Genomic DNA, 56,357 nt, shown 5'->3' with positions numbered 1-56,357 from the left:
GGCGCCCGGTGTGTTCGGGCGGCGATCATACGTGCTCAGAGACGGATCACGTCGCGAAAGCCACTTTCGGGGCATCAGGCGTCCCGAAAGTGGCTTTCGCGACACGGCCGCTCGGCATCGGACGCGGCGAGCGAAACCGCGCAAAGTGCTCGAATCGGGCATCGAAACCTATTCTGTAGTCCCTTGTGGATAGTCGAACCCCGCTAGGCGACAACCAGCCCGCTGGAAACCTTCGAAACCTGACACGTGTGGATAGCCGACCTTGCCGAGACCCCGGCGCCTAACGCAAGGAGAGGCCTTCACGCGCCGCCGTTGCGACTGATGACGCCGCTGGGACTAGGGGTGTAAAGGACCCCGGCACCGGGCCGGGGTCTCACCCCGCCGGTGCGGAGAGCTGGACGTACTCGGGTGTGTCGTCCACCCGCACCCGCAGGATCGGCACCGTCTTGTTCACCGGGTCACCCCGGTCGTCGAAGGAGATCATGCCGCTCGCGCCGGGGACCGCCAGCTTGCCGTGCAGGCGGTTCTTGGACTGGAGTACGTCCTGCGCCGTCACCTGGGCGGGCGCGGTCCTCGGGATGCCGCGGATCGCCCACACCACGGTGAGGACCGCGTCGTGGGAGAGGATGGCGATCCCGTCGTCCAGCCGTTCCTTCGGGAACACCGCGCGAAAACATCCGGTGCATCCCTCTTCCTGGAAACTCGCGACGGCGGCGGGGTTGAACACCGACGGCTCGGTCGTCCACGCGCGGGGGTGGGCGAGCCCGGGACCCAGCACGGTCACCTTGGATTCCAGCCCCCTGCGCATTTCCTGGCTCGGCGGGCCGACCAGCGCCAGGTCGCCGGTCAGCACCGTGATGGGCCGGTCGAGGCACGGGCGTTGCGCCAGTTCCGCCACGAACGAGGCGAGATGGTTCTCGCGGCCCGCGAAGTACACCACTTCCGCTTCGTTGCCACAGATGTTCGGCATCATCTGCAGGAACGTGTTCTCGATCCCCGGCAGGCTGGAGTCGTACACCTCCGTGCGGCCGACGATCCGGTGGGTGTCGTCCGCGAACTTGTCGGTGAAGGCCACCGCGAGCGTCTTCGGGTAGAGGTCTCCCGGATTGACGTCCCGCACCACTGTCGCGGTGCGCGCGGTGGGGCGGACGTAACCCGCGGCGGCCATGCCGTAGGTGGTGCTCGTCGGGGACACCCGCATGAAACCGGGGATTTCGGAGAACTCGTCGGCGGCCACGGGTGAGGCGACGACCGGGATCTTGTGCTCTGACAACCGTTCGATGGCGCTGCGTGCCGAGCCGAGGCTCAGGCCGATCCCGGTGACGGCGACGAGGCGTTCGCGCTCCACGCGTCCGATGAGGTCGTCCACCACGGGTTGCCAGTGGGTCAGCCTGCTGCCGGGATTGGCCAGCAACAACCGGATCAGCGGCAGACTGCCCCAGGACCCGGTGGTGTTCGCCCGGCGTTGCGCGATGTAGGCGCCCTGGATCTGGTGCCGGACCCACTCGGCGGACAGGATGTCGTTCTCCACCAGGGTCATCGGCAGCATGAGCGCGATAGTCACGTAGGGCTTGCCGGAGCCGGTGACGGAAGCGTTCTCCTCGCGGATGTGTGTCTCCACATCGGACAGATCCGGGGAGAACACGTAACCGCCGTCCGTGACCCCGACGCATTCGGCGTACTCGCCGCGTTTCTCCACACCATCGCCGCAACTGCGCCCGGCTTCGTCGATCGCCGGGACGACGACGAACACGACCACGAGTGCGGCGACGAGCAGGAGCACGCCGCCGCCCGCCGTCAGCCACTTCGACCACGTCGGCCGTGGTGGTCTGATCCGCTCGCTCCGTGCGGTCATCGGTATCTCTCCGCCCTTTCGTGCAACAGGATGGATCCCCGTCCCCGGCCGTGCGCCAGCTGGTGGAAACCGCCTTCGATGGTCGAGTTCAGCGTCCCGCCCGGATCGCCGAGCGGATCCGCCGCGATCCACAACGCGACCACCAGCCAGGAGAGGGTGGTCTCCAGTTCGCCGTCGGCGTGCCCGGCGTGCGCCTCCAGCTGTTCGTACGCTTCCGCGCCCGCGTCCAGCCGGTTGGGCGCCGCGGTGATGACGTCGAGTTCGGCGAGCCAGGCTTCGGCGGCCGCCACGTCGAACTCCGGCTGGTGGTCGTCGGCGAACGGCTCGCTCAGGTGCGCGACGACCGCGGAGACGTTCTCCAGCGCCAGGTCGTGATAGCGCGCGGCCACCCGCTGGCCGTGTTTCCCGTAGAAGTCACGGCACCGGGTGTGCACCCGCTCCCAGTTCAGCGGGTGATCCTCGGGGCGGGCCGCGAGCTCCTGCAGCAGAATCCGCCGCAGCCACGGGTGCAGGACGTAGTGGAGCTCCTCGCCGGGCTCCGCCCGCAACCACAGGAGATCGCCGAGTTCCTTGAACAGCGCGCCCTCTTCCGTCGCGTTGCGCAGATCGACGATGTTCTTGTGGAACAGCGTTTCCACGTCGCGCGCGGCGCTCGCCGTGACGAGATCCTGCCTGCCCGGCACCGGCAGGTCCTGCAGCAGATAGGCCTGCGCCGCGGCGAGCAAGGTCGTCTCGGTACCGTCCTCGGCCTCGACGCCGGTCCGCAAGGAAGCGCGGAGAGCGTTGGGGGCGCGGGAATCGTAGAGCTGAGCCGAAGCGCCGAACACCGTGGTGACCGCACCGGGGTGCCCGTCGGTGAGCCGGTACAGGAATCGTGGCAACCGCGAGGTCGGGTGGATGTCGCCGCGGGCGACGATGTCCACCACGTCGTCTTCGGAAAGCGCGCCCAGTTCGAGGAGGTACCACGGATACCACCGCGGGTCCCCGCCTGCCGTCCAATCCGAGTCCACATCGGACGGTTGCCGCGGCGACGGCGCCCGCAGCCCGTCGGTCCGGTGGGTCGTCGGCCGTCTTCGTGACGGCGCACCCCGTTGCGGGGTCAGCAGCGACCAGCTTTCGTTCCAGTCCGGATTCCATCTCCGGCTGGTGGCGATCACCACCAGCGGGTCGGGCTCGCCGCCGGAGCGATGCCGCGCCTCCGTCAGGGTCCGCAGGAAGACCTGGCCGCCCGGGGTGTGCGCGTTGTCCAGCAGGACGACGCTGTTGAGCGTGCGGCGTGACCGGTTGACGCCTTGGTAGCCCAAGCGCAGATCGGTGAGGAAGGCGTCGCAGAAAATGCCGTCGACGGCCGCGCGGTCCTCGTCGTCGCCTCGCGCGTGCTTGGCGATCTCGATGAGGAAATCCTCGTGGTTGCCGGTGCTGGCGGGCAGCGCTTTCATCTTGCCCGCCAGCCGTCGCCTGCCGTACCAGCCGAGTCCGCGCAGCAGCAGATCGGTGGCTTCGGGCCAGCCCTTCAAGCCGCCCGCCGGAGCGACCCCGCCGACGAGGCGTACCACGTCGACGATCGTTTCCCGGTTCTGTTCGAGCGGCTGGTTCTCCGCCAGCAGTTCACGGATCTTGCGCAGCGCGGCCCGGCGGTCGCGCAATTCCACCGGCGCGCTCAGTACGAGCATGCACAGCCACAGCCGGGGAAAGGCCAGCCTGCCGAACTGTTTCCGGTGTCTGCCGAGGTCGAACGCGAGGTGGGCGAGCAGTTCCCGCGGCTGGATGTTCTCCCGTTCGTGTCGTTCGAAATCGAGATAGGCGTGCGGTATTTCTTCGCAGCGCTCGGCTATCGCGTCGAGCAACGCGGACTTCCCGGTTCCCCGCGCGCCGAGCGCGACCACGACGGGCAAGGCCCGGCTTTGCCCTTTCGGGCGGGTGAGCAGTTCCTCGACCAGGCCGCCGGTGATCGCACCGAGACCGGATATTCGGGGTATGCCGGCAGGCATCGGCCCCCCTCCCCGCGCGGCTCCCCGATTCGACCGCGCCCACTTTGAGCGTCGACTATAGACAGCCGAGGGAATTCCATGCGGTGACAAAGGCACCGGTGGTCCGGGTTGACCGATATGGCCTAAGATCAGGTCACGGTTGAAGCCGGACGGGAATGTGAAACGGTAATTCTCGCACGGAGACGAAGACGTTACGAAAGTGACGAAGAATCATCCGTCGAACCGGTCGAGGGCATTCCCGATCGCCTGGTCCAGAATTCCCAGTCCCTCCGCCAGTTCGTCTTCCGTCGCGGTCAGCGGGGGCGCGATCCGGAATACGCCGCCCATCCCCGGCAACTGCACGATGTTCATGTGCAGTCCCAGTTCGAGACAACGCCGGGTGACCCGTGCGCCGAGTTCGTCGGAGCTCCGCTTCGTGGAACGGTCCACGACGAGCTCGACACCGACGAGCAGGCCCCGGCCGCGGATGTCACCGATGACGTCGTGACGATCGGCGAGGTCTTCGAGGCCGCGGCGGAGAAAAGCGCCCAGTTCGGTGGCGCGTTCGTCGAGCCTGTCCCGGGTGAGGACGTCGAGCACGGTGTTCCCGACGGCGGCCACCAGCGGGTCCGCGACATGCGTGGTGAAGAACAGATAGCCGCGGTCGTGCGCCTCCTGCTCGATTTCCGCGCTGGTGATCACCGCCGCCAGCGGAAGCCCGGCGCCCAGTGTCTTGGACAGGGTCAGGATGTCGGGGACGACGCCGTCGCGTTCGAAGGCGTACCAGTTTCCCGTGCGGCACAAGCCGGTCTGCGCCTCGTCGAGGATCATCAGCATCCCGCGTTCGCGGCATTTCTCGAGCAGTGCGGCGAAGTAGCCGGGCGGCGGTTCGATGATCCCGCCCGAGCTGAGGATCGGTTCGACGACGCACGCCGCGAGGCTGCCGACGGACTGGGCGTCGATCATCTCGAACCCGAAGTCCAGCTGGCGCCGCCAGTCCAGTCCTCCTTCGGCGGTGAGGAAGTCCGGCCGGTAGGGGTTCGGCGCGGGAATGGCGAAATTGCCCGGCGCGGACGGGCCGTAGCCCTTGCGGCCCGCGCTGTAGGTCGCGTTCGCCGCGGCCTGGGTCATCCCGTGCCACGACCTGGCGAAGGACACGATCTCGTGCTTCCCGGTGACCAGTTTCGCCATCCGGATCGCGGCCTCGTTCGACTCCGCCCCGGTGGTCAGCAGCAACGCCTTTTCCAGCGGTGACGGCAGAGTCTCGGCCAGCCGTCGCGCGAGGTCGACGACGGGACGGCTCAGCATCCCGCTGAACAGGTGGTCGAGCGAGCCGATCTGCCGCCGCACGGTGCCGACGATCTCGGGATGCGAATGCCCGAGGATCGCGCTCATCTGCCCGGATGTGAAGTCGAGGATCCGCCGCCCGGACTCGGTGAACAGGTAGCTCCCGGCGGCGTGGTCGATGATCTCGCGGGTGAAGTCGCCGGCCCCGGCATAGCGCACGAGGTGCTTGTCGGCGTCGGCCCAGAAGCCGTCGGCGGTGGTCAGGTCGGTGATCGGAGCAGCCATGCCTCGACGGTAAGACGGATCCGAGCGACACGTCCATCTCACAATTCCGGCTGTGCTGTTCGCTTGATCCGTACAACAATGGCCCCATGCTCAACCCATGGAGACTCAGCCTGCTGAGCAGGCTGGACACCCTCGGCACCGTCCGCGCGGTCGCGAAGGCGGCCAACCTGAGCGCGTCGAGCGTGTCCCAGCAGCTCGCGGTCCTCGAAGCCGAAACACGCACACAACTGCTGGAACGCACCGGCCGCCGCGTCCGGCTGACCCCGGCCGGGCTGATGCTGGCCCGCCGCGCCAGGGCGATCCTCGACCACATGGACACCGTCGAGGCGGAGTTGCGCAGCCTCGGGGAGGCGCAGACGGGGCTCGTGCGGCTCGGCGCCTTCCAGAGCGCGATCCACACCATCGCCGTGCCCGCGGTGCTCCGGCTGGCCCGCTCGCATCCGCAGCTGGACATCGAACTGCTCGAACTCGAACCGCACGTGAGCATGTCCGCGCTCCGCGTCGGTGACGCCGACATCATCATCACCACCACGGACTTCGTCGAGCAGCCGCTGGGGCCGGACGTCGAGCTCGTGCCGCTCGCGGCCGACCCGGTGGTGCTCGTCGTCCCGCCCGGCCATCCGGCCGCGGGCCGCGGTCCCGCCGACCTCTCCGCCTACGCGAGCGAGCCCTGGGCGTTCGACATCCCGAAGTCGTACATGGCGAACCTCGCCACCCGGCTCTGCCGTGAAGCCGGGTTCGAGCCGCGTGTGATCGGCCGGTTCAGCAACTACATGATGACCTTGCAGCACGTCGAGGCCGGACTCGCGATCGCGCTCCTGCCCGGCCTCGCCGTCGACAAGCGCTACAAGGTCGCCACCCGCGAGCTCGCGACACCGGTCACCCGCGCCATCACCGCGGCGATCAGGCGTGGCTCCGCTCCTCGCGCGGCTGTCGACCTGGTTCTCGAGGCGATCCGGAGGCATCCGGAACTGCCGCTGTGAACCCGTGCCGCCGCGCCACCAGCACCACGGCCAGCGTCGGCACGAGCAGCGCCAGGACACTCCACGGGAACGATCCGGCGCCGAACCCGGCGAGGAGGACGCCGCCCGCGATCCCGCCGCCCGCCATCGCGGCGTTCCACAGGGTGACCAGCATGGCCTGCGCGATGTCCGCCGCGCCGCCCTTGTCGCCCGCCTGCGCGGCGGCGGTCTGCAACAGCGTCGGGATGCCGCCCCAGCCGAGCCCCCACAGTGCCGCCGCGACGTGGACCAGCGCCGGGTTTTCGCCCAGCAGAGCCAGAATCGTCGCGCCGAGGGCGACGAGGACGGTGCCGGCGACGGTCAGCGCGCGCAGCCGCCGGTCGATGCGGAGGCCGACGAGCCAGATGCTGACCATCGACGCCAGCCCGAACACCAGCAGGATCCGGTCGACAGCGCCGCCCATCGAAACGTGGTCGAGGAAGGTGGCGATGTAGGTGTAGAGGATGTTGTGCGCCAGCACGAAGGTCAGCGTCACGAACAGGACCGCGGCCACGCCGGGCACGGCGAGGGTCCTGCGCACCGGGAGCCTGCCGCCCTTGTCCTGTCCCGGGAAATCGGGGACGGCGAGCGCGATCCAGCCGAGGAGGCCGAGCGCGATCGCCGACATGAGCGAGAACGTCACCTGCCAGCCGAAGAGGGTGCCCAGGAACGTGCCGGCGGGGATGCCGAGCGAAAGCGCGAGCGGGATGCCGGTCATCACGATGGCGATCGCCTTGCCCCGCACCGGTTCCGGGGCCAGCCGTCGCGCGTAGCCGGTCAGCAGCGCCCAGACCACGCCCGCCGCGATCCCGGCGACGAACCGCGCGCCGAGGGTCAGCGGGTAGCTCGTGGACAGGGCCGTGACCGTGTTGGCGACGGCGAAACCGGCCACGCCGGTCAGGAGCAGGCGTTTGCGCCGCCAGCCCGCCGTCGCGGCGGACAGGGGGATCGCGGTGAGGGCGGTGCCGATCGCGTACACCGTCACCAGCTGGCCGGTCGCCGCCTCGCCGACGCCGAGACCGGCGCTCATCGCGGGCAGTACCCCCGCGGGAAGGGCTTCGGTGAGGACGGTGACGAACGCCGCCGTCGTCAGCGCGAGCAACGCGCCGAGTGGGAGTTTCGGAGTCATGGTCCGTATGCTCGAACCATCACATAGATGTGAAGGTCAAGTCGGCCGGGGTGAGGTGGCGCACATGCGGATCGGAGAGCTGTCGGAGCGGACGGGGACGTCGCGCCGTCTGCTGCGGTACTACGAGGAACAGGGTCTCATCATCTCGGAACGGCAGGCCAACGGCTACCGCGACTACGGCGAGCCTTCGGTCGACAGGGTCATCCAGGTCCGCGGCCTGCTCGACGCCGGGCTGCCGACCCGGATCATCAAGCAGATCCTGCCGTGCCTCGACAAACCCCGGCAGATCTACTTCCCGGACGCGACCAGGGAGATGCTCGAGACACTGGAGGCCGAACGCGACCGGATGACCCGGCGCGCCGAATGCCTGCTCCGCAACCGGGACGCGATCACGGAGTACCTCGACGCCGTCCGCGCTCGGCGTTGAGCTGAAGGGGACTTTCCCCGCGTCCTATGTGGGGAAAGCTCCCTTCGCCGCGTCTCATGTGGGGAAAGTCCCCTTCAGCTCCCTCCGGTCTTGACACCGCGTGAAAGCGCTTTCAGGATGGGTGTGAGAAAGCGCTTTCAGAAGGAGAACGGATGACCACGCGGAAACTCGGCGTCGTGATGAACGGCGTCACCGGGCGGATGGGCTATCGGCAGCACCTGGTGCGCTCGGTCCTGGCGATCAGGGAGGCGGGCGGGGTCGAGCTGGCCGACGGGTCGCGGGTCCAGCTGGAGCCGGTACTGGTGGGGCGCAACGCGGACAAGCTCGAGGAGATCGCCAAGCGGCACGGCCTGACCCGCTGGACCACCGACCTCGACGCCGCGCTCGGCGACGACGACCTCCCGCTGTACTTCGACGCGCAGCTGACCGCCGTCCGCGAGAAGTCGATCATCCAGGCCATCGACGCGGGCAAGCACATCTACACCGAAAAGCCGGTGGCGGAGTCGGTCGAAGGCGCGCTCGCCCTGGCACGGCACGCGGAGGCGGCCGGGGTCAAGAACGGCGTCGTCCACGACAAGCTGTACCTCCCCGGCCTGTTGAAGCTGAAGCGGCTGATCGACAGCGGCTTCTTCGGCCAGGTGCTCTCCGTGCGCGGCGAGTTCGGCTACTGGGTCTTCGAAGGCGACTGGCAGGCCGCGCAGCGCCCGAGCTGGAACTACCGCGCCGAAGACGGCGGCGGCATCGTCGTCGACATGTTCTGCCACTGGAACTACGTGCTGGAGAACCTCTTCGGCGCCGTCACCGCGGTGACCGCGAAGGCCGTCACCCACATCCCGGAGCGCGTCGACGAGAAGGGCGAGCGGTACGCCGCCACGGCCGACGACGCCGCGTACGCGATCTTCGAGCTCGAAGGCGGTGTCATCGCCCAGCTCAACTCGTCCTGGTGCGTGCGGGTGCACCGCGACGAACTGGTGGAGTTCCAGGTCGACGGCACCCGCGGCAGCGCGGTCGCCGGTCTGCACAAATGCGTCGTCCAGCCGCGGGAAGCCACGCCGAAGCCGGTGTGGAACCCGGATCTCGCCGAGACGCGGTCGTATCGCGCGCAGTGGCAGGAAGTGCCGGACAACGAGGACTTCGGCAACGGTTTCCGGGCCCAGTGGGAGCAGTTCGTCCGCCACGTCGTGGAGGACGCGCCGCACCCCTACGACTTCATGGCAGGGGTGCGCGGCATCCGGCTCGCGGAAGCCGGCCTCGAGTCGTCACGGGAGAACCGCCGGATCTTGCTCGGCTAGCTGCCGAAGACCGTTCCCGGGTCCTCGGCGATCAGCACCGAGATCTCCCGGATCTTGCGGTTCGTGTGCTGCGACGCCTCGGTGAGCCATCGGAAGGCTTCTTCGGCGTTCAGTTCCAGACGTGCCATCACGATGCCCTTCGCGGTGGCGATGGCGTCCCTGGTCTCCAACGCGGCGACCAGGGTCTCCGCCTGTCTTTCGGCGGCGGCCCAGCGGGACGCGGTCAGGACGATCGCCGAGATCGCCGAGGTGAACATCGCGACCAGCGCCGCTTCGACGGGATCGAAAGCGTTCTCCTCGAAGCTCCAGACGTTGAGGGCGCCCGACAGCGGTTCGGTGTCACGCCGCCTGAAATGGGATTCGTCGGGGACGAACAGCGGGCAGGCCAGCGCGGTCCGCACGCCCAGCTGCTCGGCGGCGGCCGCGAAGTCCGGCCAGCGTTCGGCCGCGGTCTCCAGCCGCGTCCGGACGATCGTCCCGCTCTGGGCGGCCGTCAGGCAGGGCCCCTCGTCCGCGCTGTACTGCGCCTTGTCCAGGGGAAGCAGGGACTCGTCGGTGGTGGCGACGGTGCTCGGCTCGTCGTCGGAGTACAGCGTGACCGTCGCCGCGTCCGCGCCGGGCAGCATGCCGACCACCTTCTTCGCCACCCGTTCCAGCAACGCGTCTTGGGGCTCGTCGAGCCGCATCGACTCCGTGAGCTCCCGCAACGCCGCCGCGGTGTCGCGAAACTGATCCATCGTGTCCCTTTCCCGAGGCCGGTCCGGTCGCACCGGCCTCCCCAAAACGTACTCGTCCCGGCTAGCAGGGCATTGGCCGATTCGGGGTAACCCTCGGGCGATGGCCCGCGGGTTCGGCGGTCGTCAGGCCCTCTCCGCGGGTGAGACCCGGCAGGTAACGCTCGAACCGGGCGACCTGGCCGGCGGGCAGAGTGCCCGTCAGTTCCGCCCGGTCACCGCGCGTGACCGACCCGGTCACGGTCCCGCCGAGCTCGACCAGCAGGGAGAGCGTGCCGTTGACCGTGTCGGCGGGCAGTCCCACCTCGACGCGGCTGACCGGTTCGAGCACCTCGGTCCCCGCCTCCCGGAGCGCCTCCGCCAGCACGAACGGGGTGACCTTGCGGAAATCACCCGCCGCGCTGACCGGGCTGAAGTAGCCGGTATGGGTGACGGTCACCACGCAGTCGAGCACCTCCCGGCCGGACGGCCCCCGCCGCAACGTCGCCTCGACGGTCTCCTCGATGGCCTTGTGGAAGGCGAGCGGGAGAGAGCCGAGTTCGACGTCGAGGCCGAAGGTCAGCCCGGAGCCCGGTGCGCCGGGGCCGGCCCGCAGCCCGAGTGTCGCGAAGTACGGATTCCGCTTCTCGGTGATGAACCACACGGCGGACCCGACGCCGATCGGCCGTTCGACGCAGATCGGCTTGGTGAGACTGAACTCGACGTCGAGGCCGTGCTGGGTGGCGAGTGTCTCCGCGATGATCTCCTTCTGCACCTCGCCGTAGAGCCGCACCGAGATCTGACGCGTCTCGTCGTCTTGACGGACGGTGATCAGCGGGTCCTGTTCCGCCAGCTCCAGCAGGGCGGCGAACACCGACGGCGTCTCCTCGGGCCGCGCGGGACCGACCACGGTTTCCAAGGCGGGCGGCGGAAACTGCGCGGCGGCGCCCTCGGTGCGGGGGACGCCGACGCGGTCGCCGATCCGGATCTCCTTGAGCCCGGTGACCTTGGCGATCTGCCCGGCCCCCGCGCGGGCCTCGACGGTGTCGTCGCCGAGTTCGAAAACATGCACCGCGCTCACCTTCGCCTCGGTCGTGACCGTCCCGACGGGACCCCGCCGATGGAACCGGACGTGGTCCCGCGCGCCGATCTCGCCGGAGAACACGCGGAGGTAGGCGATCTTCTCGTTGGCACGGCCGCGTTCGATCTTGAACACCGCGGCGCGCAACCGGTCGTCCGGTACGGGTTTTCCCGCTCCCGCGAGGAATTCGCGGATGCCGGAGGTCAGCTCGGCGATCCCTTCGCCGCTGCGCGCGGATCCGAAGAAGACCGGGGAGACGACGCCGAGCCGCGTCTGGCGGACGACCTCGGCCCGGTAGTCCCCGGCCGTCAAGGTGTCTTCGAGATACGCGGTCAGGAAGGCGTCGCTGTGCTCGGCCAGCTGTTCGGCCAGCCCGGGCGCCGGTGAGACCGGCCGTGGCCGGACGCTCGCGGCCGTTGTGCCGAGGTTGTCGACCTCCGACATCGCCACACACGCGACACCGAGGCGTTCGGTGAGGTCGTCGAGGAGGTCCTCGTAGCGGGCGCCCGCCCTGTCGACCTTGTTGGCGAAGATCACCACGGGGATCCGCAGCCGGGCGAGCGCGCGCATCAGCACCCTGGTCTGCGCCTGCACTCCTTCGACGGCGGAAACGACGAGGACGACGCCGTCGAGCACCCGCAGCGCGCGCTCGACCTCGGCGATGAAGTCCGGGTGGCCCGGGGTGTCGATCAGGTTGACGCGCAGGTCGCCGATGCGGAACGAGACGACGGCCGAGCGGATGGTGATGCCGCGACGGCGTTCCAGCTCCATCGTGTCGGTGCGTGTGTCCCCGGCGTCGACGCGGCCGAGGGTGCCGATGGCACCGGTGTGATGGAGCAGGCGCTCCGTCAGGCTCGTTTTACCGGCGTCGACGTGGGCGAGAATGCCGATGTTCAGGTACTCCATGGATGAACGGCTCCAGGGCTGTCGAAAGGTCCGTACGACTCGGGGACTCGACAGCGCACCGCACGCCGTTCTCCTTTTTCCGGGGAACACCTGGTCGGGCCGGACGTTAGCAGCGTGTTTCCGGCCGGTCACGCGATTTAGGGCCGGACGTCGACTTGCGGCGCCCCATGGGCCCATTGCTGAAGTGCGGAATCCGTGCTTCACTCCTTTCGTGCCGTACCGACGTACCGAGAAGACGCAGGCCAGGCTGGACTCCCAGCGAGGCGAGATCCTGGCCGCGGCCATCGCGCTGCTGGCCGAGACCGGCTACGCGGGCTGCTCCATGGCCGCGGTCGCGGCGCAAGCGGGCGTGGGCACCGGAAGCGTGTACCGCCAGTTCCCGTCGAAGGCCGACCTGGTCGTGGAGGTCTTCCGTGAGGTGGTCTCCCGCGAGGTCGCCGCCGTCGAGGCCGCCGCGTCCCACGGTGACGTCCGGGAACGGGTGGTCGCGGTGATCGAGACCTTCGCGGGCCGGGCGCTGAAGGCGCCGCGGCTCGCGTACGCGTTGCTGGCCGAGCCGGTCGACGCCGTGGTGGAGGCCGAGCGGCTGGTGTTCCGCCGCGCGTTCCGCGAGGTCATCGCCAGGAACATCGCCGACGGGGTGACGAGGGGACTGCTCCCGTCTCAGGACGCGGAAGCGACCGCCGCGGCGCTGGTCGGCGCAGGTGCGGAAATGCTGGTCGGACCCCTGGCCGGGGACGGCGGCCCGGACACGATCCCGCATCTGGTCACCTTCACCCTCCGCGCGCTGGGAGGTTCCGATGGCGTTTGAGACGCTCACTTACCGGGTCGAAGACCGGAAGGCCTATCTGACGTTGAACCGCCCCGAGCGGCTCAACGCGATCAACGACGTCATGCCCGGCGAGATCCGGCAGGCCGTCGAGCGGGCGAACGAGGACGACGCGGTCCGCGTGATCGTGGTGCGCGGCGAGGGCCGGTCGTTCTGCGCCGGATACGACCTCAAGCAGTTCGCGGAGGAAGACACCGAGGGCCGCTGGAACCAGGGACCGGTCTGGGATCCGGTCAAGGACTACCGCGTGATGAAGCGCAACACCGACGACTTCTTCAGCCTGTGGCGATCCCTGAAACCCACCCTCTGCCAGGTCCAAGGGCACGCTGTCGCGGGCGGCAGCGACATCGCGCTCTCGTGCGACGTGCTGATCATGGCGACCGACGCGCGCCTCGGCTATCCGCCCGCGCGGGTGTGGGGCTGCCCGACGACCGCGATGTGGGTCTACCGCGCCGGCGCCCAGCGCGCGAAGCGGATGCTGCTCACCGGCGACACCATCGACGGCACCACCGCGGCGGAATGGGGACTCGCGCTCGAAGCGGTGGAACCCGAGCGGCTCGAAGCCGCCGTCGAGGAACTGGCCGACCGCATGGCCGGGGTGCCGACGAACCAGCTGGTGATGCAGAAACTGATGATCAACCAGGCTTACGACAACATGGGCCTTTCCGGCACCCAGACCCTCGCGACCCTTTTCGACGGCATCACCCGGCACAGCCCGGAAGGCCGATGGTTCCGCGAGTTCGCCGAACGCGACGGTTTCCACGAGGCGGTGGCCTATCGCGATTCCGGACAGGTCATCCCGGACGGCGGCGGACCGCTGCCGGAGAGCAAGGATTCGAGGAGGTCGTCATGACCGCGAACACCGAAAGCGAACGTGTCGCCGAGCGCCTGCAGCGGTCCTCCGCGCGGCTTTCCTACGACCCGGACGTCGACGTCGACTGGCTGGCACCGCTGGTCGAAGGCGCCTACGGCAAGGCGCCGGAACGCTGTTCCTTGTACGGCACGGCTTTGTGGGAACGCCTCGACGAAGGCCAGCGCGGCGAACTGAGCCGCCAGGAGGCCGCGGCCGCGGCGGCGTCGGGCATCTGGTTCGAGCTGATCCTGATGCAGGGCCTGGTGCGCCACGTGTACAACAGCGACCCGACGACGCACAACGCCCAGTACGCGCTCACCGAGATCGCCGACGAATGCCGTCACAGCACCATGTTCGCCCGCTCGATCGCGAAGACCGGCGGTGTCGTCCGGCGTCCGAGCCGGTCGGCGCACCGGGCGGGCAAGGTGTTCGGCGCCGTCTGCGGGCCCGCGTTGCTGTTCGCCGGAGCCATCTACGTCGAAGAACTCGCCGACGGCATGCAACGCGAGATGATGCGTGACTCCAGCCTGCAGCCGATGATCCGGATGATCTCCCGTATCCACGTCATCGAAGAAGCACGCCACATCAGCTTCGCCAAGGACGAACTCGGCCGGGCCTGGGCCCGTCACGGGCGCGTCGGCCGTGAGCTGATCCGCTGGGCGATCGCCGCGATGGCCTACGTCGCGACGTCGGAGTTGTTGCACCCCAAGGCGTACACCTCCGTGGGGCTCGACCCCCGTGAGGCCCGCCAGGTCGCCGACGCGAACCCGCACTGGCGCCGGACCAAGGCGACCTGGGCGGCCAAGGCCGTCGAGTACTTCACCGAGATCGGCCTCATCGGCGGCCCGAGCCGCCGGTTGTGGCGCCGGGCCGGCGTCCTCGACTGACACAGAACACGAAAGGTGACTTCATGTCCGCACGCACCGGCAAGGTCCTCGGCCTCGGCATCGCCGCGACCGGTCTCGCCCACTTCGCCGCCCCCGCCGCCTTCGAGCCCGTGACGAAGATGGCCTTCGCCGACGACGTCCGCAACTGGACCTACCGCAACGGCGCCACCGAACTCGCCATCGGGCTGGCCATCGCGGCCCGGCCCACCCGGAAGGCCGGGGTCGCGGGGCTGGCCGTCTACGCCGGGTGGCTGGCGAAGCGCGTCCTCGCCCGGCGCTAGCAACCGAGAAAGCGGGCCGCCCGCCGGCGTGGATCGGCAGGCGGCCCGCTCTCATCGGTCAGACCCCGCTGGTCTGACGGATCCAGTCACGGCCCGCGGCGACGCTGCCGTAGCTGGTGGTGCTGGACCGGTCGCTGGTCGAGCACACGCCGACCTGGACACCGTCGTCGATCATCGGGCCGCCGGAGTCCCCGCCCGCGACCGCGCCGTTCGGGGTGTCGGCCGCGATCGCCGGGCCGCCGTAGGTGTCCTGGGCGTTCGTGTCGGAGATCCGGACCGACGCCTGCTTGAGCACCTTCGACTGGTGGTCGCCTTCGTGGTCGGCCTGCGTCGCGCCCCAGCCGTACACGCGGGCGGAATCTCCTTCCTGAGCGTCGGAAGTGCTGCTCGCGAGGCGGGCGAAAGTGCTTCCCCCGTCGGCGTTCAGCTTGATCAGGGCGAGGTCGCCGCCCGAGTACAGGTAGGTCGCCGAAGCCTTGGCGTGCACGCCGCCGGAAGCGCTGTTGGAACCGATGTAGAGGTCGATGTCCTTCAGGCGCTGCCCGTTGTTGTCGTACAGGCAGTGCTTGGCGGTGAGCACCCAGCGCGAGCTGATCAGCGTGCTGGTGCAGAAGAAGGTGTAACCGTTGGCGTGGCCGTTGAAGCGGGCGATGTAGCCGGGGTTCTGGGCCGTGCTGCCGCCGATGATCGAGGGCTCGGCACCCGGCGAGACCGGGGCGGTCGGGGCGCTCGCCGCCGCGGGCGCCGCGGCAAGGGTCGCGAAAGCGGCGCAGGTACCGGCGAGAAGGGCGACGGCGCGGGCGACCCGGCCGGTGGTTTCACGCATGGGGACTCCTCGGGGAATGGGGGAGGGGGACACTTCGAACGTATTCAGGTGGGGTGCCCCGGGATATCCGCGAGAAGATCCGAACCGGTCAACGGGAAAGAACAGTTCTTTCGGCGGATTGCGCCGCGGAAACCGTCCAAAATAGACGAAAGAACCGGCACGCCTCGACGGACGAGGCGTGCCGGTTCTCCGTGTTTCGAGGCTCAGACGCCGGTCTGCTGCCTGATCCAGCTCAGGTGCTGGGCGATGCCGGTGTAGAGGGTGCTGGTGGCGCATTCGCCGCCGTTGTCCCCGGGGCCGTGCGTCTCCCCGACCAGGGTCCAGCGTCCGGTGGTGCCGACGACCGCCGGTCCGCCGGAATCGCCGTGGCACGCGGAATGCGTGCGATCGCCGGAGATGCAGACGTCACCGGAGCCGCCACCGCCGGCGTAACAGGAGCTGCTGGGCAGCACCCGGAGGTCGATCTGGCGCAGCGTGGTCGGCGTGCTGCAGCTCGGCCAGCTGGTGCAACCCCAGCCGAGGAGCCGCGCGGTGGTGTTCGGCGCCGGGTTGCTCGAAGCCATCGCGACCGGGGTGGCGCGGACGGCCGTGGACAGGTGCATGAGGGTGAGGTCCGTGCCGGCCTTGTTGACCCGGCGGTCGATCCTGCCGACCTCGCCGCCGGAGTTCTTGTTCGTCGAACCGATCCTGCCCTGCGACGCGCTGCCGCAGTGGGTGGCCGTCACGATCCACTGGGGCGCGACGAGGCTGCCGCCGCAGCCGTTGTTGAGCGAGACCATGAAGCTGTAGGTCTCCGTGGCGGTGCCACCCCCGATGATCGAAGGTTGCACACCCGAGTCCGTTTGGGCGTTCGCGATTCCGGGCGTGGACACCGCGAGTGCCGCCGCCAGGATCCCGAGAGCGACTGAAGCCAGTTTTCGCATGGTTGCTCACAATCGGGCGGCCGAGCCGCCTGGTGGTCGTGGATGAGCGAGGGTGATGCGGAATCCGGCAGAGGTGCTCGATGCCGGTCGATCCAAGATGTCCGACAACGGGAGAAACGGAATACCGTCCTAGGTAGGGAGACGAAAGTCGCGGATCGTTCCGCGAAGAGCCGGTACGCGGAACACCGGCTGCCTCAGGCTTTTCCGCCGGGAGAGATCGTCGCGGCCGAAATCCCGGAACGTTCACGGTTCCGGTGCGGGGCCGCGGGCGGCCGGGATTCGCACCTCCGGAATGGTTTCTCCCGATTGTCCGAAATCGCCGCGGAATCGGTCATCGCCACGTGGTTCGCACTCGAGGATTATGTGAAGCGGTATAAGGGAATCCGCGTCAACGGAACAGGACACTACTTTCTGCGGATTGCGCTCACCCCGGAAAGCCGTCCAAGATCACCGCTGAAGTCCGGCGGGCCACGACCCCTGCCGCGGCTTGCCGTACCAAGGGCACGACCGGCGACGACCCGCCGTCCGCGGCTCCGGTTTCGACGCGATCGTCCTTTCGGGGAGAGAATTCGATGTCGCTGTTCGTCGTCACTCCCGGGGCCTCGGCCGAGGAGGAACTGGCGCGCTCGCTCGCGACAGGGCCTTTCAGCAAGGCGTTGTCACGGGCGATCGACCATAGGGGCCTGGGGCTGGGCAGGGTGAAGGACCGGCTCGCCAGAGCGGGTGTGTCGGTCAGTACGACGACGCTGAGCTATTGGCGCACGGGGCGGACCAGGCCCGAGCGTCCCGAGTCGCTGCGCGCCGTCGCCTTGCTTGAGGACCTTCTCGGGCTCCCCACGAGATCGTTGCTCGATCTGCTCCACCGGCCGGAGGGCGACCGCCCCGCGATCCGCCGCGTGGTCGGCTGGGACCGGCTGTGGGACCCGCGAGAGCCGGTGCTTTCCGTGTTGCATTCGTTCGAGGCGGCGGACGAACCGTCCCTCGTCCTGCTGAGCCTGCACGAGTCGCTGCACATCGGGGCTGACCGGACACTGACCCGGTTGCGTGTGCGAGAAGTCGTCCGTGCCACCGACGAGCCCACCCAGGCCAGACTCGTGGTCCTGCGTGGTTGCGCGCCGGGAAGCCCGCCGAGACTGGTGGCGACCCGCTACTGCGTGCCCGGCCGCACCGAGGTGTTCCCGGAGCAGGCGCTCATCGTCGGCGAACTGGTGTCGAACCGGATGCTCGCCCCCGGGGAGACCGCGATCCTCGAATACGAATTCGAGTACACCGACGGCGTGCCCGATGATCGCCACGACCGGCGATTCCGCCACTCCGTGCCCGAGTACCTCCTGGAGGTCCACTTCGCCCCCGAGGCGACGCCGGAGAGTTGTCATTCCTATCGGCTGGATCACGTCTCCGGCCCGGAGCGGGACGTCACCGACGTGCCGCTCTCGGCGTCCTCCCCGGCGGTCGCCTTCGCCGCGGCGGTGACGCCCGGGATCCAGGGGATGGCGTGGACCTGGCCTGTATAGGCTCCGTCGAGTGATTCTGTACGGACGGCACCAGGAGAAACTCGAGCTCGACCGGGCCCTGGAAGGGGCGCGTCAGAGCCGGGGGACGGCACTGGTGCTCTGGGGAGATCCCGGGATCGGGAAGACGGCGCTGCTCGGCTACGCGACCGCCGCCGCGACCGGGTTCACCGTCCTGAGCTGCCGCGGCACCCGGATGGAGTCCGGGCTGGCGTTCGCCGCGCTGCACGAACTGCTCTGGCCGGCGGTGGACCGGGTCGGCACCCTGCCCCCGCCCCAGGCAGCCGCGTTGCGCGGCGCGCTCGGGCACAGCGGGGAGACCGCGGACCGCTTCCTCATCGGGGTGGCCACGCTCACCCTGCTGTCCGAACTCGCCGCCGAGCGGCCCGTGCTGATCACCGTGGACGACGCGGACCTGCTCGACGAACCGACCGCCGAATGCCTGGCCTTCGTTGCCCGCCGGCTGCGCGCCGAACCGATCGCCCTCCTGCTCACCGGCCACGCGGATCCGGCGTCGGAAGGTCTCTGGGAACCGGTGCCGGGGCTGGAGATCGGCCCGCTGTCCGAAAGCGACGCGGTCGACCTGGTCCGCCGTGAGACGGCCGCGCCGGACGAGGAGGCCGTGCGCCGGACGGTGCGGATGGCCGCCGGGAATCCCTTGGCGCTGCGCGAACTCCCCGGTGTCCCGCAGGAAGCGGGGGAGTACGGCTCGATCGGTCCCCGGCTCCGCCGCGCCTTCGGTGCGCGTGCCGCCCGGCTCTCGGACGCCGCGCGAACGTGGCTCCTGGTCGCGGCCGCCGAGGACCGGGGAGTCCACCACTCGGTGCGCGAGGCGGCGGCCGTGCTCGGAGCGAGCACGGTCGCCGGGGACGAGGTCCTGCGTTCGGGCCTGCTGACGGTCACCGAGGGGCGGCTTCGCTTCCGGACCCCGCTGCTCGCGGCGGCGGTCTACGAAGATGCCCCTTTCACCCAGCGGCAGGCGGTACATCGCGCGCTGGCGCAGACGTTGCGGGGCAAGGACGACGAAGGTCTGCGGGCCTGGCACCTCGCCGCGGCCGCCGCCGAACCCGACGAAGAGGTGGCCGTCCTCCTCGAACGCAGTGCCGGGAACAGCCGGACGCGAGGCGGTCACGCGTCGGCGGCGCGGGCGCTGCGCCGGGCGGCCGAGCTGTCACCGGCTCCGTCGGAGGCGGCCCGCCGGTTCGCGCTGGGGGCACAGTCCGCCTGCGAGGCCGGACAGGTGAGCACGGCGCTGGACCTGCTCGACCGGGCCGACGAACTGGCGTCCGAGGAAGCGGTCGCGGCGGCGAGCGGAGGACTGCGGGGCCTCATCGAGTTCGCGAACGGTGACCAGGAACACGCGCACCGGCTTCTGCTGCGCGACACCTACGCGGTGACCGACCCGGGCACGGCCGTCGAGCTGGCCTGCGTCGCGGTCCGGGCGGGCTGGTCGGCCGGATCCCCCGAGCGCCAGGCCGAAGCGTTGCACCGCCTGGAGAAACTGGCCGTCGACGGCGACTTCCCCGAAGCGGCGCTGCTTCCCGTCCTGGAGCAATGGTGGGGCAGCGGGCCGAAGGCGCGCCCGGACGAGGCCGTCACCCTGCTCGGCGCGGTGTCCTGGCGGCTGCTGCCTCCCGCGCCGCTGGCGGTGGCGTGGGGCGCGGAGCGGCCGATGGCGCGGGCGTACCGGCGCGAGGTGGACAGGCTGCGCAGGACGGAGGCCGTCCAAGGGCTGATGCTGACCGTGTCCCAGACGGTGACGATCGACATCGTCGCGGGAAGGTGGACGGAGGCGGCGGCCAACGCGGCGGAAACCCTGCGGCTGGCCGAGGAGATGAAGGCCGACCACGCGGCTTCGCAATGCCGCAATTCTCTGTCCTGGCTGGCCGCGCTGCGCGGCGACGAGCAGGCCGTCACCGACCTCACGACCCGGACCCTGGAGCTGTCCGTGCCGCGCGGAGTGCGCGCGCTGACGGCCGCGGCCACTTGGAACCTGGGGCAGGCGGCCCTGTTCCTCGGGCGGCCCCAGGAGGCCTTGGATCACTTGACGCGGCTGACCGAACCGGGGAATCAGGCGGCACACGCGACCTTCGCGCTGCTCGCGGCCGAGGACACGGTGGAAGCGGCGGTCCGCGTCGGCCGTCCCGAGCTGGGCACGCTCGCGCTGCGGGCGCTGCGAGCTTGGGCCGAGCGCACCGGGGCCGCCTGGGCGGTGGCCGCGGCGCATCGCTGCACCGCGCAGCTGGCGGGGGAGGGCGTGGAGGACTCGTTCCTGCACGCGCTGGAGGTGCAGGGAGTGGCCGGGCATCCGTTCTCCCACGCGCGGACGCGGCTGCTCTACGGAGAATGGCTGCGACGGGCACGGCGTCGCACCGAAGCGCGGGTGCAGCTGACCGAGGCCGCGGAGGTCTTCCGGCGGCTCGGTGCCGCGCCGTTGCTCGAACGCAGCCTGAACGAAGAGGAACTGACCGGACGACGGCCGAACCGCGCCCAACCGGACACCGGCCGGACGGAACCCCTCCTGACCCCTCAAGAGCTGAGGGTGGCGCGGCTCGCCGCCGACGGCCTCACCAACCGGGAGATCGCCGCCCAGCTGCTGATCAGCCCGAGGACCGTCGGCCACCACCTGTCCAGCGTCTTCCCGAAGCTGGGCATCGCGGGCCGGACCGAACTGGCCGAAGTGGACTTCGAGGACGGGCCCCGAGTAGGTCGGTGAGCTCGGTCACCGACCTATTCGATGACCGATGCCGAGGTGAGCGAAGCTGCCTAGCTTTGCTCACATGACGGAAGACACCGCCACGCCCCTTTCCGCACTGGACCGCTTCGAGATCTTCGAACAGCTCGTGCGTCACCAGCGGTACATCGACAACGACCCCAGCCGGGCCTCGGCGGACAAATACGTCGGCCTGTACTGGCCGGAGGCGTCCTTCACCGTCAACGATCTGCGTTCGCAGACCTTCACCGGGCCCGACGAGCTCAAGAACCTCTACGACTACGCGCACAGCGTGTTCCCGCTGGAGAAGTGGTTCCACGACGTCGGCTGGTTCGAGATCGACGGCGCGGGCGACTCCGCCGACGTGCTCTGGCGCTGGCGGGTCAGCTGGAAGGAAGACGGCGAAGGAGTCGTCTCGACCGGCACGTACCGGGACCGTTTCGAGCGGCGCGCGGGCTCGTGGAAAGTGATCGAGCGGGTCTCCGACGTCGACCCCAACTGGCCCGCGGCGCTGTTCCAGCCCTATGTGGACCGTCAGGCCGAACTGTTCAAAACCTCCTGAACGACAAAGGAAACACGAGAATGTACGAGAAGATCCGTTCAGGTTCGCGACGCAAGTGGCGCTTCGCCGTCGGCGCGGTGGTCATCGCCGCCGCCACCCTGACCACCGGTGCCGCCTCGGCCACCCCGCGGCCGGACGACCGGGTCAAGCCCGCGATCCTGTTGGTGCACGGCGCTTTCGCCGACGGCTCCAGCTGGAACGGCGTGGCCACGAGGCTCCGCCACGACGGCTACGAAGTGACCATGGCCGCCGTCCCGCTGCGCGGCCTGACCTACGACTCCGCCTACATCCGGAGCGTCCTGCGCTCGATGCCGCGCAAGACGATCGTGGCAGGCCACTCCTACGGCGGCGCGGTGATCACGAACGCGGCCGCGGGTGAACCCAAGGCCGCGGGCCTGGTCTACGTCGCCGCGTTCGCCCCGGACCAGAACGAAACCGTGGGCGCGCTGGACGACCGCTTCGGTGGTCCCGCCAAGAAGATCACCACGCCGACCGAATACCCGCTTCCGTCCGGCTCCGGGACGGCTGTCGAGTTGACCATCGCCCAGGACAAGTTCCACCACTACTTCGCCCAGGACGTTCCCCGGAACGAGGCACTGACGATGGCCGCGGGACAGCGACCGGTCGCCGTCGCGGCCTTCGGCGAGGTGTCCGGCGTTCCGGCGTGGAAGACCTTGCCCAGCTGGTACGTCCTCGCCCGCGACGACCGGATGATCCCCGCCGCCGGCCAGCGGGAGATGGCCCGCCGGATGAACGCCACCGTGGTCGAACGGTGGGCGAGCCACGCGATCACCGTGTCGCAGCCGGGTTCGGTGGCCGAGGTCATCGAGACCGCCGCGCGCCGCACCCGCTCCTGACCTCCTTCACGCAGAAAGAAGTCCACAATGGACAAGCCAACCGTCGTGCTGGTGCACGGCGCCTTCGCCGACGCGGGCAGCTGGGACCCGGTCACCCGGATCCTGCGGCAGCGCGGTTTCCCGGTGATCGCCGCCGCGAACCCCTTGCGGGGCCTCGGCCATGACGCGGCCTACGTCGAGTCCGTGCTCGACGGGGTCACCGGCCCGGTCGTCCTGGCCGGTCACTCCTACGGCGGCGCGGTCATCGGCAACGCCGTCACCGAAGCCGTCACCGCACTGGTCTACATCGCCGCGTTCGCCCCGGACGAAGGTGAGTCGGCGGGCCAGCTGGACGGTCGCTACGGCGGTCCGGCCACCGAGATCACCCTGCCCCGGCCGTTCCCCGGCCCGGCGGAACCGCCCTCGGTGGAGTTGACCGTCGATCCGGCGAAGTACCACGAAATGTTCGCCCCCGACGTCGACGCCACCACGGCGGACGCCTTGGCCGCGGCCCAGCGGCCGGTCGCACTGGCCGCGCTGCTGGAACCGTCCGGCCCGCCGGCGTGGAAGTCGGTGCCGTCGTACTACGCCGTCGCCACCGCCGACCGGATGATCCCGCCCGCCGGGCAGCGTGAGATGGCCGCGCGCATGGGCGCGACCACCATCGAGATCGAAGCCGGTCACGCCGCGATGTTCGGGCGGCCGGAAGAGATCGCGGACCTGATCACCACCGCCGCGGGCCGATGACGAGCCGGGGGTGCGGGCCGAAGCTCCGCACCCCCGGACTCGGCTATCCGCTCAGCCCGCCACCCCAGCCGAGCCACCGTTGTCCATTTTGGACTTTCCCGTCGGCGTCGAACCGGTAGCCCGCCACGACGGCGGCGAGGCCGTCCACCGCCGGGCCGAGGTCGGTGCCGGCCAGCCGCGGGCGCAGTTCGTCCACGATGGTCCACTGCCTCTCGGTGTCGCAGAAGCTGAGGAAGAAGATCCCCTGCCGCCACGCGTAGGCCGCGTTCTTGACCGCGATCAGCGCGGCGTGCCGGTCGGTGGTGGGCACGGCCGTGCGGTGCAACGCCCAGCCGAGAGCGCGGGCCGCGAGGTCCGGTGCGAGGGGAGCCAGCCGGTCCCACAGCCCGAGCCCGTCGGCCAGTACGGCCAGGTTGTGCGTGGTGAGGATCTGGCTCTGTTCCAGAACGGTGCCGTTCGCGGCCACCCCGGACACGCGGCCGCGGTGCGCCTCCGCCGCCCGGTCCTTGCACGCCTTCGCGAAGCCGTCCGCGACCTTCCGGCCCCACCGGTTCGTGGTCTCCTCCGGCCACGTCTCCGGCAGGTCGTAGTACCGCGCGTACAGCGAACCCGCCATGACCCGGCTCGCGACGACCGCGGCATCACGGAACTTCGTGGTGAACGTGCCCATGAAGATGTCCGCCGCGATCTCCTCGACCAACGGCAGGGAAGCCCCGGCCTGCTTGGCGAGCGTGACGAACTCGCTCACCAGCGGGTTCGGCAGGATCGTCTGCGGGAAGGACGTCAGCGCCAGCATCGTGGTCTGCGCGAGGGTCTTCCGTGCGGCTTCGGCGTGGTCACGCCGATGCGCGCGCAGCGGCTCCAGCGCGGCCACCCACGGCAGTTCGGTGAACCCGACCTGCGTCGCCAGGTCGAGCAGCAGCAGACCGCGGCGGCGCCGGAAAGCCGCGTAGGTGTGGGCGTACAGCGCCGAAAGCGCCGGATCCTCGATGTTCGCCGCGAGGAGCGACGCGGTGATCTGCGGAAGCACGATCGCGAGCACCTCGCCCGAAGTGATCACGTTCCGCGCGACCAGCTCTTCGACGGGCGCCTCCAACGCCCGCGTCACCTTCACGACAAGGCTTTCCGGCACACGCCAGCCATCGACGTCCGCGGCGACCGGCTCGACCGACGGCACGCCGCCGTCGTCCGGATACACGTCGAGGCGGCAGGCGACGGCATCGGCGAGCCCGGCGCGAGTCGGCCGCGCCGCGACCGCAAGCCCGGCCTCCCGCAGGGCCGTCCGCCGCTCGGAACCGGGAGCGCCGTGCTTGCCGATGGTGTTGGCGAGCGCGCGGCGCACCCAGCCGACGTCCCGCGCCGTGAGCGCACGACTGTCCGTCTCGCACGCGACCAAGGCGGCCCGCAGCCGGGTGAAGTTCGCACGCGGATGCGCCGCCACGCCTTCGGTTTCGGCGAGCAACGCCGTCCTGCGCGCGGCCCAGTCCTCGGGCCAGACCCGGCACGGCCACCCACCCGTGACGACGCCGTCGTCCTGCAGCTCCGGCAGGTCGCCTTCGACCGTTTCGCACCAGAGCGCGACAAGCCGGTCGTACAGCGGCCGCTCCCGCAGCCTGGTGCGCATCGTGTCGATCGCGGGCGGCGTGATGACCGCGCGAAGCGACGCCTTCACCTGCCCGACGGACGCCAGCTTCACGACGGAACCCGCGGGCACCGGCGCCGCCTCGAACCGCGGCGTCATCCGCAGCCGGTGCATCAGCGGACGCAGCGCGGCAACGAGGTCGAGCGCCTCCGCGTGCCGATCATGCGCGAGCAGCCACGCGACCGTCGCCAGCGCGGCGTCCTCCGGAAGGTCGATCCGGTACGTCCCCGCAGCCAGGGCGCCGAGCAGGACGGCCTGGCCCTCATCGGTGAGATAGTGCAGGTTCAGCCGCTCCCGGTCGGTGGTACCGGGCGCGTCGTCCGGCAATGACCGCACCACGTCCGTTTCGTCCTGTCGCAAAGGCGCTTCCGCGAGGTAGCGGCCGCTGGCGAACCCGCCGTGCAGCACCTCGAGCGTCACCCAGGCTGGTGTGTCGGCGACAGGCGTCCGGGAACCGACGGTCAACGTGCCGTCGGCCATCCCGTCGAGCACCGCGCGCCAGCTCGCCGCCCGCGCCGACCCGGCACCCGCGTGCCGCAGCGCGCGACGCAACTGCCCGTACGCGTACTCCTCGTTCACCGGTTCCCCCTTGTCCATCGAGACCTGGAGGCGAGATTCGAACTCGCGCCTTCCCGGTTACGAGCCGGGCGTTCTGCCGCTGAACTACTCCAGGTGACATGGAGGCGGGAATCGAACCCGCGCCCTCCCGGTCCGAAGCCAGGCGATCTGCCACTGATCCACTCCATGATCACCGACGATGCTAGCCAGTCCGGTGGGGAAGAGCACCCGGTTTTGAAGCGTGGCACCGATCAGTGCGGAGCAAGTGATGGCTGGAGGGCTTTGTCAACGCCATCCGGCCCGACGCTGGGGTCGGTCAGGCGGAGTGTTGGCCGGGTGGCGTAGAAACCGCCGAGGATGTCGGCGCCGCACGGCGCGGCGGCGGCCGATGCGACGATGGTGCCGAGCAGCTCGGTCGAGAATTACACACCACTACACTCGCGAGCTATCGGAGTTCCTTGCTGTTGTCCCCTTTTTGGCCAGTTGACTGGCCAGTTGTCCCGGTAATCGCCAATATCTGTCGATTTTCGCCCGTAGCCCGCCGCATATCATCGTTGGCGTGTCCGAGTACGAGTTTGATCTGTTCATCAGCTACAGCCGTCACGGCAGTGTGCAGAAATGGTTGCTCAACCACTTCTACGGCAAACTGCGTGAATGCCTCGCCGACGAGTACGGCAGCCTGAACGTGTACATGGATCGGCAGATGCCCAGTGCGGTGCACTGGCCCTCCAATCTGCGGGACGCGTTGCAGCGCAGCAAGATCATGGTTCAATTGCTCACCCCGCCTTACTTCGAGTCGCCCTGGTGCATGGCCGAGATGCGCAGCATGCAGGCCAGGGAGAAGATGCTCGGACTCGCCGGACACGGTACTTCTTCCCAGGGGTTGATCTACCCGATCCTGTACGGGGACTCGGAAAATTTCCCCGAAGAGGGAAGGGTGCGAGCTTGGCGGGATTTCAAGGATGTCGCCTATCCGGATCCGAGCTATCAGCAGAGCATCGACTACAACAAGTTCCACCACAAGGTCAAGGAGCTGGCAAGGGACCTGGCGCAGTTGGTGGCCCAGGCGCCACCGTGGCAGCCGGACTGGCCGCTGGTCGAAGTGCCAGAACCTGTGCTGCTGCCGACTCCTCCGCTGCCGAGGTTCGCATGACGACCGGCACCGTGCTCACCTTCTACTCGTACAAGGGCGGGGTGGGCCGCAGTTTCACGCTGGCGAACGTGGCCGTGCTGCTGGCGCGCTGGGGTTACCGGGTGCTCACGGTGGACTGGGACCTCGAAGCACCCGGGCTGCACCATTACTTCGGGCCGAAGCTGGTCGAGCAGCCGGAACACGGGGTCGTCGACCTCGCGCACGACTTCTTGCGCGATGCCGGATCACCGGAGGCCCTGCGGGACCTGGAGTCCTACGCCGTCCAGGTCGGCGTCGAAGGTGGCCGTCTCGATCTGCTGGCCGCCGGACGCGTGGTTTCCGGCAAGCTGGAAGAGTCCTATTCGAAGCGGATGCAGGCGCTGAACTGGGAGGAGCTGTACCGGCGCGGGTTCGCCGCCTACCTGGAGCGGTACCGGGCCGCGTGGACCGAGAGCTACGACTTCGTACTGCTCGACAGCCGGACCGGTGTCTCCGACATCGCCGGCATCTGCACCGCGCATCTGCCGGACCGGCTGGTCGTGGTGTTCACCGCCAACGACCAGAACCTCGACGACGTGGTGGACGTCGCCCGGCGGGCCGACAGCGCCCGTGACCGCATGCCCTACGACCGGCCCCGGCACTCGGTGCTCCCCATTCTGTCCAGATTGGACAATCGAGTCGAGTACGAGCGCGCCGAGCAGTGGCAGCGCAAGTGCGCCGAGACCGTGGCGCCGCTGTTCGGCAACTGGCTGGCGCAGACCGTCTCGGTGGACCTGATGATGCGCCACCTCACGGTGCCCTACGTCTCCTACTGGAGCTTCGGCGAGCAATTGCCGGTCCTGGACGAGGAGGTGCCCAAGGCGGACCAGATCTCCTACGCGCTGGAAACGGTCGCGTCGGTCATCGCGCAGGACTTCGACCGCACCGACGTGCTGGCCGACAACCGCGACGCCTACGTGGCCGCCGCGCGGGACCGGTGCCGGGAGTTCGACTTGGACGTGCTGGTGTCGAGCGCACGGCAGTCCAAGGTCGCCGCGGAACTGATCCAAGAACTGCACCTGCTCGGGGTGCGCGCCGACCGGTCGTTGTCCGGCGACCCGGAATTCCTGGCCGAGGCCACCGATTCGGCCCAGCACCTGTGCCTGGTGGTGGAGGGACCGCTGAGCCGCTGGCAGATCACCGAGTCGGAACGGTTCCTGCGGCACACGCTCGGGCCGGAGGGCAGGCATCGGCAACTGTTCTGTCTGCTCGCCCGCGGCATCGATCGCGACGAACTGCCGGGCTTCGTGCGCAATCTGCAGCACCTGGAATTCACGCCGGACGTGCGGCCCGTCCGGGTGGCCAGACAACTGCACCACCTGCTCACCGCCACCGGGGCAGGGCCGGAACAGGAGGCGTTGCGGGCCGCGGCGGCCGCTCTCCGCACGCTGCCGGACACCCTGCCCTACGCCGAACGCTTCGTGCTGGTCGAGGACACCGTGCGCGGGATGGCCACCGCGCTGGACCACGGTGACCTGGCCCTGCTGCTCGACCGGTCGGCGGACCTGGCCTTCCTCGGCAGAGCCCACGGCGACGGTGCCGGGGTGCCCGCACCTCGTGCGCTCCTCGACGTGACGGGGGCACTGCTGAGCCGGATCGATCGACGGATCAACGCGTTCACCGAATGAAAGGCGGCGAAATGCCGGAGCAGTACTCCACGAACGCCAGAGCCGCACTACTGGCGCTGGTGCTGGCCAACCGGGACATGCTCAACACCGAACTGGTCAAGGACCACAAGGTCCGGCTCAGTCCCGCCGAACGCGACCGGCTGAACGACGCCGGACTGCTGGAGAGTTCGACTAACGTCCGGCCGTTCGTGCACCGGATCACCGACGAGGGGATCGACTGGTGCATGACCGACCTGGTTCGCTCGGAACTACCGTCCCGCTCGGGGCCGCAGGCCCGGCAGCAGCTCGACCTGCTGCGCCGGCTGGTGCCGTTCCTGCGCCGGCGCGGCCTGCTGGCCGAGGCGCTGCGGTCCGGGGACCTGGAGTCGCTCATCCGCGGCGTCTACGCCGAGCTGTCGGTGGGCGTGCAGGACTGGATCCGCCTGGCCCGGCTGCGGCCGAAGCTCAACGGTGCGGACAAGGACGAGGTGGACGCCGTACTGGTCAAGATGGCGAGGACGGGCACGGTCCACCTGGCCCCCGACTCCAACCGCAAGGTGCTCACCGACGCCGACCACGATGCCGCTGTCCGGGTCGGTGGCGAGGACAAGCACCTCATAGTGATCGAGGAATCATGACCGACGACTTACGTGAGGTCCTGGCGGTCCTGCGGTTCAACTCCGCCGAGACCCCGGACGACGTCTGGCACACTTCGCCCTCGCACATCGACGGCCTGCACGCCAGGGTCGAGCACAACATCGGAGCGGGCATCGAGGACGCCAGGGCCAGCACCGGCCCGAGCCCGGTGGGCGTGGCCGTGCAGGGGGAGAAGGGAGTGGGCAAGACCCATCTGCTCGGCACGGTGCGCCGCATGGTGCAGCGCAAGGGCGGCTACTTCTTCTTGGTCGAGCTCACCACCGGGGACGCGTTCTGGGATGACATCGCCGAGGCGATGCGCAGCGAGCTGCACCGGGCCAACGACGAGGGCGAGCGTCAGCTCACCGTGCTGCTGCGACAGTTGTGCGCCGGTGCCGCGGTGTCCGAAGAGGTCAGCCGGGCCATCGTGGGCGAATCGGTCCTGCAGCCCGACCACTTGCGCGCACTGCTCAACGGCCTGAGGAAGGCCGACGGCCGCATCGCCGTGGAATGCGGTGACACCATCCGGGCTCTGGTGCTCTACGGGTCCGACGCCGCGGACATCGGCCTGGAATACCTCCAGGGCCACGAAGGCAGCGAAGACGACCGCCGGCTTTGGGGCATGCAGCACCGCGCCAAGTCGCCCCGCGTGCTCGTGCGCGACATCTCTCGCGTCCTCGCCTTGACGGGACCGTGCGTCGTGGGGGTCGACCAGCTGGACACCCTGGTCAACAAAGGGCAGGACGCCCTCGACACCCACGAGACCGACGCCGAAGTGACCCGGGAAATCGCGCTGATCTCCGACGGCCTGATGGCGCTGCGCGAATCCACCCAGCGGACGCTGACCATCGTGGCGTGTTTGCCCAACACCTGGATGCGGTTGAAGGACGTGGCCAGCGACACGGTGGGCGACCGGTTCACCCAGACCTCCTTCCTGGGAGCGATCCAGGATCCGGCTTTGGGCAAGAAGCTGGTCGAAATGTGGCTTCGGGTGATCTATGAAAAGAACGGGGTCGCAGCGCCGCACTCGACCTGGCCCGTAGCCGCCGGCGCGTTCGGTGAGAGCTGGACGAGCTACACACCGCGGCAGTTGCTCAAGCGGATCCACGCCCACGCCGAGGCATGCCTGCACGGCGAGATCCGGGAACTGGGTTCCTTCGACGAGAAGGCGGTCGAGAAGGCCGTACCCGTGGCCGTACTGCCGGATCATTCCCTCGACGAACTCGACGAGGAGTTCGCCCGGCTGCGAAGCGAGGTCGACCTCAGCGAGCTGGACATCAGCAAAGACAACGAAAACAAGGTCGCCCCGGAATTGCTGTTGGCCGGATTGAAGGCGTGGATCACCGAGATCGGCAACGACGACCTGAAGTGGGAGGCGGAGTCGCTGTCGGACGAGAAGAGGCTGCACGCCGGCCTGCGCCGGCTCCTCAACGACGCGCTCGACACCAAGGAGCGGTGGACCTTTCGTGTCATCTCCGGGGGCCACGGCACGACGGTGCTGCACCGGTTGCGCAACGCCCGCGACGCCGCGGGCATCCGGGCCGGGGCCAAGGACCGGCACCTCGTGCTCATCCGCTGGGGCAACCGCGGCTGGACCGGGCCGACCACCCGCAAGGAGTTCACCGCGCTGGAGCAGTTGGGGGTGCGGCGCCTCGACATGTCGGACGAGGACCTGCGGACCTTCAGCGCGCTCCGGACAATGCTGGCCACGCCGACCCACCGGCTGCTCACCTGGCTGGTGGCGCGCAAGCCCGCCAGCGGCCGGACGCTGCTGCGACATGTCCTGCCCCCGTCCACCCAGACCAGGAGCGGCCACCAGGAAACGCGGCCGCCGCCGGGTCTCTCCCCGGCGAGACCCGCCATCCCACCCCCCGCCGAGCCGAAGCCCACCCCTCCGAAGGCTTCGGTTGCCGGACCCGTGGAACCGGCCGCGCCGGCAGGCGAGGAACTCGTACTCGGGCTCGACGGGGAAATCCGCATCGAGCTGGAGTCGCTGCGCAAGCACGTCATCGTGTTCGCGGGGTCCGGCAGCGGGAAAACCGTGCTGCTGCGCCGGATCGTCGAGGAGTGTGCTCTGCGCGGGGTGTCGGCGATCGTGCTGGACCCCAACAACGACTTGGCGCGCCTGGGCGATGCCTGGCCCGAACCACCAGGCGACTGGCTGCCCGGGGACGCGGCCAAATCGGCGGAATACCTGACCAACACCGAGGTCGTGGTGTGGACACCGGGCCGGGCGGGCGGACGTCCGCTCAGCTTCCACCCGCTGCCCGACTTCGCCGACGTCCGCGAGGACGTCGACGAGTTCGCGGCTTCGGTCGAAGCCGCCGTGGCCCGGCTGGTGCCGCACGCCAGGGTCGCGAACGGCACCAAGGGTGCGGTTCGCGGCCGGGCGGTGCTGCGCGAGGCGCTGACGCACTACGCCCGTTCCGGGAAGCGGGACCTCAACCGGTTCATCGAACTGCTCGCCGAACTGCCGGAAGGGGTGAGCAATCTCAGTAGCGGCATCGCGATGGCCGCGGATCTGGCGGAAACCCTGCGGGCGGCCGTGGTCAACGACCCGCTCCTCGGCGGGCCGGGGGAAGCGACCGACCCGGGGATCCTGCTGACGCCATCGGCAGGCAGGCGGGCCCGGATCTCGGTGATCAGCTTCATCGGGTTGCCGTCGGAGGAACAAAGGCAGGGCTTCGTCAGCCAGCTCCAGTGGGAGGTGTTCGCCTGGATCAAACGCCACCCGGCCGTGGACCGGCCGCTCGGCGGGCTGTTCGTGATGGACGAAGCGCAGACCATCGCGCCGTCGACGGCGTTGACGGCCAGCACGCAGAGCACCATTCTGCTCGCTTCCCAGGCACGCAAGTACGGGCTCGGCCTGGTGCTGGCCACCCAGGCACCGAAGGGCGTGCACAACCAGGTGGTCGGCAATGCCACGACGCAGTTCTTCGGCAGGCTGAACAGCCCGGCGCAGGTGGCCGCCGCGACCGAGATGGCCAAGGCGAAGAGCAGTTCAGTGGGCGACATCTCGAGGCTGGAACGCGGGCAGTTCTACGCCACCGGCGAGAACTTCGCCTTCCGCCGGATGCGGGTGCCGCTGTGCCTGAGCCACCACCCGCCGAGTCCGCTGCGGCTTGAAGAAGTGCTGGACCGGGCCCGCGGGCGCCGGTGACCCGATGCGAAAAGCGCCCCTCACCCGTTTCGGGTGAGGGGCGCTTTTCGCGTGGGGTCAGCGCACCACGGCCGCGACCACGGTGTTGATGCGCTGCCACAGTGCGGCGAACAGGTCTTCCCGGCGGTAGACGCGGGGCTCGCCGGTGCTGTGGCCGAGCACCGAGAAGTCGTGCAGTTCGAGCACGGCGGTATCGGTTTCGGTGCTGTACACCGGGCGGGCCCAGCCGTTGCTGCACACGCTACCGGTGTCGGTCTGGTGCCTGCCGACCACGAAGTTCACCGTCTCGTCCCCGCCGATGCCCCCGCGTCGGATGTCCAGTGCGTACACCGTGTCACCGGCCTGCTCGACCCGGACGCTGATGCTCGAGTCACCGCGGTGCACCGTGCCGACGAACCCGCTGCGCTCCAGGCCCGGCATCGCCGCGGTGAGCTGGTCTCCCAGGTAACGGAGGGCGGCTTCCTGCTCGGCGTACCTGCTGAACGTGGCTGGTACAGCCGGTGAGCTGGTGAGCCGCCGGGCGCCGGTCACCACCTCGGCGACCGAAGTCTGCTCGGCCCCCGCCGACTCGGCGGCCTCGACCCGGGCAGCCAGCGCATCGGTGAGCAGGTCGGGCCGCGCAGGGTCGAACCGCAGGTAGCTCACGTGCGGGTGGCGCAGCTCGGCGGGCACGGTGAGCTCACCGACAAGCACCGGCAGCACGTGCTCGTCCCCGTTCTTGACCGCGCGCAGCATCGCGGCACCGAAATCGTCCACAGTGGAGACGAAGGGCAGGAAGAAACGCACAGGTGCGGCCGGCAGGTCTCCCTGGTCCTTGTGCCCCCACCACTCATGGGTCTGGTCGGGCCCGTGCAGGACCGTCAGCCCGCGCTGCCGGCTCGTCTCGACCACCTCGCCGACCGCGGACCGCGACTGCTCGGTGAATGAAACGGCGATGTCATAGGCCGCATTTTCCTTCATAACTCACCCTTCTCGGTCATCACCGGCACCACACCGGCGAGTACCGGGGCAGACTCCACCGCCGCTGTCGACCAGAAGTGGACGCGGTGTGGATCCCCGCCCGTTTCCCGTTGACCGCCGCGGGGGAAACGGTCACCTCCTTGTTGGCCGCCCGGGATCTGATGAATCCTCGATATGGGCACCGGAACAGATCCGGAATGGCCCGAAATCAAATTCACCGATTTCCCGGGAGGATTCGCCATGTCCAAATTCATGTCCACTTTCGCTGCCATCTTCGCCTCGGTCACGGCCGTGCTGTGCCTGGCCGTGGTCGGTTCCACCAGCGGTTTCGCCCTGTCCTCGGAGGAGCCGCCCGCGGCGCCGCCGACCACCACCTCCGCGCCGAAGCCGGACGGAAACCCCTGGCACGACTGAGTTGTCGGCGAAAGCGCATCTCCGGTCGCCTGCGATCACCTCGCGGGCGACCGGGTGATTGCGAGGGTTCGGGGCAGGTGCTGTACTCGAAGTCAGTCGGATCAGGAGGATTTGGTGACCGGAACATTTGGGGAATTGCTGCGTGAATGCCGCATCGCCGCCGGCCTGTCGCTTGGTCAGCTGGCCAAGCGCATCCACTACAGCAAGGGATATCTCAGCAAGATCGAAAACGGGGTGAAACAGCCCCACGATTCGATGGCCCGGCTCTGTGACGGGGAGCTCGGCGCGGGCGGCGCGCTGCTGGTGGCGGCGCGGGCGGCGAGGGAGAGCGCGGTGACTCTTGACCGCCGCCAGGTGCTGGTGGCCGGCACCGTGCTCGGCGTGACGCTCGCGGGCGGGCCGCGGCCGGTGCCGGACGAACGGGTGGTCATCGGGATCCGGACCACCTTCGAGCACCTGAGGCGCCTCGGCATGCAGACCAGCCCGGTGGTGGTATTGGAATCGCTGACAGCGCAGGTGCAGATGCTCGGCGCGTTGGCCGGGGAGAACCCGGAGCCGACCAGGTCGCGCCTGTTGCTGCTGGCCGCACGGATCGCCGAGTACACCGGGTGGATGCAGCAGGAAGCCGGGGACGACCGGCGCGCGCTGTCCTGGACGAGGAAAGCCGCGGAACTGGCCGTCGCAGGCGGGGACCACGAGATCGTCAGCTACGCCTTCGTGCGGGAAGCCGGGCTCGCGCTCTACCGGCACGATCCGATCGCCACGATCGAACTGGCGCGCCGGGCCCAGCAGGCGGGACCGGCCGGTTCGCGCACCCTCGCCCTGGCCGCACGGCGGGAGGCACAGGGCCACGCCCTGGCCGGCGATCACAGCGAGTACGAACGCGCGCTGGACGAGGCCCTGTTTCACTTCGACGCCGCGGGCGCGGACCCGTCGGCGTACCCGGTGCTCGGCTCCACGGCCCCCGACCCGATCGGGCTGGCCCAGGGCTGGTCGTTGTGCGACCTCGGCCGTCCCGGCGAAGCGGCCGAACTCCTGGACCGGGAGCTGACCCGGCTTCCCGCGGACTCGCGGCGCACGCGGGCGCGTTTCGGCGTACGCAGGTCGCTGGCCTACGCCCTGGCGGGCGAGGTCGATCAGAGCTGCCAAACCCTGACCGAAACACTGGAGGACGCGGCCCACGTCGATTCGGCGACGATCCGGCTCGACCTGCGGGAACTGGCCAGGAACATCGGCCGGTGGCATAACCACGCCTCGGTCCGCGAGGTCTACCCGGAACTGCGGCGCGTGCTGTACCAGCGAGTCTGAAGCTCAGCCCACCCCGTCGCGGCAGCCGCAGGTCAGTTCCGCCCGTTCGGCCCGCACCTGGTCGGCCTCGGGCAGTTCCAGCGCGGTGAACTCCTTTTCGGCCGCCTCCCAGTTCGAGACGGCGTCCCCATGCCGGCCCAGCCGGTGCAAGGTCTGCGCGACACCCCGATCGGCGTGAGCCCGATGGTCCCGGTTCCCTGACGTGGCCGCCAGCTCCAGTGCGGCCTTGTAGAGGCGCAACGCCTCGACGTGGTCGCCCTTGGCCTGCGCGGTCGCCGCGCGGTCGCGGAGGAGCCGGGTGCGGAGGTCCGCGTCGAAGATCCCGGCCGCGATGCCGGCGGCTTTTTGCTGGTAGCGCTCGGCTTCGGGGATCCGGCCCGCCGACCGGTGCACATTGCCGATGTTGGACAGCGCGTAGGCCATGACGCACGCGTCACCCGCTTCGGCGGCGAGGTGGTGCGCCTCCCGGTGGTCGGCCAGCGCCTCGCTCGGGAAGCCGAGGCGCTGCCGGACCGAGCCGAGGTTGTTCAACACGTGCGCCACCCCCAGCATGTGCTGGGTTTGGCGCAGGATCGACACCGCGGCGCGGTGCTGGCGCAGCGCGACGTCCAGCTTGCCGTGCAGCTCGTTGAGGTAGCCCAGATTGCTGAGCGCGTGTGCCTGGCCGCGCAGATCGCCGACTTCCTCGTACTTCTCCAGCGCCGCCTCGAAGTGGGTGATCGCTTCGGCGTGCCTGCCGAGCTCCATGGTCGGGATGGCGATGGCGCACAACGTGGTGGCCTCGCCCCTGGCGTCGCCCAGCCGCACCCAGCAGGACAGCGCCCGTCGCGCCAGCTCCAGGGCCTCGGCCAGCTCGCCGCGGCGATTGTGCACGGTGGCCAGCCTGAGCAGCACGTGTGCCTGACCGACCGTGTTGTCTTCGTCCGCGGTCACCAGCCGCCGGGCCAATTCCATCGTCTCGGCCCAGTCGTCGAACTGGCTCGTCGTGTGGAAGTAGCGCCAGATGAGCACCGCCAGCCGCCAGGCGTGCTCGGGCAAGTCGTGCGTGGCGGCGTAGTGGATGGCAGCCACCAGGTTGTCCCGCTCGGCGCTGATCCACGCCGTCGCGGCGTCGGCGGTCTCGAAGGCCCGGGCCACCGGCGACGTGCGGGTCACCGAGGGCAGGCGGGCGCGCTCGAACGGATAGGCAGTCCCCGCCGCGGCCGCCAGGGTGACCAGGTAGAAGTCGAGCAGCCGGAGCACGGCACCGGTGTGCTCGCCGGGCTCGGCCGCGGCGAACTCCTTGAGCGGGTCCAGCATCTGGTACCGCTCCGGCGTGAGCTCCTCGACCAGGCAGACCTCGTGCAGTTCGTCGAGCACCAGCCGGGCGTGGGTGAAAGCGTTGGCCACCAGTGCCGCGGCTCCCGCCACAGTGACGTGCGGCCCCGGTGTGTGCCCGAGCAGGCGGAACATCTCCTGCTGGTACTCGCTCAGCTGCTGGTAGGAAACCCGGACGGCAGCGGCGCCTGCGTCGGTGCCGGTGTCGGCGTGCCAGGGCCCGCTTTCGGCCAGCAACCGGAGCAAATGCTCCAGGGGCCACCGGTCGTGACGACGGAACAACGCGGCGGAGACGCGGATCGGCATCGGCAGGTGACCACATCGCTTGACCACTTCGGCCACCTCGGGGGCACGGCCGGTGACCCGTAGCGGCCCGGTCAGCGTGCAGAACAAGGCGGCGGCGTCGTCCGGTGGCATAGGGGCCAGCCGCACCTGCTGCCCGGTGTCCGGCTCGCCCACCCGCCTGCTCGTCACGATCGCGAAGCAGTCCGGAGCATCCGGGAGCAGGGCGCGGACCTGCTCGGCGGATTTTGCGTTGTCCAGCAGGATCAATGTCCGGGTGCCGTACAACTCGTTGTGGTACATCGTGATCTTGCGCCCCGGTGAGCCGGGGACCTGCTCGGCGGGTACCCCGAGCTCGATCAGGAGCTGCGTGAGCGCGTCGCCCATGGTCATCGCGGCGACGTTCGGGGTGAACCCGTTCAGCCGTAACAGCAACTGCCCGTCGGGGAATCGCTCCCGCAGCCGGTGCGCGGCTTCCACGGCCAGACCGGTCTTGCCCACCCCCGGTGCGCCGCTGACCCACACGGCTTTCTCGCCGGTACCCGCCACCGTGGCGATCAGATCGAGTTCGTTTTCGCGGCCGGTGAAACCACCGGGCCGGGACGGCAGCGAACTGGCGGGTTCACCGCGTTCGGCCCGGGCGGCGATGTTGCGCAGCCTCTGCTCCGGCTCGAGGCCGAGTTCGGCGAGCGCGTCGCGGGTGCTGTGGAACACCCGGATCGCCTCCACACGATCGCCGTTGGCGAGCAGTGCGCGCATCAGCAACTCGGCGTGGCGCTGCCGGTCCGGTTCCTTGCCTACGATACGGCGCAACCGGTCACGCGCCGATCGATGGTCACCAGCGACCAGTTCCAGTTCGGCGAGATCGCCGACGGTGTCGAAATAGCTGTCGGCAGGTGAGAGCACGTCCGTGCCACCCACCCGGTCGATGTCGATGTCCTCGAGGAAGCGCCCGCGCCACAGGTCGACCGCGGCGCGGAGCAGCTCGATCTGACGGCGTGGCTCCTGCTCCTGAAGGGCCTGTTCGCGCCACTGGTCGAAGCGGTGGAGGTCGATCTGTTCCGGGGAAACCCGCAGCAGGTAGCCGGTCACGGTGGTGTCGATTGCGACGTCGCCGGCCAGTTCGAATGCCTTGCGTAACTTGCTGATATAGCCGCGGACCAGGTTTCGGCGCTCGGGGTTGGCCCCCCAGACGATCTCGGTCAGCCGGTCTGCGGAAATCGGTTTGTTGGCGTGCAGCAAAAGCACGATGAGCACGAAGCGCTGCTGCGGCTTGCCCAGGTCAACCGGAGCGCCGTCGTGCCACGCCTCCAGCGGGCCCAGCATCCGAAAATCCACTCCGCCTCCCTGTTTGCGAGCTTGATGTCCATCACTATGTCGTGCAAGCGCCCGTTCGTGTGTCACCGAAAATGGCCATTTTTCGGCCTGTATGCCATCGGGCGCGGACACCCTCGTTTTCCGGGGCAGCGTGAGCGGGCGGAACGAGTGGTGGGTACCGCCGTGCGGGCTGATCCACGAAATGTCCACTTCTGGTCCACTCGCCCGTCGCAAGCTGCCGGTCATCGGAGATCGACGGGGAGGCTTGCTGATGAACACCCACGAAGAACTGGTGCGGGAACTCAAGTCGTTGCGCAAGGGCCGCGGGGTGTACGCCGGGAGGATCGGGGAGCGGATCGGCCCGACGCTGCGCGTGCTGTGCGGTGTGAAGGAGGAAGACGGTCCGGTCACCATCCGGGAGAAGCTCGTGGCACGGTTGACCGGATTGGCCGAACAGCTGCCGGAGGACATGCGCCTGGCCACCGTGGCCGCCTTCGGGCTTACCGCCGACGTGCGCATGCCGCTGTACCGGGAGCGCGTCGGCTGGGCCGCACCCCGGCTCGATCGTGACGCGCGTACGGTGCGCCGCCGGGTCGACGAGGCCATCGACCAGCTCGCGGAACTGGTGGTGACCATCCCGCCCCAGCCGGACGGGGCATGGCACACCGCGGAACTGCACGTGGTGGTGACGCTGGACCGACCGCAGCCCGAGGTGCTGGAGCAGTACCGCATCGTCGCCGACCACGATGGACTGCACGAACTCGACTTCACCTCGCCGGCGTTCGAACTGCGGGGCCCGCTCGAGGTGGACGTGCTCTATGGGGGCACTCGGCGCACCAGTGGCACGGCGCGGAGCCGCGTGTCCCTCACCCCTCCCGAGCCGCTCGCGAAAGGCGAGGCGCACGCCTTCGCCGTGAGGTACCGCTTTCCTCAGCCGCAGGTGCTGCGGTCGTACGTGGTGCGTGAACTCGAACAGTCCTGCGACCTGCTCGATCTGCGCGTGCGTTTCGCCAGGGACCGCATTCCGCACCAGGTGTGGACATTGCGCGATGTCACCGGTCCGCACGGTGGTCAAGAACAACCAGTGGACCGCGCGGGAGAAATACACCAGCGATTCAAACGACTTTTACCGGGCCGCTCCTACGGCGCGCGCTGGGAGGGTGATGAAGCGGGGAACGAATTCCACGGGCGCCGGTGTTCATGTGCGGATCGTGGCGCGCCGCGGAACACCGGGTTCACCGAAGATCCGGTCTGGAACGTGAGCTGACCGGGCAGCACCCGTCCGCCCACCCCTAGGGGCCGCGATGCGGTGGAGGGTGTCCACAGGCAGGAGCCGGTGCGATGGCTTCACCGCACGCGTGACCCACGTGCAGGTGTTCCCAGGGGCGGTCCACATCTGGTCCACATTCGGTACGCATAGCGACTCCATGCTCCTCGAAGGCGCCGTCACGGGTGCTGGAAGGAAGGCAGCGCGATGGACATCGACAAATCCCATGTGGACTCAGAAGTGCCCCGACTGGACGGTCTGGCTGAGTTGTCACCGACCTTCTCGGTGACGGTGCTTCACTGCCACCCGGACGCGGACCCGAAGGTCGCGTTCAACTCGCTCGTCAATTTCCTCCGGGCCAACCTGGAGGCGCGGGGCCGGGCACAATCGGTTCGCTGCCTCGGCGAGGTCGTGCTCGCTGAGTCCGACCAGATCGAAGGAATCGGATCGCTGTTGGAGCTGGGCGTCGATGGCCTGTACGCGTCTGCTCGTGAGCGTCGCACGATGCCGAGTTGGTCTGGAGAAATCCAACAGGTATTCGACCTCGCCAACCAGTTGACGGTCGTGGTGCGCCGGGGACCCTTCGTGGTGATACACACGCCGGTGAGCGACGAGGCGTTACGCAAGTGGTTGCAGAGGTTCAACAAGCTCTATCGGTATTTGCCGAGCGCGATCCTGCGGAGGACGCTCCAGGGTGACGGGAAGACCGTGTGGCTGCGTGGGGTCCATCGCCGCCGCGCTACCAAAGCCGACAGCAAAACCTTGGGTGGGCTGCGGATCCAGGAAGTGCTCGACGACGAGGACGCCAGCTTCGCGTTGTGCGCGGCCGCGATCGACTACGTGCCCCTGGACGAATCCGCCGTAGTGCGCGGCAGGCTGACCGTCAGCCCGGCGAAGTCGCACCTCTACTGGAAGTTCCGGGTCGATCTGCCGACATTTCTCGCCGCCGCCACCGAAACGGTCTCCCTGTTCGAGAAGTCTCTCGCGGTCGAACCGCCGGAGGAGCAGTTCTGGCAGCTGGCGGTGCCGGAGACCGAACTGGCCAACGTGTACGGCGCGTACGACGTCACGATCGCCGAACCGGATGAACTCCCCGACACGGCGGACCCGGACGGAGAACTGGCGGAACGGGCGGCGCTGTTGCGCGACTCGTTCCTCGAAGTGCGCGGGAACCCCGGGGCCCCGGCGTTCACTGCGGTTGTCGGTTGCGAGAGGGCCGAGGCCGGCTCTTTGTGGATCAAGCCGGTCGCGCGGGGAGACGGCTTCGATCTGGACGTTCGTTTCGCCGGTACGCCGTCGAACGAGGCGATGGCACGGCAGATCCGGGACGCCATCGGCAGTGGTGAATTGCTGAGGATCTACTACGAGTCTGGGCATACGTTCGGCGAGCACCAGATCAACCTGCAGAACCAGACCGCACCGCCGTTCGCCAACCTGGAGTTCAGCGATTTCGGTGCTCACCAGGTGAACCAGGAAAAGCCACTGGTGCGCGGCGATCAAGCCATCCACGACGCTATCGGACTGACCAATGACTACTCGTTGTTCGCTTGGGTCAAAGGAACCTACACCACCGGGTGGCTCGTCTGTGACGATGGCGCGGGCGAAGTCGCCGACTTCCTGCACCTCGTCGACGGCACGCTGACCGCCATCCACGTCAAGGGCGCACTGAGCACCTCGTCGACCCGACACGTTGCGGTGACGGCGTACCAGGAGGTCGTGGCACAAGCCGTGAAGAACCTGCGCTTGCTGGACAACCGGGCGCTCGTCGAACGCTTCACCACCCCGCGGATCGCACGCCCGGCGGCCTGGCTCGACGGCACCCGGCGCACGGAACTCTCGGGGTTCGTGACCGCGCTGAGGGCGCGGACCACCCTGAACAAGACCCAGGTGGTGATCGTGCAACCACATCTGCTGCGCTCTGTGCACGATGCGGCACGAAAAGCCGTTGAAGCGGGCAAGCCGACCCGCGACTCGCGCAGCCTGACACTGCTGGACGGCCTGCTCCGAAGCGCACGGAAAACCGTCATCTCGCACTGGGACGACCTGACCGTCATCGGCAGCGAGTAACCCCCCGGTCCGCGACACAGCCCGGACTTGATCCCCGTGACACCAAGGGCCTTCCAGTTCGGCTCGCGGTTCGGCTGGGTTCTGTCGACCTCGACTGGCCCCGGAGTGACAGCCCGAGGTGGACCCGCGCGAGCTCTCTTCAGATTGACGGTTGTTGGTCGAGTAGCCCGACGGGGTCGTTGCTGTAGGCAACCATCCAGCTGGGGGCGATGCGATACCAGACGTTCTCGTCCCAGAACGGGTCGTCGCTGTCGCCGTCGTAGTGGTTGACGAGGTAGTCGCGCACCGCCGGCCAAGTCGGGTCGCTGCTCGTCCCCTCGGGGTTCAACGGAACGGCGTGTCCGTGCGTGAAGATGCCGAGCTGCTCGCCGCGCATGAAGGTCGCGCTGATGCCGGGTCGCGCCGCGAGATGGCGGGCTTTGGCGGCCTGGCGGTCGGTGCCGACGATCCAGCGGCCGTGCAGGAGGTGCCCGTCGGCGCCGCTGATGCGTGGCTCACCGCGCCGGGTGACCGTGGCGATGGCCAGGGTGCACATGCCGTGGCAGACCCGGACGACCTGCTCGGCGTCCAAGGTGGTTTTACCTGGCCGGATGATCGATTTGAGGTGGCTGTTCGAATCGGCCAAAGACGTGTCGAGCAGGACTTGGAGGCTGTGAAGCTCGTCGGGAGTCTCGAACATGCGGCTAGTCAATCAGCTCCCACCGACAGTGCCGGCTCAGTGCGCAGTCGCCGACCGGCGATGCCGCGTCGACCCTGGCCGGGATATACGAGATCGTCCGCCAAGCCGGGCTGCCGCCTATCCGGCTGCACGACCTCCGGCACGGCGCCGCCACGCTCGCAGCGGCAGAGGTGACGGCCAACTCATCCCCAGGAACCCCACCCGACAGCGCGGGCTCGGATCAGACCACAATGGACAGCAAGGAAGTGGAAGAAATGCTTCCATATAACACAAACCTCACGTCATCGAAACCGAAAACGTGGGGCTTGAATGTGCGCCATCAGGGACTCGAACCCCGAACCCGCTGGTTAAGAGTCGGAACCTTGACGTGTCGGATGGTGTCGAGTGAGAGGCTGCCCAGACTTCGGTTGACATCGGAGCTGACTATTTCTCAGGCCGCTGTTGCGGTGGTGTAGATGGTCTCAAACCCGACTGGGGTGAGCTTGCCCAGCCGTCGTTGTCGGCGTTTGCGGTGGTATTTCGTCTCGATCCAGGACGCGATCGCCAACCTCTCAGCTCCTCGCGGATGCGCCAGCGCCGCGTATCAAGAATGTTCTTTTTCGGCAGGGAAAAGAACGATTCCATCGTGGCGTTGTCGCCGGCAGGTACGTCGGTGGCGGGACCGATGTGCCGGTGGAGTTCGGTCACGAACGCCTGGCAGAAGCTCATGATCCCGGTATCGCTGCGGCCGGTCGGATCGAAATCGGATCCGCCTTTACCCGCACCGATGCCGAGGCCGGTGAGGGCGTTTTTGAAGATTTTTTCGAAGGCCAGGAACTTGATTGTGCCGAGGGTGACGTCGCGGTGGAACCGCAGTCCGCCTTTGTAAGGCCCCAGGGCTGAGTTGAAGCCGACCCGGAAGCCGCGGTTGACTTGGACACGCCTGGAGTCGTCGGTCCAGACGACGCGGAACATCAGTTGCCGCTCCGGCTCGCGCAGCCGTTCAAGAATCGCCGCGTCGCGCAGTTCGGGGCTGCGGCAGCACGGGCTGGATGGCGTGGAGGACTTCGTAAACGACCTGGTGGAATTCGGTTTCGGCCGGGTTCTTCCGGACGAACGCCTCGTACAACGTGCTCGAAACGCTGTCCAGGGTCATGACTGTGCCTCCGTGTCAGGGCAGGATGGGCGGGTGGTAGGGCAAGGTTGCCGACAGCAACGTCAGCAACCCGAGCACGATCGGGAACAACACGACGAGATAGACGAACGTGTAGCCGACGATGTCGCGTGCCTTGAGGGAAAGAACCCCGAGCAAGGGCAACATCCAGAAGGGATTGATCAGATTGGGCAGAGCCTCGCTGGCGTTGTAGACCTGGACCGTCCAGCCGAGGTTCACGTGCGCGTCGTTCGCGGCCTGCATCACATACGGCGCCTCGATGATCCATTTACCGCCGCCTGAGGGGATCACGAAGCCGAGCACCACCGAATAGACGCCGATCAACAGCGGAAACGTGGTGTCGTTGCCCGCGGAGGTGAAGAGCGCGGCGAGGTGATGGGAGATCGACGTACCGGCACTGTCGGTCGCCTTGGTCATGATCGCGGCGATACCGGCGTAGAACGGGAACTGGATGAGGACACCGCCGGTCGCAGGGACCGCTTTGGTGACCGCCGAAAGGAATCGGCGCGGGCGCCAGTGCAGCAGCAGGCCGAGCGTGAGGAACAGCAGGTTGTAGGTGTTGAGGCCGGAGATCGCGACGATGGGGTCGTTGTCGGCGAACTCCTGAACGGCCCAGCCGCCGACCAGGGCGACGACGACGATCGTCAGCAGCGGGCTGTACTCGAGCCATTCGCCGGGGCGTGACCGCGGAGTGTCGTCCTCGACGGGATCACGCGGGTCGATGCCCAGATCCGCCGCGGTGCGAGCGGCCGACGCGCGAGGAGCCGTCAGGAACGCGACGATCACGCACACGACCACGACGACCGCGGCGAGCAGGAGGGACTGCCAGGTGAAGATGGTCTCTCGGAAGGGGATGACGCCGGTGACCGGGAGCAGCGATTTGGGGATACTGGCGGGGTTGGCCTGGAGTTGCGCGGCGGAGGAACTGAGACCGAGCGCCCAGCTCCCGCCGAGGCCGAGATATGCGGCGGCGGACGCGGCCCGATAGTCCATGCGCAGCTCGTGCCGTTCCGCGAGCCGCCGCACCAGAAGCGCGCTGAAGATGAGGCTGAACCCCCAGTTCAGGAGCGCCGACAGCAGGCTGACCGCGGCGACCATGGCGATGGCCGCGCGCGGGTTGCCGGGGACGCGGGCCAGCCGGGTGATGGCTTTGCGGACCGGCCCGGAGGTGGCGACGACATAACCGCCGATGGCGACCATGGCCATCTGCATGGTGAAGGGGATCAGATCCCAGAACCCGTCCCCGAACACGGTCGCGACCTTGGCGGGTGACGAACCGATCCCCATCGCGGCGACTGCGACGACCGCGACGGTGAGCAGCGCGAAGACGAGTGTGTTGGGGAACCATTTTTCGGACCAGGCCGCACTGCGGGTGGCGATGCGTGCCAGACGGCCGCGGGGCGGTTCGGTGATGAATGCTGAATCGGACGAGGTCATGCGGAGCTCCCAGGGGGTTGACCGGCCGGCTGGACACGGCTGCGATGGACGAGGGCCGCGGCCGCCAAGTCGGCCAATGCCGTTCCCACTGCCTTGAACACGGTGATCTGGTGGTCGTCCCTGCGGCCGAGTGCTTCCCGTCGGCAGAGCTGCGGGAGGGTGGCCGCGACGGCGTCGCGGGTGATGATGCCGTCGAGGAGGGGCTGGGTGAGGTCGCCGGACTCGTCGAGTGCGATCTCGCTGTCGATGTACAGCGTTCCGCGGGTCAGGCAGGTGTCGTCGGCTTCGCGCATGTCCTGGCGGAAGCTGCCGACGAGGTCGAGATGCGTGCCGGGGGTCAGCAGCTCGCCTCGGATGATCGGGCTGGTGGCGAGTGTGGCGCACGAGATCACGTCGGCCCTGGGGATCGCCGTGTCGAGGTCGTCGGCGACATGAGCGTCCACATCGGACTCCCGGAGCCTGGTGACCAGGGCGGCGGCGGCTTCGCGACGCTGGTCGTGCACGAGGACGGTGCGGATGCCGAGTACGGTCGCGTGGGCTTCGGCGGCGAGCGATCCGATATGGCCGGCGCCGACCACGAGGTGGACGCGGCTATCCGGGCGGGCGAGGTAAGAGGAGGCGAGTGCCGCGGTGGCGACCGTGCGCCGACGGGTCAGTTCGTTCCCGTCGATGACCCCGAGGTGTTCCCCGGTGTTCGCACTGGCGAGAACGTAGGCCGAGGACAACGCGGGGCGGCCCCTCGCGCTGTTTTCGGGGAAGACGTTCACCAGCTTGACTCCGAGCAGGCCACCTGAGCGCCAGGAAGGCATCAGCAGCAACGTGGAGCCCGCCGTCTTGTCGATCTGGTGGTGATGGCGCGGGGGCGTGGTGGCCCCGCGAGCAAGACCTTCGCGAAGGGCGGGAATCAGCGCGCCGAAGGGCAATGCGGCGGCGGTTTCCTCGGCGGAGACGGTGTACACGGCGGTCCTTTCTCGTTCACGCGTCGAGCACAAGGTCCGATGTCGGCACGGATTGACAGGTGAGGCAGTGGTCGTCGGGAAGATCCTCGGATGGCGTGACGAGATGCGAGACCGTCCCGTCGAGCACGGGGACCGAACAGCTCTCGCACTGGCCGACGCGACAGCCGCTCGGCATCGGGATCCCGCTCTTCTCGGCCAACTGCAGCAGCGTGCCGCTGGACTTGGCCCAGGTGATCTCACGTCCGGTACGGGCGAACGTCACGATCGCGGTGGCGTCATCGGGAATCCGTATCGGCGCGGGTCGCGCGTGGAACTTCTCGCTGAAGATGTCGAACCGCGGGACTCCCCGTGCTACGAGGCCGGCGGTCGCGTCTTCGAGCATGGTCTCGGGCCCGCACAGGTAGAAGCGCGCACGCTCGCGGATCAGTGCGGCATCGACACTTTCGGCCGAGATCCGGCCACGTGCGCCGTATCGGTCTCCGGGGGACGGCCGGCTGTAGTGGTCGATGACGCGGACTGTGGGCAGTACCGCGGTGAGCTCGGCTAGCCGTTCACGAAACGCGTGGCTCGCACCGTCCCGGTTGCCGTAGTGCAGGACGATCTCGGGCGCGGTCGTGGGCAGCTCGGCGAGGGTTTCGAGGTAGCTCAGGAACGGGGTGATGCCGATTCCGGCGGCCAGGAGCACGATCGGTCGCGGATGGCTGAGCGGGATGGCGAAACCACCGGATGGTGGTGTTACCAGCACCCTTTCACCGGGACGTAATCGCTCGTGGACAGTAGGGGAGAAGCGGCCGCCGTCGACCCGTCGTACCGCGAGCGCGTACGTGGTGTGTGCTTCCGTCGCGGCCCCGATGAGGGAATAACTACGGGTCAGGCCGGGATCATCGCGCCAGGCCACCGTTACGTGCTGCCCCGCGCGGAACGCCGGCAGCGGGTGGTCGTCGGCGGGCCGCAGTTCGACGGACATGATCTCGTCCGTTTCGAAGGCGGTGTTCTCGACCACGAATTCACGCTGGGCCGTCCAGGGCGCGACCTCGTCCGCTTGGATGTCGCAGAAAGTCGAGCGCAAGCCCACGGAGCCACTGATCGGGTCACGTGCCCCGTCGCCGATCAGCAGGTTGTAGTTGGTGCCGCCGTCGTCGAGTGGGTTCGAGCCCGGCAATGCCAGGTCGGGCGCGGGTTGCCACCAGCCGTATTCGGCGACGACGACGTCGCGGTGAAGCCCTGGGTCGACCCGCGCCCGCATCCGGATGGTGGCTCGCGAGGTCGTGATGCTGATCCATTGCCCGTCCACGATCCCGCGGTCGTGGGCGAGCTCGGTGCTCAGCTCGACGGTCGGTTCGGGAAAACGCTTCCGTAGCGAAGAAATCCCGTGGTGCTGGCTGTGGCAGAAGTAGCCGTTCTTGGCGCAGGTGAGCACGAGCGGATACCGGGGATCGGGTGCCGGCGGGTGCGCGTCCGGAACGGGTGACTGCCCGTACTCGGCGAGCCGCTCGGAGTACAGTTCGACCCGACGCGTGGGCGTGGCGAACCCTGCCACGGACCCATCCTCTGATTTCTCGGCGTATTTGCGGTGGCGGGTTCTCAGTGACAGGTCGATTCCGCCGGGCCTGCGACGGAGTTCTTCGACGGTGACGCCGAGCGGGCCGAGCTGGTGGTTCCAGCCGTCCTCGACGTGGCCGCCGAAGAAGTCGTCCTCGAATCCGAGCCGTACCGCCAGGTCGAAGACGACCTCTGTATCCGAACGCGATTCGCCGACAGGGGCGGTCATTCGTGGTCGCAGCTGGACTCGTTCCTGGGCCGCGCGAGTGATCTCGAAGCCCACCTTGATCGCCTCGTGTTCCCAAGGCGTCTGCACCGGGAGAAGAAGGTCCGCGAACCGCGAGGTGGGGTTCTCGAAAAGGTCGAGGTGAACGCCGAAGTCCAGGCTGCGCAACGCTTCCGCGGTCCGCCGTGGATCAGGTTGCGACAGCAAAAGATTTCCGCCGAACGAAACCAGCGCGCGTACCGGGTAGGGCTCACCTTCGAGGGCCGCGCGACAGAAGTCGCGTGCGTTGATCCAGCCTTGTGCCGGCGGGCCGAGCGGGAAACGGTCCAGTCCCAGAGCCTTGGCTCGTTGCGGCTCGCCGAGCTGATCGGGGGAGGTCACCGGGTTGACGGGAAGCTTGGGCAGGATCACGTTACCGCCCGGGGCATCGAAGCTGCCGGTGAGCGCGTAGAGCGTGGCGATCGCGCGCTCGGTCTGCGTGGCGTTGGCGTGTTGGCCGATGCCGGACCACGCGGCGTAAGAAACCGACCGGGCAGTGGCGAGTTCCGCGGCGAAGGCTTCGATAGCGGCCGGGTCGACCGTGGTCACGGCAGCGGTCCGGTCCAACGGCCAGGCACCGCACGCCCGGGCGTAGTGGTCGAACGCCGGCACGCAGTCCACCGGCCCGGTCCGGGTGGCCACTCGCCGACGTCCCGTCAGAGCGAAACGCTCCGGTGCGGTGGCCACCCGCGTGGTGTCGAACGGTTCGGGTCGTCCCGACAGTTCGTCCCAAACCACATGGCCGGACAGCTCGAAATCGACGTCCTTCGCCTGGAGGAATCCGCCGGTGTCGACCCGGACCAGCAGCGGTCCGTTGGTCCACGTTCGCACGAACGTCTCGTCGTGACCTCGCGTGGAGAGCAACTGCCCGGCGACTCCGAGAGCGAGGGCGCCGTCGGTCCCGGGCCGAACCCGCAGCCAATGGTCGGCCTGGAGCGCGCTCGTGGACCGTCGAGGGTCGATCACGACGAGTTTCGCCCCTCGGGCGCGTGCTTCAGCCAGCGCCGCGGATTGAGCCAACCAGGACTTCGCCGGGTTGTGGCCCCACAGGACAGCGAGATCGGTACTCGCGTAGTCCGGGACCGGCAGTCCGCTGCCGAACGTGAAGGCGTGCGCGAAGTCCTTGTGCCAGTTGCAGATCTCAGTCGAGTACAGCGTGTTCGGGCTGCCGAAGCGCCGGATGAACCGTTCCACCCAGTCGATCGAATCCGACATCGGTGTTCCGCTGGGGGAGGTCACCGAGAAGGCGACCGCCTCGGCCCCATCGCGTGCCCGGATCGTGCCCAGCCTTTCGGCTACCTCGGTCATGGCTTCCTCCCAACCGATCTCTCGCCAGCGCGGGTCGGGATCGGATTTGGGGGTGGTCCGCCGCAGAGGACTGCGCAAGCGTTCGGTGGAGTGCACGAGTTCGGGAGCCGCCCTGCCTTTGGGGCAAAGGGCGGCCCCGGTGGGGTGGGCGGGATCCGGCCGGGCACTGACGAGCAAGCCGTTGTCGACCGTGTAGACCGCACCGCACCGCGAGCGGCACAACGTGCAGTAGCCCCGCAGGTCAGACGCCTTTGCCATAAGTTACTCCTTAGTAACCGGCTACCGGTTACCGTTCACCGGTAACGAGTAAGATGCGCCAAGAGGATGCGGAAGTCAAGATCCGTGGAAGGAAGGGGGTGGGTCTTGACGGAGAACGGAACGGTTCGCCTGCAGCACACGAGCCTGCGGGACCAGGTTCTGGAGGTGGTTCGGCAGGCGATGGTGTCCGGTGAAATCCGGCCCGGTGACATCTACTCCGCGGCCGCGCTGGCGACGCGACTGGGCGTGTCCAGCAGTCCGGTGCGGGAAGCGTTGTTGACGCTGGTGAACCAGGGGCTGATGGAACCTGTGCGGAACCGGGGCTACCGGGTCGTCGCGATGGAGGAGCAAGACCTCGACGAGATCTACGAGATGCGTCAGCTCCTGGAGGTGCCGGGCACGTTGTCCGCGGCGGCGAAGACGGGTCCGGCGGACCTTGAGCGCCTCGGCGACCTGGCCGGAGAAATCGAGCGCGCCGCTCGCGAGAACGATGTCGCCGGCTTCCTTGAAGCGGACAGGCGGTTCCACCTGGCGCTTCTCTCGCTCGCGGGCAACCGCCGACTGCTGGAGAGTATCGCCAACCTGCGCGACCAGACCCGGCTGTACGGCCTGGAGAAGCTGGCGGAAAGCGGCCGGCTCACCGGAGCGGCCGGTGAACATCGGGAGATCCTTGCCGCGATCGCGGCGCGGGACTGGGACGCCTTGGAGAACCTGATGCACACCCACTTGCGGCACACCCGCGCCGACTGGGCCGCCGGGTGACGCACGTGTGGCCTGCCGAACGAAGCCGGCACGTCAACACGGCGGATCATGGTCAGGTCTTGGACGAGCAGTTCAGGCCATGTGCTCCCTAACTGTTTCGAACCCCAGACTGACGTAGGTGCGGCGCCGATCGTCGTCGACAACGTGGTCATGTGATGCTGCGTGTCGTCGTGCGGATAACTGACGGCGCCAGCCGGTCGGGCACATGAGGTGGAGAGCGGCGTACCCGTGTAGCCGGACTCGGCGGCGCTGCGGAAGCAACGGCGGAGCTGGTATTTGGAAGCGGCCCGTAAAGCTGCGACCTCACTGCGAAGCCAGGCAGACAAGAAAGAGACCAGGCGACGGAAAGGAGGCCGGAGCCGAGGCAAGAAGTCCAAGAATCAAAGAGGGTGGCGGGTACGGCCTCATTCGGCCCCACTCAAGATCAAAGCCCACCGACAAGATTCTCTTGTGGAGAAATCCTGCAGGCGGGCTTTGATTTCTTACTGTGCGCCATCAGGGACTCGAACCCCGAACCCGCTGGTTAAGAGTCGGCACCTGGGCGTGTCGGATGGCGCCGAGTGATGCCGGACAAGACCATTTCGTCTGGTCGTGGCGTGCCTGCGGTGTCGTGGTGTGCCGCCTGGTGTCGGTCTGTTTCGGACTTCTCGGGCTCGTCTCGGGCTCGCACGTGTCGGATTCTGTCGCGTAGTAGTTCGACCACGTCGAGGTACATCCTCGTGAGAGCCGTGTGCGGTAGTTGTCCGACGCGGTAACGGGTCTCATGCTCTGCTCGGGCGCACCAGTCGAGCCGCGATCCTGCGGTGTCTGCGCGACATCTGCGAGCGCCTGTACGCAGTTGTAGCGTCCGGTGGGGCAGAATTGGGCCGGTGCTGGTTATATGCGCCACGAAGAAGCTGCTGAGTCTGGTCGGCCCGTCTACTGTGCCGGATCGAGAACGTGGCACGACGTTATTGGGTCGGTGGTATGCGACTGTTCTGTTCTGGCGGCCACGGGTTGTGCTGCTGGTCAACGAGGCGACGTTGCTGCCGGTGCTGATGCCGCTTGCGCCCGCGTCGACGTTGGCCGACAGGATCGCTGATCAAGTTAGTACTGTGCTGGCCGCACATGATGTGCCTGAGGCGGTCGTCAACCAGGAGCAGCAGCACATGCGGACCGTCGAATGGGGTGTAACCGCGAATCGGAGCGTTGTAGGTGTGATGACCGAGTTCGCGCGTCTCGCCGAGATTGACCGCGCCGCCGATCCCGCAGTGGACCTGGTCGCGCTCGCCGTCCGGTTGAGCAGGACTCCGTGCGGACCGCTGTACGGCAGAAACGTGAGTCCCGAGCGTGAGTTGGCAGTCGCTGTGACTGCGATCGCACCTGATGTGCGCGCATGATCGCGGCAGACTTCAAAAGCCTTACTTCAGAGGAGATAGGTGGCGACGTCGGTGAGCGCGTCGAGGGTGATGTTGTCGACGTGGCGGTCTCTTGGTCCTCGGCGGTGGACTGATCGTTTACGGTGTCGATGAGGAGCAGAAGAGGGCAAAAAACTCCCAAGGTAGACGTCGGCGAAGCGGACGAGACCTACGAGCGCAGCTATCGCGACGTCGCTGTCCGGAGTATTCACCTGTCGGTGTTCGGGCTTGGCTTCTACCTGCTCGGCGAGGAACCGGAACGCGCGCTCGCGGTCGTGGTGCCGCCAAGTGTCGACGTACCGCACCTCATCTACCGCAACCGACTACTTCGGCGCGCCGATCCGCAACAACGTCGACACTGGTGGATGCGCGAACCGCTGGAGCGCGGCGTGGACGCGCTTTAGCGAGATCGGTGCAAACGAAGTCAAGGGGCGATCCTAAGTGCACGGTTGCCATCGCTCCTGGAGATGTAAGGTCCAGGGGTGGATGGTTACGACCTCGGCCGCTTGACGGACTTCGATTTCGAGGAGCTCTGCAAGGACCTTTTCGAGGTCGTCCTCGGTCGCCCGCTCGAAGTCTTCGCCCCTGGCCGTGATGGCGGGATTGACCTCCGCTACATCGGCCCAGCCTCTGAGGGCAAGACGGTCATCCAGTGCAAGCACTGGATGAAGTCGGGACGAGATGCCCTAGTCAGGCACCTCCGGAAGGTCGAGCGCCCCAAAGTCGAACGCCTCGCGCCGAGTCGTTACCTCGTCGCCACGACGGTGGAACTTACCGTCGGCGCGAAGGACGAGATCGCCGAGATCTTCTCCGGTTTCGTGCAGTCCCCTGGAGACATCTACGGTGCGCACGAGATCGTCGGTCTGCTTCGGAAGCATCCGGAGATCGTGCGCCGCCACACTCGGCTCTGGCTCGCCAGCACCGCCGTTCTCGGTTCGCTGCTGAACCGGGACATTCTCCTCCGGTCCCGGGCGCTCGCGCTTGACATCGATGAGAGCCTGCGGCGCTTTGCTCCCCATCCTGGCCGGGACCATGCCCGCCGGTTGCTCGATGGACAGCACAGCTGTCTGATCGTGGGCCCTCCCGGCGCTGGCAAGACCACTTTGGCTCACGTCCTCCTCGCGGACTACCAGGCTGAAGGTTTCACGATCATTGAAGCCACGAACCGGCTGGACGACGTCCATCGCATGTGGGATGACGAGGAAAGGCAGATCTTCTTCGTCGACGACTTCGTCGGCCAGACGACGCTGGACGAAGGCGCAGCCCGGCTGGCGAACCAAGAGCTGCCGCGGTTGCTGCGCATGGTGAAGAGCTCGACGACCAAGCGCCTGGTCCTCACCTGCCGAAACTATCTTGTCCAGCAAGTGCGAGAACACCACGAGCGCTTGGACGCCCGCGGCCTCGACCCTTATGAATGCACTATTGACGCGGCGGCCTTGACGGCCGACATCCGGGCGGAGATCTTCTACAACCACGTCTATTTCTCCGGCCTGAAGCCGGGGGAGCGTGCTCAGTTGGCGGCGCCGGCCGCCTACTGGCCGATCGTTCGCCACCGTAACTACAGCCCGCGGCTCTTGGAACACGCGATCGCTGAGGTCGTCGAGCTCTCGCCAGGCGAATCGGGGAACGTCGCGGCTGCCATTCTCTTGAACTTCGAAAACCCGGCCCACCTGTGGGAAAGACTGGTTGAAGAGGTACTCGACGCGGATGCGCTGGCCCTAGTGCTCACGCTCTACACGGCCAACCGCTCCGCAGACCATGACCGACTACGCGACGCCTGGCGAGCGCACGTCGGACTGGGTGCGACTTCCGACACCGACCGCCGGTTCCGTCGGTCACTGCGCCGTCTTGAACCTGTCATCGCGAAGTTCGGCGGAGACCGGGGCGGCCGGGTCGAGTTCAGCAACCCTTCGATCGTCGACTTCCTCCACGGTCATTTGACCAGGCACCCGGAGCTCATCGGGACACTGTGCGATTCGGCGGTGTACCTCGACCAACTCCTCACCGTTTGGACGGCGGCCACCCAAGTGAACCGGCCTGCTCTACGCACCGCGGTCGTCGACCGGGTCCGTCGGTTTCAGGATGCGATCGCCCAGATCCCGGAACCAGGAGAACTCCTCGGCGAGGACCGCAACGACCACGCGGCGGCCGAAGTGGCGTTCATAATCGCGCTCGGTAAAACCGGTGCGTCGGTCGAGCTTGCGTCGATCGGTGATGTGTTCCTCGCGGCGCTTGGGCACGACTCGCATACCAGCGCCAGCACGCTCTACGAGCTGACGATCGACGTCGCGGTGTCATCCGTGCCGGAATGGCGTAGCCATGCGAGGAGGCTCGCGGAATGGACCTACTCGACGGCGATGGCCGAAATCTATGAGTGGGAGGATCTCCAGTGGCTGTTGGCGATTTTGGACGACCTGCTGCCGTTGAGTCCCGAGCTGATGGAGATGGCGGAGGGCGAGGTCGAAGATCGGAAGCGCGAACTGGCGATCGAAGAACTGGAGAAGTGGTCTGATCCGGACCACTATGCTGACGTCGCAGAGGAGTCACTGTACGAGATCTTGGACTATCTGGAGACGGAGAACCATGGTCTGGTGGAGGAGTACGACCGCGCCCGGAAGTACGTTGACCGGGACCCGGAACCCTTCCGCGTCCCGCCCGGGCAATTGACTTTGACTTCGGCTCTTGTGGATCAACCTGGACGGACTGACTCGATGTTCTCGACGTTTCGGGAAGATTGAGCGCGTCGACATCGTTCTTCGACCTCCCGACGTTGGCCGACGACTAGTCATGGGGTGTCGAGTGATGCCGAACGAGACCTTTTCGTCTGGTCGCGGGGCAGCCACTGTGTCGAAGTGTGTCGCCTGGTGTCGGACTGTTTCGGCCCTCTCGGGCGCGTCTCGGGCTCGCGGATGTCGAGTTCTGCCGCTTGCTCCAGCCATTTGGAGAGCCGCGTTGCCGGGTGGCGGGGTGATGACTGTGGGGGCCGGCGCGATCTGGGTGTGTCCGCTGTGAGCCAAAGGTCGGGACCGAGGTAGGGCTGACGTTTTCCTCGGGTTCGGCAAGGTATTTGCGCTCGCTCCCGGTCAAGTCAGGCGACTTGCAGGCTATTTTGCAACTGTACGCAACGTCGCTGGGCAGGCAGGGGTGGGTAGCGGCTTGGCGCCATGGTTCGAGCGTCCATGACGCGTTGTGAGGCTCTTTGAAGGTGGCCCTCGACGGGCTCGCTACCGAGGAATGAAACACGGGCGACGTGTCACTAGTGCTAAGGGCTGCGGTTCGAACCGCTATCAGGATCAGTCGGTGTCGCTTGTGCGTACACAGGTCGGCGGAACAGCGCAGAAGGCGCGCGCATCCGGTGAGTCGCAGGGCCGCGGATGACCGCGACGCCAACCCGGCGGAGGTGGCAGTTCCGGTCACGGCCAGTATCCAGATTGTGGGCCAGCGGTCACTGCGTGGAGTTGTTGAACATCCGGCGCGCGTGTTCGAGTTCATTGCCTGTAAGGCATGGATCGCCAATCACGGACAGGAGTGATGTGTCCCAGTCGCGTAGGCCGTCGTGGCGAGGGGTGAGCAGCACTCCGACCGACAAGAAGTGTGTAGGTGTGCCTAACCGTTCCCAGAGTTCGTGATGGCGGAGCAGCATCCAATACTTGAAGTTGCTTGATGTGGCTTCGTCGTACTTTGAGCACACGGCGAAGCCAAGTTGCGGGCCGTCGGTTGAGCGGAAGATTCGTGAGCGCCATGCGATGGTGCCTTCGTTGACGTTAGCTATCGCCGCAAGGCTGTCGAGGAGGTAGCGGCCGAGGTCTGTTCGGTGGCCGACGGGAAGGCTGTCGATGGACGCGAGGATGGTGATCCGGTTGTGCTCCGGTTTGTCGTGTAGGGGACTGTGGGCGATGTCTTCGCAGATGATGCGGACGAGGCCGTGAGCCTCGTCGTCATCACTGCCCGCGGGGGCGGTGGGCAGGAGTGATGCGGACACATGGGAGCCGATTGGGCCCAGGTGTGGCGCGGGTGGGCCTGGCGTTGCGGCGGCGTCGTCTGCGGCGAGTTCATAGTACCGGGCGGGTTCGCCGCCGAGATGTGTCGTGGAAGTCTCGACTCGCGCGAGGTACTCGAGGACGGCGCGGGTGGAGCGCAGGTGTTGGAACAGGAACTCCCAGTCGCGCCGGATCAGGACGACTATGGGAATCCGCTGAGAGGGAAAGCTGATCTGATAATCGGCTGGTGGCGTGGGGTGGTCGATGATGACGACGCCGGTCCAGGTGACAAGTGAGCCGTCGAGGTCGATGGGGCGCCCGCGGCCGTTGGTCATTGTTACGGTAGCCGTGGCTAGTTCACGGACAGTGCCGCCGACCTGCCGTGCAGCCGCGGCGATCTTCTTGTCGAGCCAGGTCCGTTCCTTGGCGGATGTGCCAGGTTCGGCGTCGCGGCTCTTGACCTGCGTTACGAGCCCACGATCGCCGACCACGATCAGGCCGTCGCTGATCTCACGCACGCCTCGGCCCTTGCGCTTGGTCGTGGGAGACAGGATGAAGTCGGGCAAGCCCCAGGTGGCGGCCGCATTTCGAGCGGCGCGTTCGGCAGCGTAGCCGCGAGCTGCGTATGGGCTGAGTTCGGTGGCGTCAGGGATTGTCCGCTCGAATATGCCTTGATCTGTTCTCACGAGGAATGTTGACATTCGGTCGTCGGTGACGATGCCGATCCCGGAGTCCGACTGGGCGAGGTCACTGAGTTCCTGCTCGGTCCACGCACGGGCTGATCGGCCGGCCTCGATCCAGGCAGAAAGATTGTCTGCAGCTGGGAAGATGGCTTGAGCGACGGGGATATCGTCCGTTACCTGCTCGAATACGGTGATGACCGCCGTCACTGTCCTGATGACCTCGTTGAGGGTCGCATCCAACGAATTCGGACTACCGTCGGTGCCCGGCGGAGTGCTAGGGAACGAGATGTCGATGACACTGTTGGGGTTGACCGAGAACGGTGCACCCTTGGTATAGCCGGACAGCGTGAAACGCGCGAGTACCTTGTCAGGGGCCACCTCGCCGGGTGTGCCCGTCTCGATTCGTGCGACAGTCAGAGGTTTTTCCAGGAATAACTCCGGCTCACTCGGGGTCGCCCAGGCTCCGATCTGTCTGCCGTCGTGCAGGAGCTCTGTCCAAAGCATGAGGCCCTTGAGCCCGGTGCGCAGCGCGAGAACGACCGAGGAGTCTTCGTCATCCCAGAACGGCTGGCATCGGATCACAAAGTTCGCCAACTCATTCGGTATACCGTCCAGGCAGTTCTCCTGCAGTAAGGAACTGAGGCCCTCTGCAGAGTCTGCCATGGGGAAGAAGCGGGGGTTCTCTGGCCTGCGGACACGCCGGACAGCTGAGTACATCGATAACGCTTGAGATACGAGCGAGTCGAGTGCGGCCCAAAGTTCGTCGACACAGGATTGGAACTTCTTGGTCAGGCCGGCTTGTGCGTCATCCGGCCACTTTGCCGTGACGCTGACCTTGCCGCTGCCGTCTTCATCGGTCGTCACGGACAGATCGAAGAGGTGATCGGCGAGGAGCCGTGCCCATGTGTCAATCATGGATCTGCGTGCAGCCTTCGCGCTCTCGAGGTGGTCGACTGCTGCAGGGTAGTGTTCGCCAATCATCACTTCGGTCTCAGTAAAAGTCGGTTTACTTCAAGTTGAGTCATTTCAGCTTGACACAGAAATCTGAGTTCTCTTGATTGCCTTGTAAAAGTAGAAGGCAACGCCAGGGTCCATGCCGAACGGAAGCCAGTTCTTCCCCGGTAGGTTGGGCAAAGGGTGGCCGTCTTCGAGCACGTTGAATCCATGCGATGTGTAGAATTGTCGAAGCGCTACAGTGTCGAGGTCGGTTGTCACATTGCCAAACCATACGCGGGCCCCACGTTCGCGAAGAACTGTCTCCATGTGGTTCAGCATGGCACCTCCGATGCCTTGACCGCGCATCTCGGGTTCGTC

At 67.9% G+C, this 56,357-nt stretch carries 41 protein-coding genes, 2 tRNA genes and 2 pseudogenes (1 of these 45 running past the window's edge); 24 read left to right on the top strand and 21 right to left on the bottom strand.

From position 1 onward, the window contains the following. Positions 1-373: 373 nt before the first annotated feature. The 3 genes from ACLJRM_RS40470 to ACLJRM_RS40460 form a co-directional block, all read right to left on the bottom strand. The gene (locus tag ACLJRM_RS40470) at positions 374-1,855 is read right to left on the bottom strand and encodes a hypothetical protein (protein WP_410666069.1); all 1,482 of its coding nucleotides are present in this window, start codon (positions 1,853-1,855) and stop codon (positions 374-376) included. Beyond that, positions 1,852-3,846 (bottom strand): hypothetical protein, encoded by a 1,995-nt coding sequence (locus ACLJRM_RS40465; RefSeq protein WP_410666068.1) that lies wholly within the window; start codon positions 3,844-3,846, stop codon positions 1,852-1,854. The genes ACLJRM_RS40470 and ACLJRM_RS40465 overlap by 4 nt, the downstream gene beginning before the upstream one ends. A gap of 210 nt (positions 3,847-4,056) precedes the next feature. After that, positions 4,057-5,397: an aspartate aminotransferase family protein gene (locus ACLJRM_RS40460; protein ID WP_410666067.1), complete on the bottom strand. Its 1,341-nt coding sequence runs from the start codon at positions 5,395-5,397 to the stop codon at positions 4,057-4,059. Positions 5,398-5,483: 86 nt separating this feature from the next. On the opposite strand from ACLJRM_RS40460, the gene ACLJRM_RS40455 reads away from it, so the two are divergent. Next, entirely contained in the window at positions 5,484-6,380 is an 897-nt protein-coding gene (locus ACLJRM_RS40455) for a LysR family transcriptional regulator (RefSeq protein WP_101610109.1), read from the top strand. On the opposite strand, the gene ACLJRM_RS40450 is transcribed toward ACLJRM_RS40455, so the two are convergent. Beyond that, the gene (locus tag ACLJRM_RS40450) at positions 6,301-7,527 is read right to left on the bottom strand and encodes an MFS transporter (RefSeq protein ID WP_410666066.1); all 1,227 of its coding nucleotides are present in this window, start codon (positions 7,525-7,527) and stop codon (positions 6,301-6,303) included. The two genes, ACLJRM_RS40455 and ACLJRM_RS40450, sit on opposite strands and share 80 nt — an antisense overlap. Positions 7,528-7,591: 64 nt before the next feature. On the opposite strand from ACLJRM_RS40450, the gene ACLJRM_RS40445 reads away from it, so the two are divergent. Together ACLJRM_RS40445 and ACLJRM_RS40440 are read left to right on the top strand one after the other, a co-directional pair. Further along, positions 7,592-7,954, top strand: coding sequence for a MerR family transcriptional regulator (locus ACLJRM_RS40445; protein WP_101610107.1), 363 nt, complete (start codon positions 7,592-7,594; stop codon positions 7,952-7,954). A gap of 152 nt (positions 7,955-8,106) precedes the next feature. Beyond that, positions 8,107-9,246: a Gfo/Idh/MocA family protein gene (locus ACLJRM_RS40440; protein WP_410666065.1), complete on the top strand. Its 1,140-nt coding sequence runs from the start codon at positions 8,107-8,109 to the stop codon at positions 9,244-9,246. Here the strand turns inward: ACLJRM_RS40440 and ACLJRM_RS40435 are convergent. Together ACLJRM_RS40435 and ACLJRM_RS40430 are read right to left on the bottom strand one after the other, a co-directional pair. After that, positions 9,243-9,983, bottom strand: a complete 741-nt coding sequence (locus ACLJRM_RS40435) for a GAF and ANTAR domain-containing protein (RefSeq protein WP_410666064.1) — start codon at positions 9,981-9,983, stop codon at positions 9,243-9,245. The genes ACLJRM_RS40440 and ACLJRM_RS40435 overlap by 4 nt on opposite strands. A gap of 61 nt (positions 9,984-10,044) precedes the next feature. Continuing rightward, positions 10,045-11,946 (bottom strand): GTP-binding protein, encoded by a 1,902-nt coding sequence (locus ACLJRM_RS40430; RefSeq protein ID WP_410666063.1) that lies wholly within the window; start codon positions 11,944-11,946, stop codon positions 10,045-10,047. 211 nt (positions 11,947-12,157) lie between these two features. Between ACLJRM_RS40430 and ACLJRM_RS40425 the strand changes: the two genes are divergently transcribed. Genes ACLJRM_RS40425 through ACLJRM_RS40410 form a run of 4 tightly spaced genes read left to right on the top strand, consistent with a single transcriptional unit; the run spans position 12,158 to position 14,796 of the window. Continuing rightward, complete coding sequence (locus ACLJRM_RS40425) at positions 12,158-12,757, top strand: TetR/AcrR family transcriptional regulator (protein ID WP_101613458.1); 600 nt, start codon at positions 12,158-12,160, stop codon at positions 12,755-12,757. Beyond that, positions 12,747-13,628, top strand: coding sequence for a crotonase/enoyl-CoA hydratase family protein (locus ACLJRM_RS40420; protein WP_410603214.1), 882 nt, complete (start codon positions 12,747-12,749; stop codon positions 13,626-13,628). Before ACLJRM_RS40425 ends, ACLJRM_RS40420 begins: the two co-directional genes overlap by 11 nt. Further along, positions 13,625-14,515, top strand: coding sequence for an AurF N-oxygenase family protein (locus ACLJRM_RS40415; protein WP_101610102.1), 891 nt, complete (start codon positions 13,625-13,627; stop codon positions 14,513-14,515). The genes ACLJRM_RS40420 and ACLJRM_RS40415 overlap by 4 nt, the downstream gene beginning before the upstream one ends. 23 nt (positions 14,516-14,538) lie before the next feature. Continuing rightward, positions 14,539-14,796 (top strand): hypothetical protein, encoded by a 258-nt coding sequence (locus ACLJRM_RS40410; protein ID WP_020631028.1) that lies wholly within the window; start codon positions 14,539-14,541, stop codon positions 14,794-14,796. Positions 14,797-14,854: 58 nt separating this feature from the next. Here ACLJRM_RS40410 and ACLJRM_RS40405 read toward each other — a convergent pair whose 3' ends face one another. Beyond that, entirely contained in the window at positions 14,855-15,622 is a 768-nt protein-coding gene (locus ACLJRM_RS40405; protein ID WP_101610101.1) for a S1 family peptidase, read from the bottom strand. 203 nt (positions 15,623-15,825) lie between these two features. Then, positions 15,826-16,545: a S1 family peptidase gene (locus tag ACLJRM_RS40400; protein WP_101610100.1), complete on the bottom strand. Its 720-nt coding sequence runs from the start codon at positions 16,543-16,545 to the stop codon at positions 15,826-15,828. Between the two features lie 572 nt (positions 16,546-17,117). Between ACLJRM_RS40400 and ACLJRM_RS40395 the strand changes: the two genes are divergently transcribed. The 5 genes from ACLJRM_RS40395 (at position 17,118) to ACLJRM_RS40375 (ending at position 22,914) form a co-directional block, all read left to right on the top strand. Then, on the top strand, positions 17,118-18,059 hold the full coding sequence (locus ACLJRM_RS40395) for a hypothetical protein (protein WP_101610099.1): 942 nt from the start codon (positions 17,118-17,120) through the stop codon (positions 18,057-18,059). Between the two features lie 10 nt (positions 18,060-18,069). Beyond that, positions 18,070-20,772, top strand: coding sequence for an AAA family ATPase (locus ACLJRM_RS40390; protein ID WP_410666062.1), 2,703 nt, complete (start codon positions 18,070-18,072; stop codon positions 20,770-20,772). Positions 20,773-20,836: 64 nt separating this feature from the next. Beyond that, positions 20,837-21,331 carry a nuclear transport factor 2 family protein gene (locus tag ACLJRM_RS40385; protein ID WP_410666061.1) on the top strand — a complete coding sequence of 165 codons (495 nt, stop codon included), beginning with the start codon at positions 20,837-20,839 and terminating at the stop codon, positions 21,329-21,331. Between the two features lie 20 nt (positions 21,332-21,351). After that, positions 21,352-22,188 carry an alpha/beta fold hydrolase gene (locus tag ACLJRM_RS40380; protein ID WP_410666060.1) on the top strand — a complete coding sequence of 279 codons (837 nt, stop codon included), beginning with the start codon at positions 21,352-21,354 and terminating at the stop codon, positions 22,186-22,188. Positions 22,189-22,215: 27 nt separating this feature from the next. Further along, a complete protein-coding gene (locus ACLJRM_RS40375) occupies positions 22,216-22,914 on the top strand; it encodes an alpha/beta fold hydrolase (protein ID WP_101610096.1) in 699 nt (232 codons plus the stop codon). A gap of 43 nt (positions 22,915-22,957) precedes the next feature. Here ACLJRM_RS40375 and ACLJRM_RS40370 read toward each other — a convergent pair whose 3' ends face one another. The 3 genes from ACLJRM_RS40370 to ACLJRM_RS40360 all read right to left on the bottom strand — a co-directional run bounded on the left by ACLJRM_RS40370 (position 22,958) and on the right by ACLJRM_RS40360 (position 25,303). Beyond that, positions 22,958-25,135 (bottom strand): hypothetical protein, encoded by a 2,178-nt coding sequence (locus ACLJRM_RS40370; RefSeq protein WP_410666059.1) that lies wholly within the window; start codon positions 25,133-25,135, stop codon positions 22,958-22,960. A gap of 22 nt (positions 25,136-25,157) precedes the next feature. Then, positions 25,158-25,229: transfer RNA gene (locus ACLJRM_RS40365), tRNA-Thr, on the bottom strand. A 2-nt stretch (positions 25,230-25,231) separates the two neighbouring features. Continuing rightward, positions 25,232-25,303 (bottom strand) — tRNA-Arg (locus ACLJRM_RS40360). A 370-nt stretch (positions 25,304-25,673) separates the two neighbouring features. Here ACLJRM_RS40360 and ACLJRM_RS40355 point away from each other — a divergent pair. Genes ACLJRM_RS40355 through ACLJRM_RS40340 form a run of 4 tightly spaced genes read left to right on the top strand, consistent with a single transcriptional unit; the run spans position 25,674 to position 31,688 of the window. Then, positions 25,674-26,267, top strand: a complete 594-nt coding sequence (locus ACLJRM_RS40355; protein WP_410666058.1) for a TIR domain-containing protein — start codon at positions 25,674-25,676, stop codon at positions 26,265-26,267. Further along, the gene (locus ACLJRM_RS40350; protein ID WP_410666057.1) at positions 26,264-27,913 is read left to right on the top strand and encodes a tyrosine-protein kinase family protein; all 1,650 of its coding nucleotides are present in this window, start codon (positions 26,264-26,266) and stop codon (positions 27,911-27,913) included. Before ACLJRM_RS40355 ends, ACLJRM_RS40350 begins: the two co-directional genes overlap by 4 nt. Before the next feature lie 11 nt (positions 27,914-27,924). After that, positions 27,925-28,530, top strand: a complete 606-nt coding sequence (locus tag ACLJRM_RS40345; protein WP_410666056.1) for a hypothetical protein — start codon at positions 27,925-27,927, stop codon at positions 28,528-28,530. Beyond that, a complete protein-coding gene (locus tag ACLJRM_RS40340; RefSeq protein WP_410666055.1) occupies positions 28,527-31,688 on the top strand; it encodes an ATP-binding protein in 3,162 nt (1,053 codons plus the stop codon). The genes ACLJRM_RS40345 and ACLJRM_RS40340 overlap by 4 nt, the downstream gene beginning before the upstream one ends. Before the next feature lie 57 nt (positions 31,689-31,745). Here the strand turns inward: ACLJRM_RS40340 and ACLJRM_RS40335 are convergent, their stop codons facing one another. Next, positions 31,746-32,648: a hypothetical protein gene (locus ACLJRM_RS40335; RefSeq protein WP_410666054.1), complete on the bottom strand. Its 903-nt coding sequence runs from the start codon at positions 32,646-32,648 to the stop codon at positions 31,746-31,748. Positions 32,649-32,888: 240 nt separating this feature from the next. On the opposite strand from ACLJRM_RS40335, the gene ACLJRM_RS40330 reads away from it, so the two are divergent. Continuing rightward, on the top strand, positions 32,889-33,062 hold the full coding sequence (locus ACLJRM_RS40330) for a hypothetical protein (protein WP_410666053.1): 174 nt from the start codon (positions 32,889-32,891) through the stop codon (positions 33,060-33,062). A 114-nt stretch (positions 33,063-33,176) separates the two neighbouring features. Next, on the top strand, positions 33,177-34,370 hold the full coding sequence (locus tag ACLJRM_RS40325) for a helix-turn-helix domain-containing protein (RefSeq protein WP_410666052.1): 1,194 nt from the start codon (positions 33,177-33,179) through the stop codon (positions 34,368-34,370). Between the two features lie 3 nt (positions 34,371-34,373). On the opposite strand, the gene ACLJRM_RS40320 is transcribed toward ACLJRM_RS40325, so the two are convergent. Next, complete coding sequence (locus tag ACLJRM_RS40320; protein ID WP_410666051.1) at positions 34,374-37,307, bottom strand: tetratricopeptide repeat protein; 2,934 nt, start codon at positions 37,305-37,307, stop codon at positions 34,374-34,376. 250 nt (positions 37,308-37,557) lie between these two features. On the opposite strand from ACLJRM_RS40320, the gene ACLJRM_RS40315 reads away from it, so the two are divergent. Both ACLJRM_RS40315 and ACLJRM_RS40310 read left to right on the top strand, forming a co-directional pair. Then, a complete protein-coding gene (locus ACLJRM_RS40315; protein ID WP_410666050.1) occupies positions 37,558-38,553 on the top strand; it encodes a hypothetical protein in 996 nt (331 codons plus the stop codon). 207 nt (positions 38,554-38,760) lie between these two features. Continuing rightward, on the top strand, positions 38,761-40,620 hold the full coding sequence (locus ACLJRM_RS40310; protein ID WP_410666049.1) for a hypothetical protein: 1,860 nt from the start codon (positions 38,761-38,763) through the stop codon (positions 40,618-40,620). 139 nt (positions 40,621-40,759) lie between these two features. Here the strand turns inward: ACLJRM_RS40310 and ACLJRM_RS40305 are convergent, their stop codons facing one another. From ACLJRM_RS40305 to ACLJRM_RS40280, 6 genes and pseudogenes are all read right to left on the bottom strand, one after another. After that, positions 40,760-41,299 (bottom strand): pyridoxamine 5'-phosphate oxidase family protein, encoded by a 540-nt coding sequence (locus ACLJRM_RS40305; protein ID WP_410666048.1) that lies wholly within the window; start codon positions 41,297-41,299, stop codon positions 40,760-40,762. Positions 41,300-41,729: 430 nt separating this feature from the next. Then, positions 41,730-41,938, bottom strand: a pseudogene (locus ACLJRM_RS40300) (IS3 family transposase); the annotation flags it as partial. Then, positions 41,933-42,434, bottom strand: a pseudogene (locus tag ACLJRM_RS40295) (Glu/Leu/Phe/Val dehydrogenase dimerization domain-containing protein); the annotation flags it as partial. The pseudogenes ACLJRM_RS40300 and ACLJRM_RS40295, both read right to left, overlap by 6 nt. Before the next feature lie 15 nt (positions 42,435-42,449). Then, positions 42,450-43,889 (bottom strand): short-chain fatty acid transporter, encoded by a 1,440-nt coding sequence (locus tag ACLJRM_RS40290; protein ID WP_101610092.1) that lies wholly within the window; start codon positions 43,887-43,889, stop codon positions 42,450-42,452. Continuing rightward, positions 43,886-44,848: an ornithine cyclodeaminase family protein gene (locus tag ACLJRM_RS40285; RefSeq protein WP_101610091.1), complete on the bottom strand. Its 963-nt coding sequence runs from the start codon at positions 44,846-44,848 to the stop codon at positions 43,886-43,888. The genes ACLJRM_RS40290 and ACLJRM_RS40285 overlap by 4 nt, the downstream gene beginning before the upstream one ends. A gap of 16 nt (positions 44,849-44,864) precedes the next feature. Next, a complete protein-coding gene (locus ACLJRM_RS40280; protein ID WP_410666047.1) occupies positions 44,865-48,221 on the bottom strand; it encodes a molybdopterin-dependent oxidoreductase in 3,357 nt (1,118 codons plus the stop codon). A 105-nt stretch (positions 48,222-48,326) separates the two neighbouring features. Here ACLJRM_RS40280 and ACLJRM_RS40275 point away from each other — a divergent pair, with 105 nt between their 5' ends. From ACLJRM_RS40275 to ACLJRM_RS40260, 4 genes are all read left to right on the top strand, one after another. Beyond that, positions 48,327-48,983, top strand: a complete 657-nt coding sequence (locus ACLJRM_RS40275) for a GntR family transcriptional regulator (RefSeq protein WP_101610089.1) — start codon at positions 48,327-48,329, stop codon at positions 48,981-48,983. A gap of 869 nt (positions 48,984-49,852) precedes the next feature. Next, the gene (locus tag ACLJRM_RS40270) at positions 49,853-50,362 is read left to right on the top strand and encodes a DUF6933 domain-containing protein (RefSeq protein ID WP_410666046.1); all 510 of its coding nucleotides are present in this window, start codon (positions 49,853-49,855) and stop codon (positions 50,360-50,362) included. Between the two features lie 128 nt (positions 50,363-50,490). Beyond that, a complete protein-coding gene (locus ACLJRM_RS40265) occupies positions 50,491-50,784 on the top strand; it encodes a hypothetical protein (protein WP_410666045.1) in 294 nt (97 codons plus the stop codon). Positions 50,785-50,862: 78 nt separating this feature from the next. Next, a complete protein-coding gene (locus ACLJRM_RS40260; protein WP_410666044.1) occupies positions 50,863-53,118 on the top strand; it encodes a restriction endonuclease in 2,256 nt (751 codons plus the stop codon). Between the two features lie 707 nt (positions 53,119-53,825). On the opposite strand, the gene ACLJRM_RS40255 is transcribed toward ACLJRM_RS40260, so the two are convergent. Together ACLJRM_RS40255 and ACLJRM_RS40250 are read right to left on the bottom strand one after the other, a co-directional pair. Further along, positions 53,826-55,907: a hypothetical protein gene (locus ACLJRM_RS40255; RefSeq protein WP_410666043.1), complete on the bottom strand. Its 2,082-nt coding sequence runs from the start codon at positions 55,905-55,907 to the stop codon at positions 53,826-53,828. 162 nt (positions 55,908-56,069) lie between these two features. Beyond that, a protein-coding gene (locus ACLJRM_RS40250) for a GNAT family N-acetyltransferase (RefSeq protein ID WP_410666042.1) crosses the window boundary here: on the bottom strand, positions 56,070-56,357 show its 3' portion. Its footprint extends 306 nt past the window's final position; only the last 288 of its 594 coding nucleotides appear in the window; the start codon falls outside the window, past its right edge — the gene reads right to left on this strand; it ends in the stop codon at positions 56,070-56,072.

It is taken from the genome of Amycolatopsis sp. lyj-84 (assembly GCF_046549075.1).
Classification (GTDB): Bacteria; Actinomycetota; Actinomycetes; order Mycobacteriales; family Pseudonocardiaceae; genus Amycolatopsis.
The sequence above is the reverse complement of the archived record's forward strand: the minus strand, read 5'-3'. Positions and strand labels throughout refer to the sequence as shown.

What these genes read in the sequence shown, in the direction of transcription:
- ACLJRM_RS40470 (WP_410666069.1), bottom strand. Translation starts at nt 1,855, where the DNA reads ATGACCGCACGGAGCGAGCGGATCAGACCACCACGGCCGACGTGGTCG.
- ACLJRM_RS40465 (WP_410666068.1), bottom strand. Translation starts at nt 3,846, where the DNA reads ATGCCTGCCGGCATACCCCGAATATCCGGTCTCGGTGCGATCACCGGC.
- ACLJRM_RS40460 (WP_410666067.1), bottom strand. Translation starts at nt 5,397, where the DNA reads ATGGCTGCTCCGATCACCGACCTGACCACCGCCGACGGCTTCTGGGCC.
- ACLJRM_RS40455 (WP_101610109.1), top strand. Translation starts at nt 5,484, where the DNA reads ATGCTCAACCCATGGAGACTCAGCCTGCTGAGCAGGCTGGACACCCTC.
- ACLJRM_RS40450 (WP_410666066.1), bottom strand. Translation starts at nt 7,527, where the DNA reads ATGACTCCGAAACTCCCACTCGGCGCGTTGCTCGCGCTGACGACGGCG.
- ACLJRM_RS40445 (WP_101610107.1), top strand. Translation starts at nt 7,592, where the DNA reads ATGCGGATCGGAGAGCTGTCGGAGCGGACGGGGACGTCGCGCCGTCTG.
- ACLJRM_RS40440 (WP_410666065.1), top strand. Translation starts at nt 8,107, where the DNA reads ATGACCACGCGGAAACTCGGCGTCGTGATGAACGGCGTCACCGGGCGG.
- ACLJRM_RS40435 (WP_410666064.1), bottom strand. Translation starts at nt 9,983, where the DNA reads ATGGATCAGTTTCGCGACACCGCGGCGGCGTTGCGGGAGCTCACGGAG.
- ACLJRM_RS40430 (WP_410666063.1), bottom strand. Translation starts at nt 11,946, where the DNA reads ATGGAGTACCTGAACATCGGCATTCTCGCCCACGTCGACGCCGGTAAA.
- ACLJRM_RS40420 (WP_410603214.1), top strand. Translation starts at nt 12,747, where the DNA reads ATGGCGTTTGAGACGCTCACTTACCGGGTCGAAGACCGGAAGGCCTAT.
- ACLJRM_RS40415 (WP_101610102.1), top strand. Translation starts at nt 13,625, where the DNA reads ATGACCGCGAACACCGAAAGCGAACGTGTCGCCGAGCGCCTGCAGCGG.
- ACLJRM_RS40410 (WP_020631028.1), top strand. Translation starts at nt 14,539, where the DNA reads ATGTCCGCACGCACCGGCAAGGTCCTCGGCCTCGGCATCGCCGCGACC.
- ACLJRM_RS40405 (WP_101610101.1), bottom strand. Translation starts at nt 15,622, where the DNA reads ATGCGTGAAACCACCGGCCGGGTCGCCCGCGCCGTCGCCCTTCTCGCC.
- ACLJRM_RS40400 (WP_101610100.1), bottom strand. Translation starts at nt 16,545, where the DNA reads ATGCGAAAACTGGCTTCAGTCGCTCTCGGGATCCTGGCGGCGGCACTC.
- ACLJRM_RS40395 (WP_101610099.1), top strand. Translation starts at nt 17,118, where the DNA reads ATGTCGCTGTTCGTCGTCACTCCCGGGGCCTCGGCCGAGGAGGAACTG.
- ACLJRM_RS40385 (WP_410666061.1), top strand. Translation starts at nt 20,837, where the DNA reads ATGACGGAAGACACCGCCACGCCCCTTTCCGCACTGGACCGCTTCGAG.
- ACLJRM_RS40380 (WP_410666060.1), top strand. Translation starts at nt 21,352, where the DNA reads ATGTACGAGAAGATCCGTTCAGGTTCGCGACGCAAGTGGCGCTTCGCC.
- ACLJRM_RS40375 (WP_101610096.1), top strand. Translation starts at nt 22,216, where the DNA reads ATGGACAAGCCAACCGTCGTGCTGGTGCACGGCGCCTTCGCCGACGCG.
- ACLJRM_RS40350 (WP_410666057.1), top strand. Translation starts at nt 26,264, where the DNA reads ATGACGACCGGCACCGTGCTCACCTTCTACTCGTACAAGGGCGGGGTG.
- ACLJRM_RS40345 (WP_410666056.1), top strand. Translation starts at nt 27,925, where the DNA reads ATGCCGGAGCAGTACTCCACGAACGCCAGAGCCGCACTACTGGCGCTG.
- ACLJRM_RS40340 (WP_410666055.1), top strand. Translation starts at nt 28,527, where the DNA reads ATGACCGACGACTTACGTGAGGTCCTGGCGGTCCTGCGGTTCAACTCC.
- ACLJRM_RS40335 (WP_410666054.1), bottom strand. Translation starts at nt 32,648, where the DNA reads ATGAAGGAAAATGCGGCCTATGACATCGCCGTTTCATTCACCGAGCAG.
- ACLJRM_RS40330 (WP_410666053.1), top strand. Translation starts at nt 32,889, where the DNA reads ATGTCCAAATTCATGTCCACTTTCGCTGCCATCTTCGCCTCGGTCACG.
- ACLJRM_RS40315 (WP_410666050.1), top strand. Translation starts at nt 37,558, where the DNA reads ATGAACACCCACGAAGAACTGGTGCGGGAACTCAAGTCGTTGCGCAAG.
- ACLJRM_RS40310 (WP_410666049.1), top strand. Translation starts at nt 38,761, where the DNA reads ATGGACATCGACAAATCCCATGTGGACTCAGAAGTGCCCCGACTGGAC.
- ACLJRM_RS40305 (WP_410666048.1), bottom strand. Translation starts at nt 41,299, where the DNA reads ATGTTCGAGACTCCCGACGAGCTTCACAGCCTCCAAGTCCTGCTCGAC.
- ACLJRM_RS40290 (WP_101610092.1), bottom strand. Translation starts at nt 43,889, where the DNA reads ATGACCTCGTCCGATTCAGCATTCATCACCGAACCGCCCCGCGGCCGT.
- ACLJRM_RS40280 (WP_410666047.1), bottom strand. Translation starts at nt 48,221, where the DNA reads ATGGCAAAGGCGTCTGACCTGCGGGGCTACTGCACGTTGTGCCGCTCG.
- ACLJRM_RS40265 (WP_410666045.1), top strand. Translation starts at nt 50,491, where the DNA reads ATGAGGAGCAGAAGAGGGCAAAAAACTCCCAAGGTAGACGTCGGCGAA.